42 protein-coding genes and 1 pseudogene (1 of these 43 running past the window's edge) are annotated in these 46,277 nt (G+C 65.1%); 27 read left to right on the top strand and 16 right to left on the bottom strand.

Annotated elements, in window-relative coordinates; translation table 11 throughout:
* Positions 1-303: 303 nt before the first annotated feature.
* The 4 genes from ACH488_RS16575 to acs all read right to left on the bottom strand — a co-directional run bounded on the left by ACH488_RS16575 (position 304) and on the right by acs (position 5,537).
* Positions 304-1,671 carry an FtsX-like permease family protein gene (locus ACH488_RS16575; RefSeq protein WP_397325654.1) on the bottom strand — a complete coding sequence of 456 codons (1,368 nt, stop codon included), beginning with the start codon at positions 1,669-1,671 and terminating at the stop codon, positions 304-306.
* On the bottom strand, positions 1,664-2,407 hold the full coding sequence (locus tag ACH488_RS16570; protein WP_397325653.1) for an ABC transporter ATP-binding protein: 744 nt from the start codon (positions 2,405-2,407) through the stop codon (positions 1,664-1,666). The genes ACH488_RS16575 and ACH488_RS16570 overlap by 8 nt, the downstream gene beginning before the upstream one ends.
* A 142-nt stretch (positions 2,408-2,549) precedes the next feature.
* Positions 2,550-3,347, bottom strand: a complete 798-nt coding sequence (locus ACH488_RS16565) for a DeoR/GlpR family DNA-binding transcription regulator (RefSeq protein ID WP_397325652.1) — start codon at positions 3,345-3,347, stop codon at positions 2,550-2,552.
* 144 nt (positions 3,348-3,491) lie between these two features.
* Positions 3,492-5,537: an acetate--CoA ligase gene (gene acs / locus ACH488_RS16560; RefSeq protein ID WP_397325661.1), complete on the bottom strand. Its 2,046-nt coding sequence runs from the start codon at positions 5,535-5,537 to the stop codon at positions 3,492-3,494.
* A 470-nt stretch (positions 5,538-6,007) separates the two neighbouring features.
* On the opposite strand from acs, the gene ACH488_RS16555 reads away from it, so the two are divergent.
* The 3 genes from ACH488_RS16555 to ACH488_RS16545 are packed head-to-tail and all read left to right on the top strand — an operon-like array spanning position 6,008 to position 9,151.
* Positions 6,008-7,672: a hypothetical protein gene (locus tag ACH488_RS16555; RefSeq protein ID WP_397325651.1), complete on the top strand. Its 1,665-nt coding sequence runs from the start codon at positions 6,008-6,010 to the stop codon at positions 7,670-7,672.
* 11 nt (positions 7,673-7,683) lie between these two features.
* Complete coding sequence (gene nth / locus ACH488_RS16550) at positions 7,684-8,487, top strand: endonuclease III (RefSeq protein WP_397325650.1); 804 nt, start codon at positions 7,684-7,686, stop codon at positions 8,485-8,487.
* A complete protein-coding gene (locus tag ACH488_RS16545; RefSeq protein ID WP_397325649.1) occupies positions 8,474-9,151 on the top strand; it encodes an NUDIX hydrolase in 678 nt (225 codons plus the stop codon). Before nth ends, ACH488_RS16545 begins: the two co-directional genes overlap by 14 nt.
* A 28-nt stretch (positions 9,152-9,179) precedes the next feature.
* Here ACH488_RS16545 and ACH488_RS16540 read toward each other — a convergent pair whose 3' ends face one another.
* The 3 genes from ACH488_RS16540 to ACH488_RS16530 form a co-directional block, all read right to left on the bottom strand.
* Positions 9,180-9,380, bottom strand: a complete 201-nt coding sequence (locus tag ACH488_RS16540) for a YegP family protein (RefSeq protein WP_397325648.1) — start codon at positions 9,378-9,380, stop codon at positions 9,180-9,182.
* 179 nt (positions 9,381-9,559) lie between these two features.
* A complete protein-coding gene (locus tag ACH488_RS16535) occupies positions 9,560-10,441 on the bottom strand; it encodes a CHAD domain-containing protein (RefSeq protein WP_397325647.1) in 882 nt (293 codons plus the stop codon).
* A gap of 44 nt (positions 10,442-10,485) precedes the next feature.
* Positions 10,486-12,165 carry a bifunctional 3'-5' exonuclease/DNA polymerase gene (locus tag ACH488_RS16530; RefSeq protein ID WP_397325646.1) on the bottom strand — a complete coding sequence of 560 codons (1,680 nt, stop codon included), beginning with the start codon at positions 12,163-12,165 and terminating at the stop codon, positions 10,486-10,488.
* 123 nt (positions 12,166-12,288) lie between these two features.
* Between ACH488_RS16530 and ssd the strand changes: the two genes are divergently transcribed.
* From ssd to ACH488_RS16495, 7 genes and pseudogenes are all read left to right on the top strand, one after another.
* On the top strand, positions 12,289-13,392 hold the full coding sequence (gene ssd, locus ACH488_RS16525; RefSeq protein WP_397325645.1) for a septum site-determining protein Ssd: 1,104 nt from the start codon (positions 12,289-12,291) through the stop codon (positions 13,390-13,392).
* The gene (locus ACH488_RS16520; protein WP_397325644.1) at positions 13,389-14,585 is read left to right on the top strand and encodes a TadA family conjugal transfer-associated ATPase; all 1,197 of its coding nucleotides are present in this window, start codon (positions 13,389-13,391) and stop codon (positions 14,583-14,585) included. The genes ssd and ACH488_RS16520 overlap by 4 nt, the downstream gene beginning before the upstream one ends.
* On the top strand, positions 14,582-15,370 hold the full coding sequence (locus ACH488_RS16515) for a type II secretion system F family protein (protein ID WP_397325643.1): 789 nt from the start codon (positions 14,582-14,584) through the stop codon (positions 15,368-15,370). Before ACH488_RS16520 ends, ACH488_RS16515 begins: the two co-directional genes overlap by 4 nt.
* The gene (locus tag ACH488_RS16510; RefSeq protein WP_397325642.1) at positions 15,370-15,972 is read left to right on the top strand and encodes a type II secretion system F family protein; all 603 of its coding nucleotides are present in this window, start codon (positions 15,370-15,372) and stop codon (positions 15,970-15,972) included. Before ACH488_RS16515 ends, ACH488_RS16510 begins: the two co-directional genes overlap by 1 nt.
* Positions 15,973-16,197: 225 nt before the next feature.
* Positions 16,198-16,362: pseudogene (locus ACH488_RS16505) on the top strand (DUF4244 domain-containing protein); the annotation flags it as partial.
* Complete coding sequence (locus ACH488_RS16500) at positions 16,359-16,835, top strand: TadE family type IV pilus minor pilin (protein WP_397325641.1); 477 nt, start codon at positions 16,359-16,361, stop codon at positions 16,833-16,835. The pseudogene ACH488_RS16505 and the gene ACH488_RS16500, both read left to right, overlap by 4 nt.
* A complete protein-coding gene (locus ACH488_RS16495) occupies positions 16,828-17,199 on the top strand; it encodes an Rv3654c family TadE-like protein (RefSeq protein ID WP_397325640.1) in 372 nt (123 codons plus the stop codon). The genes ACH488_RS16500 and ACH488_RS16495 overlap by 8 nt, the downstream gene beginning before the upstream one ends.
* Positions 17,200-17,214: 15 nt before the next feature.
* Here the strand turns inward: ACH488_RS16495 and ACH488_RS16490 are convergent, their stop codons facing one another.
* The gene (locus ACH488_RS16490; RefSeq protein WP_397325639.1) at positions 17,215-19,557 is read right to left on the bottom strand and encodes a DEAD/DEAH box helicase; all 2,343 of its coding nucleotides are present in this window, start codon (positions 19,555-19,557) and stop codon (positions 17,215-17,217) included.
* A gap of 86 nt (positions 19,558-19,643) precedes the next feature.
* Positions 19,644-20,339, bottom strand: a complete 696-nt coding sequence (locus ACH488_RS16485) for a GNAT family N-acetyltransferase (RefSeq protein ID WP_397325638.1) — start codon at positions 20,337-20,339, stop codon at positions 19,644-19,646.
* A 116-nt stretch (positions 20,340-20,455) separates the two neighbouring features.
* On the opposite strand from ACH488_RS16485, the gene ACH488_RS16480 reads away from it, so the two are divergent.
* Positions 20,456-21,352, top strand: coding sequence for a rhodanese-related sulfurtransferase (locus ACH488_RS16480; protein ID WP_397325637.1), 897 nt, complete (start codon positions 20,456-20,458; stop codon positions 21,350-21,352).
* Between the two features lie 9 nt (positions 21,353-21,361).
* Here the strand turns inward: ACH488_RS16480 and ACH488_RS16475 are convergent, their stop codons facing one another.
* Together ACH488_RS16475 and ACH488_RS16470 are read right to left on the bottom strand one after the other, a co-directional pair.
* Positions 21,362-21,895, bottom strand: coding sequence for a hypothetical protein (locus tag ACH488_RS16475; RefSeq protein ID WP_397325636.1), 534 nt, complete (start codon positions 21,893-21,895; stop codon positions 21,362-21,364).
* Positions 21,896-21,947: 52 nt separating this feature from the next.
* Positions 21,948-22,391: a hypothetical protein gene (locus tag ACH488_RS16470; protein ID WP_397325635.1), complete on the bottom strand. Its 444-nt coding sequence runs from the start codon at positions 22,389-22,391 to the stop codon at positions 21,948-21,950.
* A gap of 92 nt (positions 22,392-22,483) precedes the next feature.
* Between ACH488_RS16470 and ACH488_RS16465 the strand changes: the two genes are divergently transcribed.
* The 7 genes from ACH488_RS16465 to proC all read left to right on the top strand — a co-directional run bounded on the left by ACH488_RS16465 (position 22,484) and on the right by proC (position 31,399).
* A complete protein-coding gene (locus tag ACH488_RS16465) occupies positions 22,484-24,172 on the top strand; it encodes a methyltransferase (RefSeq protein ID WP_397325634.1) in 1,689 nt (562 codons plus the stop codon).
* Positions 24,172-24,879: an ArsR/SmtB family transcription factor gene (locus ACH488_RS16460; protein WP_397325660.1), complete on the top strand. Its 708-nt coding sequence runs from the start codon at positions 24,172-24,174 to the stop codon at positions 24,877-24,879. The genes ACH488_RS16465 and ACH488_RS16460 overlap by 1 nt, the downstream gene beginning before the upstream one ends.
* Before the next feature lie 112 nt (positions 24,880-24,991).
* Positions 24,992-27,715 carry a type I DNA topoisomerase gene (gene topA / locus ACH488_RS16455; protein WP_397325633.1) on the top strand — a complete coding sequence of 908 codons (2,724 nt, stop codon included), beginning with the start codon at positions 24,992-24,994 and terminating at the stop codon, positions 27,713-27,715.
* A 70-nt stretch (positions 27,716-27,785) separates the two neighbouring features.
* The gene (locus tag ACH488_RS16450) at positions 27,786-28,223 is read left to right on the top strand and encodes an SseB family protein (protein WP_397325632.1); all 438 of its coding nucleotides are present in this window, start codon (positions 27,786-27,788) and stop codon (positions 28,221-28,223) included.
* A gap of 86 nt (positions 28,224-28,309) precedes the next feature.
* Positions 28,310-29,416, top strand: coding sequence for a Ppx/GppA phosphatase family protein (locus ACH488_RS16445; RefSeq protein ID WP_397325631.1), 1,107 nt, complete (start codon positions 28,310-28,312; stop codon positions 29,414-29,416).
* A 1-nt stretch (position 29,417) separates the two neighbouring features.
* Positions 29,418-30,251, top strand: a complete 834-nt coding sequence (locus tag ACH488_RS16440) for a sugar phosphate isomerase/epimerase family protein (RefSeq protein ID WP_397325630.1) — start codon at positions 29,418-29,420, stop codon at positions 30,249-30,251.
* A 317-nt stretch (positions 30,252-30,568) separates the two neighbouring features.
* Positions 30,569-31,399: a pyrroline-5-carboxylate reductase gene (gene proC / locus ACH488_RS16435; protein WP_397325629.1), complete on the top strand. Its 831-nt coding sequence runs from the start codon at positions 30,569-30,571 to the stop codon at positions 31,397-31,399.
* A gap of 17 nt (positions 31,400-31,416) precedes the next feature.
* Here the strand turns inward: proC and ACH488_RS16430 are convergent, their stop codons facing one another.
* Positions 31,417-32,103: a potassium channel family protein gene (locus tag ACH488_RS16430; protein ID WP_387439446.1), complete on the bottom strand. Its 687-nt coding sequence runs from the start codon at positions 32,101-32,103 to the stop codon at positions 31,417-31,419.
* Positions 32,096-33,529, bottom strand: a complete 1,434-nt coding sequence (locus ACH488_RS16425) for a TrkH family potassium uptake protein (RefSeq protein ID WP_397325628.1) — start codon at positions 33,527-33,529, stop codon at positions 32,096-32,098. The genes ACH488_RS16430 and ACH488_RS16425 overlap by 8 nt, the downstream gene beginning before the upstream one ends.
* 102 nt (positions 33,530-33,631) lie before the next feature.
* Here ACH488_RS16425 and ACH488_RS16420 point away from each other — a divergent pair, with 102 nt between their 5' ends.
* On the top strand, positions 33,632-34,858 hold the full coding sequence (locus tag ACH488_RS16420) for an acetoin utilization protein AcuC (protein ID WP_397325627.1): 1,227 nt from the start codon (positions 33,632-33,634) through the stop codon (positions 34,856-34,858).
* Positions 34,859-34,873: 15 nt separating this feature from the next.
* Here the strand turns inward: ACH488_RS16420 and ACH488_RS16415 are convergent, their stop codons facing one another.
* Complete coding sequence (locus ACH488_RS16415; RefSeq protein ID WP_397325626.1) at positions 34,874-35,350, bottom strand: hypothetical protein; 477 nt, start codon at positions 35,348-35,350, stop codon at positions 34,874-34,876.
* A 157-nt stretch (positions 35,351-35,507) separates the two neighbouring features.
* Here ACH488_RS16415 and ACH488_RS16410 point away from each other — a divergent pair, with 157 nt between their 5' ends.
* Positions 35,508-36,038, top strand: coding sequence for an ArsR/SmtB family transcription factor (locus ACH488_RS16410; RefSeq protein ID WP_397325625.1), 531 nt, complete (start codon positions 35,508-35,510; stop codon positions 36,036-36,038).
* A 203-nt stretch (positions 36,039-36,241) separates the two neighbouring features.
* Positions 36,242-37,579, top strand: a complete 1,338-nt coding sequence (gdhA, locus tag ACH488_RS16405; RefSeq protein WP_397325624.1) for an NADP-specific glutamate dehydrogenase — start codon at positions 36,242-36,244, stop codon at positions 37,577-37,579.
* A 74-nt stretch (positions 37,580-37,653) separates the two neighbouring features.
* Here the strand turns inward: gdhA and ACH488_RS16400 are convergent, their stop codons facing one another.
* Complete coding sequence (locus ACH488_RS16400; RefSeq protein ID WP_397325623.1) at positions 37,654-38,985, bottom strand: alpha-hydroxy-acid oxidizing protein; 1,332 nt, start codon at positions 38,983-38,985, stop codon at positions 37,654-37,656.
* Positions 38,986-39,061: 76 nt separating this feature from the next.
* Between ACH488_RS16400 and ACH488_RS16395 the strand changes: the two genes are divergently transcribed.
* Positions 39,062-39,760, top strand: coding sequence for a FadR/GntR family transcriptional regulator (locus ACH488_RS16395; protein ID WP_397325622.1), 699 nt, complete (start codon positions 39,062-39,064; stop codon positions 39,758-39,760).
* Between the two features lie 67 nt (positions 39,761-39,827).
* On the opposite strand, the gene ACH488_RS16390 is transcribed toward ACH488_RS16395, so the two are convergent.
* Positions 39,828-40,859: a LacI family DNA-binding transcriptional regulator gene (locus ACH488_RS16390; protein ID WP_397325621.1), complete on the bottom strand. Its 1,032-nt coding sequence runs from the start codon at positions 40,857-40,859 to the stop codon at positions 39,828-39,830.
* A gap of 180 nt (positions 40,860-41,039) precedes the next feature.
* On the opposite strand from ACH488_RS16390, the gene ACH488_RS16385 reads away from it, so the two are divergent.
* The 5 genes in view from ACH488_RS16385 to ACH488_RS16365 are tightly spaced (at most 25 nt apart) and all read left to right on the top strand, a layout consistent with a single transcriptional unit that may run on beyond the window.
* Positions 41,040-42,449, top strand: coding sequence for a Gfo/Idh/MocA family protein (locus ACH488_RS16385; RefSeq protein WP_397325620.1), 1,410 nt, complete (start codon positions 41,040-41,042; stop codon positions 42,447-42,449).
* A gap of 25 nt (positions 42,450-42,474) precedes the next feature.
* The gene (locus ACH488_RS16380; protein WP_397325619.1) at positions 42,475-43,461 is read left to right on the top strand and encodes an NAD-dependent epimerase/dehydratase family protein; all 987 of its coding nucleotides are present in this window, start codon (positions 42,475-42,477) and stop codon (positions 43,459-43,461) included.
* A complete protein-coding gene (locus tag ACH488_RS16375; protein WP_397325618.1) occupies positions 43,458-44,363 on the top strand; it encodes a 5-dehydro-4-deoxyglucarate dehydratase in 906 nt (301 codons plus the stop codon). The genes ACH488_RS16380 and ACH488_RS16375 overlap by 4 nt, the downstream gene beginning before the upstream one ends.
* Complete coding sequence (locus tag ACH488_RS16370) at positions 44,363-45,490, top strand: mandelate racemase/muconate lactonizing enzyme family protein (protein ID WP_397325617.1); 1,128 nt, start codon at positions 44,363-44,365, stop codon at positions 45,488-45,490. The genes ACH488_RS16375 and ACH488_RS16370 overlap by 1 nt, the downstream gene beginning before the upstream one ends.
* Positions 45,471-46,277, top strand: partial view of an aldehyde dehydrogenase (NADP(+)) gene (locus tag ACH488_RS16365; RefSeq protein ID WP_397325616.1) — the 5' portion only. 645 nt of this gene lie beyond the right edge of the window; the window shows 807 of its 1,452 coding nt (coding positions 1-807); the start codon lies at positions 45,471-45,473; the stop codon falls past the right edge of the window. The genes ACH488_RS16370 and ACH488_RS16365 overlap by 20 nt, the downstream gene beginning before the upstream one ends.

The following is a 46,277-nucleotide window of genomic DNA, read 5'->3' as shown; positions in this document are numbered from 1 at the left end:
AGTGAATTTACGTCGTGTCGTGCTCACAAGAACACCTTCCCGCAGAATCCCACGATCCCGCTACTTCAGGTGTCCACCAACAGAGGCTAACCCCAAGTCGTAGGTGAGGGAGCGATTGGGAAAATGGGTTTAGTGAGAGAGCGTCGCGGGGATTGGGTGGTTTGGTGAGAGAGCGTCGCGGGGATTGGGTGGTTTGGTGAGAGAGCGTCGCGGGGATTGGGTGGTTTGGTGAGAGAGCGTCGCGGGGGATGGGTGGTTTGGTGAGAGAGCGTCGCGGGGATTGGGTGGTTTGGTGAGAGAGGGTCAGGAGTCCATGTTCGCGTAGCGCTCGGGGCGGGCCAGGACTTGGCCGATTTGGGCCGTGCCCGCGGCGACGGCCAGCCGGACCAGCAGGAACCCGGCCGCGAACACCGCACCGATGGTCAGGAACACCACAGGCTGCGTCAACAGGACCATCCCGGTCAAAGGAAGCACCAACGCCGCCGCAGCAGCAGCGGAAATCCCGGCCACCAGGAACAAGGGTGACATCACTGCCCTGACCCGCGCCGCCACCATGAGTTTCCGGGGCATTCCCACGCGGTCCACTGCAACGAGCGTTGACGCCCGGTCCAGCACTGCGGCGGCCTGGTTCACGCCTGCCGAGCACGCAACCATGAGGAACGAACCCAGCAGCGTGATCATGACTCCAGTGTTGATATCGCGCACCAACAGCGCGGTCTCATCACCTGCACTTCCACCCATCGTGTCCGCTACCGCCATGCCCACTCCCACGAACACGCCCACAAAACTGGTCATCGCGACGCCCCCAACTTGCCGCCACGATTCCTTGGGGCTTTCCAAAACCGTCCGCGCGGCCAAGAGTTGTTCCGGTCGACGCGCCCGTTTCAGGTGCGCGGATGCCATCAAGCGCAGGATCCACGGTCCCATGAGGTTCAGCGCCAGCAGTGCCATACCGAAACAGCCGCCCATCACGGCGATGATCACAATGAACGCACCGAAACTGCTGAGCATCCCCATGGCCACCACCCCGACGACCACCACCAAAGCCGCCACCAGCCCGCGGACCCAGTGCGCGCCGTCGGCCGTTTGCCTGGTCCGGACGCCAAGCGGTGTCACCACCACTTTCCTCAGTCCCAGTGCGGCACTGACCGCAGCCAAGAGGCAGACGGAGAAGATGGAGCACAGAATGGCGGGCAGCGGCAGCCAGGCGTAGGAACCGATGGCATGTCCCCGGAACTGGATCAGCCCAAGGAACGGCGCCACGCACGCGTAGAGCCCCGCACCTGCCACGGCGCCGATTGCCGCAAGGACCGTGGACTCGATGACTGTCATCCACACGACGGTTGCACTGTTGGCTCCCAACAGCCGGAGGGAAGCCAGGCGGTCATCACGACGGCGGGCGGCGAGTCGGGCGGCCGAGGCGCCGAGCGTCAGCAGCGGGACCACCAGGAGGACCATCGCGACGACGGCCAACGCTTGGTAGGTGCCGGCGATCGGGTCATTCCATGACCAGAAAACCTGCGAACCGCCAGCGACTGTGAGCAGCAAAGCGGTGACAGTTCCGAAGGCCAGGACGGGAAGTCCAGCGTCGCGAAGGCCCGACTCCCGGAAGCCTCCGTTGCTGCGGGCTACATACGGAGTCAGCCGGATGGCCATGGTGAGGCTAGACATTGAAGGCTCCCTTGAAGTTGATGGGAGCCGCAGCAGGAGAGGGCGCTACGGGCCCGGCGCTGTCTGCCACGATCCGGCCGTCCCGGAGTTCGACGATCCTGCTGCAGCGGGCAGCCACGTTGGGATCGTGGGTCACCACCAGGAGCGTCCTTCCGTTGGCGGCGACCGAGCGGAGCAGGACATCGAGGACCTCTCCGGATGTTGCCGAATCCAGGGCGCCGGTCGGTTCGTCGGCGAAGACCACCCGGGCGCCCGTTACCTGTGCCCGGGCGATCGCCACCCGTTGGACCTGCCCTCCTGAGAGCTCGCCGAGGCGCCGCTGCTCCATGCCGGCCAGTCCCAAAGCCCCAAGCCATTCGGCAGCGCGGGATTCGGAAGTCCTTCGGTCCGTGCCGTTCAGCATGAGTGCCAGGGCCACGTTTTCGACCGCCGTCAGTTCCGGCAGGAGCATGCCCTGCTGGAACACGAAACCGAATTCCTCGCGGCGCAGTTGGGACAGTGCTGCGTCCCCCAACGTATCCAAGCGCAGCGGCGCCGAGGGGGTCTGCAAGGTGACCGAACCGGCGTCGGGCCTCAGAATCCCGGCGAGGCAGTGCAGAAGGGTGGTCTTCCCGGAACCGGACGGACCGATGATCGCAATGGATTCACCGGCCCGCGCGGCGAAGTCGACGTGGTCCAGGGCGACGCTTCCGGGGTAATGCTTGGTGAGTTGCTGGGCGTGGAGGATGGCGTTCATACATCCAGCATGTCCAAGGTGCGGGGGCGCAGGCGTCAACCCGGTGGCTGAACTGTGCGGGACCACCTCCACCCGCGGTATGAGACTCAACTGGGGGACAGTAAACGGCGCATTGGGCCGTCAATGGAGCATTATGTGTCCCCTACTTGGGCTCAGCCCCAGCGATCCGCAGCTTCGCGACGTTCTCTTCCAGCACGCCCCTCGCGTCCTCACCCAACAACGAATCCGTGATGAGCTCATCGGCCTCGTCCAGCCCGGCGATCGAGGCAATCCCGACTACGCCCCACTTGCTGTGATCGGCAAGGACCACAGTGCTGCGGGCCGAGGCCATGAACGCCCGATTGGTCTCGGCCTCCAGCAGATTGGGCGTGGTGAAGCCCGCCTGCGCATCCATGCCGTGGACGCCGAGGAACAGCGCATCCAGGTGGAGTTGCTTGAGCGATGACGTGGCGATCGGACCCACCAGGGCGTCCGACGGTGTGCGCTCGCCGCCGATCAGGATCACGGTGGACCCAAAACGTCCCGGCCCGGAGGACGAGCCGTGATGGAACAGATCCGCAATGCGCACAGAGTTGGTCACCACGGTGATCCGCGGTCCGTGGACGAGTTCCTGCGCCAACGCCCACGTGGTGGTGCCGGCGCTGAGGCCGATCGCCATGCCTTCCTGTACCAACGAGGCCGCCTCAACGGCGATTGCGTGCTTTTCCACGGTCAGTTGCGTGGACTTGAGCTCGAAACCGGGCTCATGGGTGCTGGCATCTCCGGGTAGCTTGGCACCGCCGTGGATGCGCTCAACACGGCCGATTTCCTCCAGCGCCTCGATGTCCCGCCGCACGGTCATGGGGGACACCCCCAGCAATTGGGCGAGGTCCGAGACGCGCACCACGCGCTCACGCTGGACGGCGTCGATGATGGCGGAATGGCGTGCTGCCTGGAGCATCAGGACCTTTCTGGAGAGCCTCGTCTGGGGTGGGTCTGGCTACAGTCTAGGGCGCACGGGCGTCCCGTAACGGAATAAACGACGACGGCGCCGCTCACCACCGCGGGTGGGCGACGCCGTCGGGCGCTGCTTGGAAGCCGGACGCTACTTGCGGAGCGATTCGGCGATCTGGGTCATGATCGAGGGGTCGGCCAGGGTGGTGGCGTCGCCGGTGTCGCGGCCTTCTGCGATGTCTTTGAGGAGGCGGCGGACGATCTTGCCCGAGCGGGTCTTGGGCAGTTCCGGAACGATGAGGAGTTGCTTGGGTTTGGCGATCGGGCCGATTTCCTTGCCGACGTGGTTGCGCAGTTCCAGGACGGTTTCGTCGCCGTTGTTGGTGGCGTCGCCGCGGAGGATGACGAACGCGACGACGGCCTGTCCGGTGGTTTCGTCAGCGGCACCGACGACGGCTGCCTCGGCCACGGCAGGGTGCGAGACCAGGGCGGATTCGATTTCGGTGGTGGAGAGACGGTGTCCGGAGACGTTCATGACGTCATCCACCCGGCCCAGGAGCCAGACGTCGCCGTCTTCGTCCTTCTTGGCCCCGTCGCCGGCGAAGTACATGCCCTCGAACCGGGACCAGTAGGTGTCCTTGAACCGTTCCGGGTCGCCCCAGATACCGCGGAGCATGGAGGGCCACGGTTCGCGGACCACGAGGTAGCCGCCCTCGCCGTTGGCCACTGAGGCGCCGTTCTCGTCCACGACGTCCACGGCGATGCCGGGCAGCGGGACCTGGGCTGAGCCGGGCTTGGTGGCCGTGACTCCGGGCAGGGGTGCGATCATCTGGGCGCCGGTTTCGGTCTGCCACCAGGTGTCCACGATCGGGGCGGGGTTCTTCTTCGTTTCGCCGTTCTTCCCGGCGTTGCCGCCGATGACTTCGCGGTACCACATCCACGCTTCGGGGTTGATGGGTTCGCCCACGGAACCCAGGACACGGATGGAGGACAGATCGTACTTGCCCGGGATCTCCCTACCCCACTTCATGAAGGTCCGGATGGCGGTGGGGGCGGTGTAGAGGATGGAGACTTTGTATTTCTCCACGATTTCCCACCAGCGGCCCTGGTGCGGGGAGTCCGGGGTGCCTTCGTACATGACCTGGGTGGCGCCGTTGACCAGCGGGGCGTAGGTGACGTAGGAGTGGCCGGTGACCCAGCCGACGTCGGCGGTGCACCAGTACACGTCCGTTTCCGGGTGCAGGTCGAACACGGATTTGTGCGTGTACGCGGCCTGGGTGAGGTACCCGCCGGTGGTGTGCAGGATGCCCTTGGGCTTACCCGTGGTGCCGGAGGTGTAGAGGATGAACAGCGGGTGTTCGGAGTCATGCCCGACGGCGGTGTGCTCGGTCCCGGCCGCGGCTACAGTCTCGTCCCACCACAGGTCCCGGCCTTCGACCCAGTTGACGTCCTCGCCGTTGCGCTTGACCACAACGACGTTTTCGACCGTGTGACCTTCTTTGGAAAGGGCTTCGTCCACGGCGGGCTTGAGCGGGGAGGGCTTCCCCCGGCGGTAGGTGCCGTCCGCGGTGACCACGAGCTTGGCTTCGGCGTCCTCGATCCGGGACCGGAGCGCGTCCGCGGAGAACCCGCCGAAGACCACCGAATGCACGGCACCGATCCGGGCACACGCCAGGAGCGTGATCACGGCTTCAGGGATCATGGGCAGGTACACGGCCACGCGGTCGCCCTTGGCCACACCGAGCGCCTCGAAAGCGTTCGCTGCCTTCTTCACCTCTTCGGTGAGTTCAGCGTAGGTGTACGTGCGGGTGTCCCCGGGTTCGCCCTCGAAGTAGATCGCTACCCGGTCCCCCAAGCCGTTCTCCACGTGCCGGTCCAACGCGTTGTACGCGGCGTTGACCTCGCCGCCAACAAACCACTTGGCAAAGGGCGGGTTGGACCAATCCAACGCCTCCGTGAAGTCCTTGTCCCAGGACAGCAACTCACGGGCCTGCTTCGCCCAAAACGCAGGCCGGTCAGCCTCGGCCAGGGCGTACTCATCAGCTGCAACAACAGCGTCCGCCGCGAACTCAGCCGACGGCGCAAACTTCCGGTTCTCATGAAGGAGGTTTTCAAGGGCCTCGACATGTGGTGCCTGTCCGCTTCCAGCAGTCGTCGCTGCAGCGGTGGCCGTGGATCCGTTGGTGTCCTGGGACATGGTGAACCTCATCATTCATCGATCTTTGCTGCGCAGACACGGCCTCACGGTCCGCGCACGGGCCGTGTTCCGGCGTCGTGCGTGGTCCCGCGAAGCGTGCCGCAGTGCTGTCCGCCCCCAACACTATCGCTTTGGGAGGTCCTACGTGTGCGTGGTCACAAAGTGGCCAGTGAGCGGTACGGATTTGGCGCCGAATGGCGCCTCTGCCGCCGGGGAACCGCTTACATGACGACGACGGCGGCACTCGCTTTCGTCGTCCGGCGTCACAGTCTCCCGTGCCTGTCTGTAAGGCACCTTGGAGTTAGCTGAGGGCGAAGCGGAACGGCCTGTTTCAGCTAGAAGACTGTCTGTGGGGTGGCATAGGCTGAATAAGTCTTGGGGACGCCCAGAGGCGTGTCAGGTTGTACCGCGGAATGCTGCGGATGGCCGGTCCGGACTGTCCAAGACGACGCCGCACGAAGGAGATAGAGATGAACCAGCTGAGACCAGGCCCTAACGAATCGCAGACAGCGGGACCGGACACCAAGGCTGGAGCTGCCACCCCATCAGGCAACCAAAGTGTTTCCGGTGCCACCGCCAAATTCGACGCCGTGCTGGGTCCCTTTACGATCCGCGACCTGACCGTTTTCGGTTCAGTACTTTTGATGTTCGTCGCTTCGCTGCTGCCGATGTTCGGCGGGCGTTACAACCTTTGGAACCTGGGTAACCTTTTCTTCCTCCTCTTGGGAATCCTCCTGCCATTGGTTGTGGCGGCTTTGTTCGTAGCGCGCCGCCTGCAGCCAGGAACCATCGTCCGGGTGGGTTCGCTCTCGATTGACCAGTTCGCCTCCGTCACGGCCGCGTTCTCCCTTCCCCTGTTCTTCCTGACGATTGCCGATTCCTTTAACGGCGGAGTGCTGTTGGGATTGATTGGCTCCCTCGGCCTCCTTGCCGCAACGGTTTTGGGTCCCCATCTGCCGTTCCTCTCGGCTGACTTCAAGGGCCGCGCCGAGGTTCCGGCCCATAACGTGGCCCGCCCGGCCGCCGTGCCCACCCGCAAGCCGTCGGCGCCCAAGGAACCGAAGCCGGCCAAGGAAGGAAAGTCTTCCCCCGGGTTCTCCATCCCCGGATTGCGTGGTTCCGCACCGAAGCAGCCGGGTGAGGCTTCCGGCGTCGTGCATTCGGCAGACTCGGGCGGGCAGGCGTCCGCTCCGGCTTCTTACGGCGCCACAGCTGCCTACAATGGCCAGGCGCCTTACAACGGCCAGACGCCTTACAACGGCCAGGCGCCGCACGGTGCCGGTGCGCCAGTGACCCCGGGCGCGGCCGCTGCGGGTGCCGCCACGCATGGAGCGCCTCAGCCGGCGGGCCAGGCACCGCAGGCGGGCCCGGCCGTATCAGGTTCGCCGGCAACCCAGGCTTCGCCCGCCGTTCCCCGGAGTGGCGCAGGGCAGCCGGCCCAGCCGGGAACGGTTGCCCAGGAACAGGCAACAACCCAGCACGCTCCCCAGCAGGGTGCGGCTGCACAGTCCGGCACCGGTGCGCAGCAGGGCGCGCAGCAGGGGGCGGCGACGCAGCATGGTGCGGCAGCACAGCCCGGAACCGGTGCGCAGCAGGGCGCCGGAGCCCAGCCTGCAACCGGCGCACAGCAGGCTGGCGCCGGGCAAGCCGTGGCCCAGCAGGGTACGGCAGCCCAGCCCGCAACCGGCGCGCAGCCTGAAAAGTCCGTGTCCGCACAGGAAGCTGCAACCACGCAGCACGCCGCGCAAGCTCCGGCCGCCCAGCAGGCCCCGGCCCAGCCGGCAGAAGCCCAGTCGGCTGCCCAGCAGCCGTCCGGCGAGCGTTCGTGGGCTGCCACCATGGCAACACCGATTGTCTCTTCGGACACCCGGGCGGTGACCGACTCCATCGGGGCTACGGTTGACCCCGCAAGCCGTCCCGAGGAATCGCACGATGCTCCGCATTACGAGGCCTTCTGGTTTGCCGTAGGCCAACCCCGGACAGCTTTCGATGAACGGACAGGCGCTCCCGCGTTCGTGATCGAGCCCGGCGGATGGGTCCTGGCGCTGGAAGACCGCGGCCACGAATTCCTGGTGCAGGATACCGACGGCAAGGTTGGGGTCCTCCGCGAGCTCAGCAACATCGAACGCGGCTAGGACAGGACACCGTGGCCATCACCGCAGCTGGTTCACCGCTCGCCGTCAAACGACGGGCACGCAGGATCAACAAGGTCCTCGCGGAGAAATATCCGTACGCCCACGCGGAGCTGGATTTTCGCAATCCCTTCGAACTGGTGGTGGCCACGGTCCTGTCCGCCCAAACCACCGATGTCCTGGTCAACCAGGTCACCAAGATTCTCTTCGCCCGGTACCCGGACGCCCGGGCCTTGTCCGAGGCAGACCCCACGGAGCTGGAAGCCATCCTGCAACCCACGGGGTTTTTCCGGGCAAAGGCGCGCAACGTCCTTGCCCTCAGCACGCGGCTGGTGGATGAGTTCGACGGCCAGGTGCCGGGACGGCTTGAGGACCTGGTGACCTTGCCTGGTGTCGGACGCAAGACGGCCAATGTGGTCCTTGGCAATGCGTTCGGCGTCCCGGGCATCACCGTGGACACCCATTTCGGCAGGCTGGCGCGCCGCTTCGGATGGACGGAATCGGACGATCCCGTCAAGATCGAATTCGACGTCGCCGAACTGTTCGAACCCCGGGATTGGACCATGTTGTCCCACCGGGTGGTCTTTCATGGCCGCAGGATCTGCCATGCCAAGAAACCCGCCTGCGGAGCGTGCCCGGTCGCCAGCCTCTGCCCAAGCTACGGCGACGGCGAGACGGACCCGGTCAAGGCCGCCAAGCTGCTCAAGTACGAGCTCGCACCCGGCGCCGAAGCGTTGCTCGAGCGATTGCTGGCCGAGACCCACCGCGCGGCCGAGATCCGCATGGAATCACAAAGGAGGCCTGTTGACGGCGTTTGAGGACCTGTCCGCCCTGGTGGCCCGCTATGAATCGGGTGACGGAGGGACCTCCGAGCACTGGACCAAGTTGCCAGTCAGCGAGGAGACCAACAGGGCTGCGGCGGTGCTGATGCTTTTCGGCAAGCTGGACAACATCCCGGCCGAGTCTGACCGCCCCATTGCGCCTGCGGACCTGGACGTGCTCCTCCTTGAACGTGCCCACACCTTGGATGACCACCCCGGCCAGGTGGCCTTTCCCGGTGGCAGCGTCGATCCCGAGGACGAATCAGTGGTAGCCGCGGCGTTGCGCGAAGCTGTCGAAGAGACGGGCCTGGATGTCGACGGTGTCCGCGTCCTGGGTGTGATCCGGGAATTGGGACTCATCCGCAGCAACTTCCGGGTGACGCCCGTGGTGGCCTGGTGGGATGCCCCTTCGCCGGTCCGCGTGGTGGACTATGCCGAATCCGCCCAGGTTTTCCGTGTTCCGGTGCGGGACCTGCTGGATCCGGTCAACCGCGTAACGGCCACCATCAGCCGCTTCGGACGAACGTACACCAGCCCGGGCTTCACCGTGAACGGACTCCTGGTCTGGGGTTTCACGGGAATGGTGCTCAGCGGCCTCTTCGATGAGCTCGGCTGGACGGTCCCGTGGGACGAAGGCAAGTTCCACGACGTCGATCTTTAACGCCCTGTTCCACCGCAGCGGGTGGGGGTCAGGCTGCCTGCCGTGCCGCCGTCGAACGGTCAACAATCAGGCCGGTGGCCGCGTTCTCACGGACCGCATTGATGCCGTCCACCACGCCCTTGAGATGCTTGAACGTGGGCGATTCGGCTACCACCGTTCCGTCGGCCGCGGTGAGGCGGAACCGGTAAGCGTCGTCGCCGTCCTTGAGAATTTCAAACCTGCCAGCCATCGTTGCTGCCCCCTCGTCAATGCGTCATTGCATGCGTCGCGTGTGCGCTTGTGTTGCGCGCCACAAAGAGACCGTATCCAGAAGGTGGGGCGAATTAAAGTTACTTCCGGGTACCCGTCATGGAACGGTCATTCTCCATCACAAAGCGCTATGTGACTGGTCGGAAGGCCGGTCGGAGGCTAGTGTGCCGGGGGTGATTCCGGTTGGAGTACGCGGCGCGGTTCAGGGATCGGCGAGGTCCGGAGTGCTTCCCGAACGGTGTGCTCGGCTTGGTCCAGGCGCCGCTGTTCCATGGATCTCAGCTCGCGGACGTCCGCGGGGTCCAATCCCGGCTGTCCGGCCAATCCCGCCAACCAAGCCAGGCTTGCCACGCTGTCGTGCTGCTCGCCGAGGGCCCGCTGCAGGGTCATCGCGGCCTGGATGATGGTGGCGGCCTCGCTCCCCACGGCCCCGGCGATCGCCTCCACCGCATACCGGAGTCCCTTGATGTCCTTCCGGGCCTGATGGAGTTGTTCGTTGCGCCGGGTTCCGGCAGTCGATGCCCGCGCCAGGCTTCCCTGCGCAGTTTCCCAAGCCGCCTGCAGCAGGACCACGGCAGCATCAAAGTGGGGAGCGCTGCCTACGTCCTGTTGGATGGGCCCAGGGAAAATGGCCCGCGCTGCGGCGTCCAAGGTTTCTTTTGCCCGTCGATCCGCAGCCACGCGCCGGGCAATGCTGTTGCTGCTGCCAATCAGGCCGGCTACGGCGGCACGAAGGGCATCTGCTGAGACCCACGCCACAGGTGCATCCAGCCACAACGTCATCCGTTGGGACAACACGTAATCGTCGCGGGCTTCTCCAAGGGACCGGGCCAGCCAGCGGATGTCCTTTCGGGTGCTTTCCGGAACCGGCGGAAGATACGCGCCGTAGCAGGACAGGACGGAGCGCAACCGGCGCAGGGCGAGCCGTGCTTCATGGACGGCCTCCTGGTCCGCCGCGGCAATGAGCGGCAGGCAACCTTCCAACTCCGCGAGCTGGAGGGACAGGTACGCATCCAGGGAAGCCCTGACCTCCGAGTCCATGGAGACAGTTTCCCGCCGTGCGCCACGGGTGGACAAGCGTTTGGCTACTTCGCCTTGTCGTACGAATCGACCACGGCAATGCTCACCGGAAACTCCACAGGTATGCGCCCGAACATGAGTTCCTTGGCGGCGTTCGCGGACTCCTGGATCGCCATGACGCAGGCGTCTACGGCCTCATCCGTGGCATGGACCATGACTTCGTCATGCAGGAAGAAGACGAGTTCCCCTGACGGCAAACCCTCGGCACGCAAGGCGCGCAGCCGACGTCGTAATTCTGCCAGCCAGCAGGCCGCCCATTCCGCTGCCGATCCCTGGACTACGAAGTTCCGGGTGAAGCGGCCGCGCGAGCGGGCCAGGTTGTCTGCACGCCGCTGCTCTTCGGCCGTGGTGGATTGCTGGCTCCGCAGCCAGCCCACTGACGGCGCAGGGCTGGTCCTTCCGAGTCTGGTGGTGACCGTGCGTCCGGCCTCGCCCTCACGGGCGGCCTGCTCCACGAAGCCCACGGCCCGGGGATAGGTACGCGCCAACTGCGGCATCAGCCTCCCGGACTCTCCGGTAGTGGCGCCGTAGATTGCACCGAGCAGCGCCACCTTTGCCTTTTGGCGGTCACCACCGAAACCCTGGGCAGCGATACCGGCGTAAAGGTCCTTGTCCCGGGCCGCTTCAGCCATCTTCGTGTCCTGGGCCAGGGCCACCAGGACCCGCGGCTCAAGTTGGGATGCATCGGCGACAATCAGCTTGTGCCCTGGGTCCGCATGGACCGCTGCCCGGATGTTCCTGGGGATCTGGAGGGCGCCGCCACCCCGCGAGGCCCATCGCCCGGACACCACGCCGCCCACTACATATTCAGGATGGAACCGACCCCCGCGGACCCAAGCGTCCAACCATGCCCAGCCATTCGCGGTGTGCAGGCGGGAGAGCTTCTTGTAGGCGAGCAGCGGCGGGATGGCCGCATGGTTTGACTGCTGGAGCTCCCACTGGCGCGTGCTCTTCACTTCGATCCCGTTGCGGTGCAAGGCGCGCATGAGGTCCTGCGGCGAATCCGGATTCAGAGCTGGGGAATTCAGGATCTGGCGCAATTCGGTGCACAGCGACTCAAGCGCACGTGGCCTGTGCCCGGAAGGCGGCCGGGGGCCCAGGACGTCCCGCAGAATCTGTTCGTGCAGCTCTTCGCGCCACGGAACACCCGCGAACTGCATCTCCACGGCGATGATTCCACACGCCGATTCGGCGGCCAGCAGGAGCTGCAACCGCTGCTTCTCCGGACCATCTACTTCCGCGACAGCTGCCTGCTGCGCCGCGAACTCCGTCCGGAGCTCCGTCAGCCCGGCTCCGGTGGGAGCGACGTCGTCGAAGAGAGCGTCCTGCTCCGCGGGTGGGGGCGACGGGAGCAACGTCCGGGGCGGCACGGTGTCATCGTCCTGGACGAGTTTCTCCGCGTTCCTGGCGAATTCGGTGTGTGCTGTGATCGCTGAGTTCGCCAGGATGGCACCGCACAGGGACAGGTCATGGCAGCGGTCCACCTCCACGCCCTCGGCCAACAGTTCCGGATACCAGTCCTGCGCGCGGTTCCAGACCCAGCGGGGCCGCTGGGTTTCGAGTTCACGCACGACGCCGGGCAACTCACCGCGGCGGATCAGGCGCGGATCGGCTGTTGGCTTCCCGGAAGGGGAGATTCTTTGTATGGCTGCGCCGTCCTGGTGGGCGGCGAGCAGCAAATACATGCTCTCCATTCTGCCGTGTCCTGCGGTTCCACTGTTCCTCCACAGACCCGTCCCTCCCGGTGTTGTCCACATGGGGGTGGTTCCCGCTTACGCGCCGCTGTCGCCGGCCACCAGAGTGGCTTCATGGGCAAGCGGCAAAGAGCGCAGGGGCAGGTAGGCAATCAGGGGACGCAAGCATGGACTCCGGAAAACAGCGCGGACATCCTGCTGGTCACGGCCGATGGGTACCTCCAGGACGAAGCCCGCCGCATTGTCGCGGCCTCAGGTGGATCGCTGCATCTCGCCGAGGGCATGGAAGAGGCAATGCACGGGTGGGACACGGCTGATGTTGTCCTGGTGGGCAGCGACGTCCGGGAGCTTCCACCACGGCGCAGAGCCCCGGCGGTGCTCCTGGGCCGGGCCGCCGAGGGCGATGCGCTGTGGCAACTCGCAGCTGCCCTCGGGGCCGAACGCGTCGCGGTGCTGCCGGGAGCGGCTTCGTGGCTGGCTGAACACCTGAGCCTGTCCGTCGCACCGGATCCTGGTGGTACGGTCCTTGGCATCGTGGGCGGACACGGAGGTGCGGGGGCCACCACCACCGCCATCTGGTTGGCCCAGGCCGCTGCCGGACTCGGAACCAGCACGCTTCTGATCGATGGCGATCCGTGGGGTGGCGGCTTGGAACTGGGGATCACGGACCAGGATCTTCCCGGGCTGCGGTGGCCCGACTTCACGGCAACGCGGGGGAGCATCGATCCGAACCAGTTCCGTGAGTCGCTTCCGGTTGCCGGCGGTTTCACTTTCCTGTCCTGGCCCGGTGCCCGGGATGCGGTTCCACCGCCGGACACCGCCTCGGTTGCTGCAGTCCTGGACGCCGCCCGCCGGGGTTATGAACTGGTGGTGGTGGACATCGGCCGGAGCGTGGAAGCCCTCAGATCGTTTGCCTGGGACTGCGACAAGATGTTCCTGCTCACCACGCCGCACCTTAAGTCCGCCGTGGCCGCTTCACGGACGCTCAATGAGTTGGCGCCAGGGGATACTGCATTGCTGGTCAGGGGAGGTGCCGCTCCTTCGGTTGATGCCCAGGTGATTGCCGATTCCTTGGGTCTTCCGCTCGCCGGGACCGTCCCTGCCCTCCGCGGAGTAGCCGGCGCAACGGAGCTTGGCCGCTTGCTGGATATGGGTCAACGGCGGCCAGTAACCCGGTTCGCCGAGGCCCTCCTGGACATGGAGGGAGTTCACCCGTGAACAGCCAGGCGTTCAACGGAGGCCGAAGGAGACAACAGCGACGACTCGACTCCGTGCTCCTTGAAACGGTCAGGGAGTCCGTCTTGGCAGGCAACGGCCCCGTGACGCCCTCCACCGTGGCTGCGGCGGTCCAAGCCAGCGGCAAACTGCTCGGCGCGGCAGGCGCGCTCGAGGCGGCAGAGTCCATCAATGCAGAACTCAACGGACTGGGTCCCCTGCAGCACCTGGCCCAGGATCCAGGAGTCACGGACATCTTTGTCAACGCCCCCGGAGATGTGTGGCTGGACAGGGGAAACGGGCTGGAACGCTCATCCGTCAGGTTCGACGCTGAACAGCAGGTCAGGTCCTTGGCCGCCCGGCTGGTAGCCGCAGGGGGACGCCGCCTGGATGATGGTTCCCCGTGCGTCGATGTCCGGCTCAAAGGTGGTTACCGGGTCCATGCCGTGCTCCCACCCATCTCCACAGCCGGAACGCTGCTGTCCATACGAATCCGACGGGAGGAATCCTTCGGCCTCCAAGAGCTGCGCCTCAGCGGAATGTTCTCCGAACAGATGGAAGGCGTGCTGCGGGCCATCGTGGCCCGACGGCTCAGTTTCCTGGTCAGCGGGGCCACTGGATCCGGCAAGACGACTCTCTTGTCCACGCTGTTGGGCCTGAGCCACCCGTCCGAACGCCTCGTGCTGATAGAGGACGCGGCAGAACTGAACCCGGTCCACCCCCATGTGGTCACCCTCGAGTCCCGCCACGGGAACCTCGAGGGCGGAGGCGCACTGGATCTTGGCGAACTTGTACGCCAAGCACTGCGCATGCGGCCCGACCGCCTGATTGTCGGAGAATGCCGGGGCGCCGAAGTCCGGGAATTGCTGACGGCACTGAACACCGGACATACGGGCGGTGGGGGAACCATCCACGCCAACACTGCGGAAGCTGTGCCCGCTAGGTTGGTAGCCCTGGGGGCGCTCGCCGGCCTGAATGCTGAGGCCGTTCGGTTGCAGGTTGCCAGCGCGCTTGATGTGGTGATTCACGTTGAACGGACCAGTGCCGGCCGCAGGGTTGCTTCGGTCGGGGTGCTCGTAGACGCCGCTGGGTTGCAGAGAGTCCTCCCGGCCCTGTCGTGGCATCCCGACGGGCTGGAACGGGGGCCCGGGTGGCCGGCGCTGGCCGTCAAACTGGGTTTCAGCGGGGACGAATGACCATGGTGCTGTTCCTTGTTCTCGCCGTCGCCGCATGGCTGCAGCTACATCGGCCGCGGTCTGCCTTCCGAAGGGTCCTTGGGCCTGTTTCCAGGCCAGGCGTGCCCGCCCGCCGCCGGGGCATCCGCTTTGCATTAGTGGCCAGGCGCCCACCCCCGGCCGGGCCGGTATCCATGGTGGTTCTGGTCCAGCAGCTGGCCGCACTGTTGCGTGGCGGCCGCGGACCGTCGCAGCTGTGGGAGGAGTTGTGGCTGGTGCACCATTCCGCACGCCGGATGGACAAGCACGGACAGGTGGCGGGTTCCCTGCGGCCACCGGCCATTTCCGAAGAAGCTTTGAGGGTCCTTGCGGCAGCAAGAGCAGCATCGGCAGTGGGAAGCTCGACGGCGGACGCCATCCGAAGGGCGGTTGCCACGGCCTACGCACCCCGTGGGAACGTCGAGCGCCGCATCTGGGTGGAGTTGGCCGCCTGCCTGGATGTGGCGGAGATCAGCGGGTGCCCCCTGGCCGACCTTCTCACACGCTTTGCGGCTCAACTGGAGGCCGAAGAGGATGCCGAAGCAGCCCGTCAGACGGCGCTGGCCGGACCCAAGGCCACTGTCCGGCTGCTGTCCTGGCTACCGGTTTTTGGCCTGGTACTCGGCATGGCCCTGGGCGTCGATCCACTCGGCATCCTGCTGGGCAACATCCTGGGCATGGGAACCCTGGCTGCCGGCCTGCTACTGACGGTGGCCGGCAGGGTGTGGTCGTCCCGGCTCGTGGCGTCCGCCGCGGGAGGCCCGTGATGCCCGGATTCCTTCTGGTGGGAGTCCTTGTTTTGGCGGCGATGCTTGCGTTCCGTGGCCGTGGCCGAAGCCGGGCAGAGTCCACCTCCCGGCTCGTACTCCGTGGGGATCGTGACGGCCCGCTTTCACCTGGGGACATTCGGGCCAGCTCTTCGGGGACCACGGACGAAGGACTCACCGACGTTGCCATGATGCTGGAGCTGATCGCTTCCATGCTGGACACAGGGGCAGGTATCGGGCGGGCCCTTGAACTCATCGCGGCCAGCTCCGCGCCCACGATCAGTGCTTCGTTGAAGCCGGTGGTGGCAGCGTTGTCCATTGGTGCGGACTGGGAGACAGCGTGGCAGTTGCCGGTCCAGCCCTCAGCGGATGTAGAACGGCTTCGCGATGCGCTGGCATTTGCTGCACTGACCGGTGCTCCGTCGGCATCAATCCTCTATGCGCAGGCCGCCCGGGAACGGCGCGAACAATTCCGCGCTGCGGAGAAACGTGCTGCCGCCTTGGGGGTGAAACTGGTTGTCCCTTTGGGCCTGTGCTCCCTGCCGGCCTTTATTTGCCTGGGAATCGTTCCCGTACTCATCGCCATGCTCCCGCCGGGCTGAGCCCAAGCACTCGTCCTCCACACCGTTCGTTGGTCCGGGGTTATCCACTTGCGGAGACCGGATACTCCAAAGGTGCTGGCGCAGCCGGAAGAGTCGAAGCCACCGGAGAAACCTCCGGCCCTCGTGAAAGGAAATATCGTGAACTCGCCAACCACCACACGCAGCGCGCACCGTGACCAGCAGGATAACTCCCAGGCCCGGAACAAGCAGGGCAAGCTGCGCCTGCGAAGCCACCTGACCGGAGGCGAAGCGGGGATGGCCACCGCGGAGTACGCCATTGCCACCCTCGCAGCCGTGGGACTGGCCGGCCTGCTGGTAGTGCTCCTTCGGAGCGATGAGGTCCGCGGCTTCCTCCTCAACCTGATCCGGACGGCGCTCTCCCTGCCATGAGCGAGGAACCACCCCTGGGGGCCGTGAGTGCCGGCCCCGTTCGCGGGAGGCAAGCAGGAGCGAACAGGCCGTCTGCCGCGGATCGCGTGGTGGGAGCCAGCCCCGTTTCCGGGAGGCAGGCCGGAGCGATCACCGCCGAGTTCGCTGTGGCTCTCCCGGCGGTGGTCCTGCTCTTGGCGTTCCTGCTGGCGGGCGGGGCTGCGGGGCTGACGCAGTTGCGCTTGGAGGAGGCAGCCCGGGCAGGGGCCCGTGCCTTGGCCCGGGGCGAGTCCACCACCACCGTGACAGGAATCGTGCAGCGCAGCGCGGGGGAGGGCACCGCCGTCGGGATCGCCAGCGATGGTGGTTGGGTGCGCGTAGACGCCTCGGCACGAGTAGGCGGCGCCTTGGGGATACTGATCCCTTGGACCCTGAGCGCTGAGGCGGATGCCCTGCAGGAGTCCTCGGGGACGGAGGTACCAGCGGATGGTTGAGTGCACCATGCGATGCAACACCCGCGATCCCGAAAGGGGTTCCGGGACGGTCCTGGCCCTCGGACTGGTAGCCGTAGCGGTGGCACTTTTCGCGGGGACCTTGTTACTGTCCCAGGCTGCGGTCATGGCATCGAAGGCGGCAACAGCGGCGGATCTGGCCGCGCTCGCAGCAGCAGATGCAGCCCGGGGTCTGGTAGCCGGTGAGCCGTGCAGGGTCGCTGAAGGAGTGGCAGCCCGTAACTACGCCCGGATCACGTCGTGCCAGGTGCTTGCGGGCGACGAGGTTGAGGTGGCTACGGAATCCTCGCAGCCCTTCGCCTTGGGGGTCGCCATGGGCAGAGCCAGGGCGGGCCCTCCACCCTAGGCCGGTCCGGCAGCGTCAGACGGCGTCTTTCAGCAGGACATCGAGGAGCGTGATGGCGGCTGCCTTGTCCAGCGGGTTGTTCTTGTTGCCGCATTTTGGCGACTGGACACAGGACGGGCAGCCGGCGTCGCACTCGCAGGCATCAATGGCTTGGCGCGTGGCGGTTAGCCACACCTTGGCCTTCTCGAATCCCCGCTCGGCGAAGCCGGCGCCTCCGGGGTGCCCGTCGTAGACAAAAATGGTCGGGACACCCGTATCGGCGTGAAGGGCAGTGGAGACACCTCCGATGTCCCAGCGGTCGCTGGAGGCCACCAACGGGAGGAGCCCGATCGCGGCGTGCTCGGCAGCGTGCAAGGCACCCGGGAACTGGGCCTCCACCAGGCCTGCGCCGTGCAGCGAACGATTGTCCACCACAAACCACACTGCCTTGGTGAATAAGTCCCTGGCTCCAAGATCCAACGGTTCTTCGCCGAGGATCTCGTTCGAAATCAAGGCCTTGCGCTGGAAGGAGACCACTTGGGTTGTCACTTTGACATCGCCGAAATGCACCGTGATGTCACCCCACTGGACCGAACGCGATGTTTCCAGCACCTCGATCTGCGTGACGTCCCGCGCGGTGGTGTAGAAGTCGGGGTTGACGCGCCGCACCATCACGCAGTGGTCCTGCTCGTTGAGTTCCTCCACCAGGTAGCTCGAACCTTGATGGACGTAGATCGCCCCGGTGTGCGCTTGGTAGTGCGTTTGCGGCGAGTCCATCGTGCCCAGGAGGGAGCCAGTATCTGCATCCACAATGCTGACCGGTCCGCCGCCGTCGGCCCTGAGATTCACCATGCCGGCAGCACTTTCCGAATGGGTCCAGAACCATCCCGCCGGCCGCTTGCGGAGGTATCCCTGCGCCACGAGCCGGTCGAGGAGGCCCTCCGCGGTGCTGCCAAAGAGCTCAAGTTCTGCGGGGCCGATGGGCAACTCGGCGGCTGCGGCGCACAAATGCGGTCCCAGGACGTACGGGTTGCCGGGGTCGAAGACCGTCGCTTCGACCGATACATCGAAGATCGCCTGTGGGTGGTTCACCAGATAGGTGTCCAGGGGGTCGTCGCTGGCCACGAAGGCTGCGATGGCATCCTGCCCGGCACGGCCCGCACGGCCGATCTGCTGGAACAGCGATGCCCGCGTTCCGGGCCAGCCGGCAACCAGGACCGCGTCCAGCCCGGAAATGTCGATGCCCAGTTCCAAAGCGGAGGTACTCGAGACGCCCAGCAACTGTCCGGAGCGCAAGGCCTGTTCCAGGGCCCTCCGCTCCTCGGGCAGGTAACCGGAGCGGTAGGCGGCAACGCGCCCGGGCAGGGAGGGATCAACGTCGTCCAGCAGCCGTTTGGTGATGGACGCGATGGATTCTGCACCGCGCCGGGACTTGATGAAAGCGATGGTCCGGACCCTCGAGGACACCAGGTTGGCCAGGATATCGGCGGTCTCGGCCACGGCCGTCCTGCGCTGATTGGCTCCGTTCTCGCCCTTGAGGTCGGTGAGGGCCGGTTCCCAGAACGCTACTGTCGTGGATCCATGGGGCGAACAGTCTTCGGATATTTCCCTGGCCGGAGCGCCGATCAGCCGGCCGAACGAGACGCCCGGATCGGAGGCCGTGGCGGACGCCGCGATGAAGACAGGCTCCGGGAAGGAGGAGCCGGCGCCGTAGTATGCACAGATCCGGCGCAGCCTGCGCATCAGGTTGGCAACATGGGAACCGAATACGCCGCGGTAGCTGTGGGCTTCGTCGACGATCACGTAGCGGAGCCGCCGGAAGAACTTGGCCCACCAGGCATGGTTGGGCAGGATCCCGAAGTGGAGCATGTCCGGGTTCGCCAGGATGAAATTGGCGTGGTCGCGGATCCAGCGCCTGGCCGCCATGTCGGTGTCGCCGTCGTAGGTTTCGGCACGAACGGTGGGCAACTTCAGCGCGCGGATGGCGGCGAGCTGATCCGCGGCCAGGGCCTTGGTGGGGGACAGGTACAGGGTCACCGCGCCGTCGTCGTGGATCTTTCCGGGCTCGGACAGCACACGCAGTTCCGAGCGATGGATGGCGTCCAGCGCGGGCAGTTGGTAGGCAAGGGATTTGCCGGAGGCTGTTCCCGTGGCGATCACCACGTGCTGGCCGTCATGGGCGAGGCCGGCCGCCTGGACCTGGTGCCGGTAGGGCTCCTGGATGCCCAGCCCCTGGTACGCGGCCACGATGTCCGGGTGCACCCAGTGCGGCCATGGCTCGTTGACGGCTTTGCGCGCAGGAATGGTGTGGACGTGGCGCAGTTGCTCGGGGTCCGGCGTCCGGCCCAGCAGGGAAATCAACGAGTTTGGTGCAGCCACCAAATCATTCTGTCATTCCGGTGCAAACCGGACGTGGCAGCCCCCGGGAGGGGACCGCCGTCGTTCGCGCTACGGAAGGCTTGCTGTCAGGCAGCGGACAAGTCGGAACCGCCTGTGCTGCCCACGGACATCATGAGGACATGGCACACCACGTCCCAGCCCAGGTGGGAGTACAGCTTTTGCCCGTCCAGTGAGGCGAGCAGGAGTCCGTTTTGGACATCGTGGGCGAAGGCCTGGGCGGCCAGGGCCTTCATGATGAAGCTGCCGAGGCCCCTGCGCTGGAAAGCGGGCTCGGTAACGATCTTGTCGAAAACCGCGGTGCCGTTGACCACGTAGACCCGGCCGCTGGCGGCAACCTGCTCACCGGAATGGACCACGGCGTAGTGGACGCCGTTGGACTCGGAGGTTGCCAATTCCAGATCGTCGTCAGGCAGCCAGGGATCCTCGGCGTCCTGGGTTTCCATGTCAACGATCATCATGGTTTGGGAGGCCGAATTGACGGTGAGGCCGTGCTGTTCGGCGAGGTACTTGTACCGTTGGACGTCGTTGGTGAGGACCGTCAGGATACGGGTGTCGGCCTCGGACGTCTTGGCGGCAAGGGTTGCGAATTCTTCGTCGGAAGGATCGTGGGCGAAATACTCCCAGTCACCGGTCTTGTCGGCGCGGAGTGCGGCGGGGAAACGTCCCTCTTGACGCGATTCATAGCCCCGGCAACCGGACCAGCCGGCCACCCAGACTTCCAAGAGGTGCGCGATGTCTTCAACCAAGGCGTCTGGACTCATGTAGAGAGACTATGCCAGCGCTTCTGGAAGCAACAGAGCACGCAGGCCCCAGCATTCCGTGCTTATGAAATTGTGACGTCGGCGCGCGATTGTAGTACACCAAGTACCCTTTAACGGTGGCTTTGAACCGAATTGTGCTTTTCTACGGCTTTACTCCGATCGCCGATCCTGACGCGGTGCGTCTCTGGCAGCGTGCCCTGTGCGAGAAGCTGGGCCTCACGGGCAGGATCCTCATCTCCAAGGACGGCATCAATGCCACGGTGGGCGGCGAGCTGAACAACATGAAGCAGTACGTCAAGACCACCCGGGAATACAAGGGCTTCCACGGCATCGACTTCAAATGGTCGGAGGGCGGCGCCGACGATTTCCCGCGCCTCAGCGTCAAGGTCCGCGATGAGATTGTGTCCTTCGGTGCGCCCGGCGAGCTGAAGGTGGACGAGCACGGCGTGGTGGGCGGCGGCAAGCACCTGCAGCCCGAGGAACTGCACACCTTGCTGGACACCAAGAAGGCCGACGGCGAGGACGTCGTATTCTTCGACGGGCGCAACGCCTTCGAGGCCCAGATTGGAAAGTTCAAGGACGCAATCGTGCCGGATGTCGCTACCACGCACGATTTCATCAAGGAGTTGGACTCCGGCAAGTACGACGCCCTCAAGGACAAGCCCGTAGTCACCTACTGCACCGGGGGCATCCGTTGCGAAGTCCTTTCCAGCCTGATGGTCAACCGGGGCTTCAAGGAGGTCTACCAGTTGGATGGCGGCATTGTCCGCTACGGCGAGACGTTCAAGGACCAAGGCCTCTGGGAAGGCTCGCTGTATGTGTTCGACAAACGCATGCATGTCGAGTTCAGCGAGGATGCCAAGACCATCGGTGAATGCGTCCGGTGTGCGTCACCGACCAACAAGTTCGAGAACTGCTCCAACCCAAGCTGCCGGACGCTTACGCTCTACTGCGCAGAATGCGCCTCGGACCCGGCAACGCTGCGGTGCCCCGGAGGTTGCGAGGCGGCCTGAGCGCCGGGGTCAGAGCCGGCTGACCCGGTAGGCGAAGTTCGCGTCGGACCTGGCGCCCACCGTGATGTCGAGGATTGCGTCCTTGTCCAGTTGGACCACGCTGACGCGGGCGTTGGTACACCCCAGGGTCAGGTCCACCAGGTCGGATTCGCCCATCCGGACGGTGAAGGTGACCCGCCTTGTGCCCCGGCATGCCAGGGTGACGGCATACGTGCCGCCGGGCAGTTGGACGGTTTGCTCGGTCTTGGATTCGCCGGGACTCAGGTAGCCAGTGCTCGAGTAGAAGGACCGCCCCTGCGATTCGGGCAGCGCCGATTTGGCCCATTCCTCCAAGGCGTCACCGGTGACGGTCTGCTGCAGGGACGGATCGGGAGGGAGCACCACATTGCTGCCCGCCGGCGCCGTGGGCGTGGCCTGCGGAGTACCCCGGTCGTCATAGGTGTACTCGCAGCCCGTCAGGGTGCCACCCAAGCCAAGCAAAAGTACGACGGCGGCACTCGCCAGCCGTCGCGACGTCACCGAGCCAGCCAACGCGCCGCCCATGTTCTGACTTTACGCTTGCGTGGCAGGCCGCCATATAGGGCGGACGCGGGATTTAGCCCGCCGCTGGAACCACTTGGTAAGCGAAGATCAAGGGTGCATCGACGCTGCTGGCCGAGATGCTGAGGTCCGCCGTGGCAGGGACCTTGATCTTGGCCACTTCGCGGCTTCCGTTGCAGGCGGCGCCCGCATCTGCGATCTGCTTTCCGCCGGTGCTGACGGCGAAGAAAGCCTTGCCGCCGCCATCGCACGCCATGGTGAGCGTGTAGGTTCCGGCGGCCACGCTGGGCGAGTCCTTGACAATCGGATCGCGGTTCAGGATCTTTCCCGAGTCCTCCAGGACCACGCCGGTAGCGGCAGGCAGTGCATCCTTCTTCCAGGCGGGAACGTCTGCGTGGGCGATGTCCACTGGCTGCTGGCAAGCCGTGGCGGCCAACAGCGTTGCCGCGGCGACGGCAACAAGACCGGCAGGGCGCCGCGCGGAGGAGAAAATGAGCATGATTCAACGCTACCGGGTTCCGGGGCCCGGCTTTTCCACATAGGCCATCCTGTCCGGAGCCCAGGTTGAAACAGCGCCAATAGACTTGCTGGGTGAACCAAACCCCAACAGCTTTTACTTCCGGTGCCACTGCCGACGCTCCCCGCAGCGACCGTCCCGGCCTTCTCGCGGCGTTGGCAGCCAACCTTCGCGCCATCCGGTACACAGTGGATGGCGTCGCGGATTTCCTGGGTGAATCCGCCTATGCGGCGCTCGGCAGGGACCAACTCATTCCGGCACTCCTGGTCACGGAACGGCACACGGGGGCCGGGCAACCAGGGGCATCAGCCTTGTCGGTGATCGTCCGGCTGTGGCTCCTCGCGGTTCCGCAGGCTGCCAGTGACGTGGACGCTGCGCTGCCGGATGTGGGGGCGCGTGGCCTTGCCGAGCTCGGGCTGGTGACTCTTGACGGCGAAGCCGTGGCTGCGAAGGCGGATCTTCGGCCTTACGGCTGGGACGCCAACGCAGATGGAACCGGGGGAGCCGAACTCTGGGTGGCCAGTGATCTCGCCGCCCACCAGCAGCCGGGTGTCCTGAGGCACGACCATGTGCTCGGGATCGGCCAGGCGTCCACCACGCTGGTCCAAACAACCATCCGCCACCACACCAAGCGTGCCTTGGACTTGGGTACCGGGTGTGGAATCCAGACCTTCCACCTGCTGCATCATTGTGAGCACGTGACGGCCACGGACATCTCCGAACGTGCTCTTGCCTTCACTCGTTTCAACCTGCTGCTCAACGCGTCCGAACTCGGGCTGGACCCCGCGGACCTGGAAGCCCGAGTGAGCCTGAGGCTTGGCTCGTTGCTGGAGCCGGTCGCGGGGGAAACGTTTGGACTGGTGGTGTCCAACCCGCCGTTCGTGATTACGCCGCGGAGCAGCGGCGAGTCCGCTGCCGATCAGTTCACGTATCGCGATGGCGGACTCCCGGGCGATGACATTGTCTCCTCGCTGGTGACGTCGTTGGCCACTGTCCTGGAACCGGGTGGAACGGCGCAGATGCTGGGAAACTGGGAGATTGCCTCGGGTTCGGAGTGGCAGGACCGGCCTACCTCCTGGCTTGAAGGCTCTGGCCTGGACGTGTGGTTCATCCAGCGTGAGCAGGTGGGGCCGGAGCAGTACGCCGAGACCTGGCTCCAGGATGCTTCCGAGGGCAGGGACCGCGCCCATTACCAGGACGCGTATGCCGCCTACCTTGACGACTTCGCGTCCAGGGGCGTTGAAGGCATTGGCTTCGGCATGATCTGGCTGCGGCGTCCTTCAGGCGGCGAGGAAGTCCTGAAGAGGTTCGAGGAAATCATCTACCCCGTTGAGCAGCCGATCGGTCCGCACCTCGGTGCTGCCGTGGATCGGGCCGATTGGGTTGCCCGCAACAACCTCGCGGAAGCCCACTTGCTTGTCGCCGACGATGTCACGGAGGAACGGCACCAGCGCCCGGGAGCCGAGCACCCCGGCGTGATTCTGCTCAGGCAGGGCGCAGGCCTTCGCCGGACCAACCTGCTCAGCGCGGAATTGGCCGGCTTCGTGTCCACGTGCGATGGCGAACTGTCCGTGGGTCAGATCATCACGGCACTTGAAGTGCTCTTGGGCGGGGGAGCGGACTTTGATGCGGATGCGTTCCGTGAAGGGCTGTTCAACGACGTCCGGAACCTGGTCCGGGACGGATTCCTGCTCCCGGACGGCCAGGTGCCTGGCCAAGAGGTGCCTGGCCATGAGGTGCCCGGCCATGAGGTGCCCGCATGATGGCGGCGTACACGCCGCGCTCCACCAGCACCAGCCCTCCAGCAAGTGACCCTGATTACACTGATGAAGTGAGTGTGAACAACGAGGCATCCGAGGCAGAAGGCGGAGTTCCGCGTCGCAAGAGGGCCGAGAAGACGGTGGAAATCACCGATCCCAAGGCTATCCGCGCCCTGGCCCACGCGGCCCGGCTTGAAGTCATTTCGGAACTCTATGCCACGCAGGTGAGCCACACCGCCACCGAACTGGCCGCCCGGACGGGACTGACCCCCAGTGCCATGAGCTACCACCTCCGTGCCCTCCAGAAATGGGGGATCGTGGCTCCCGCGGAGAACGCCGGCGACGCCAGGGAGCGTCGCTGGAAAGCCGCCGGAACGGACTTCACCATCTCGGGCGGCAGCGTGGCCAGCCCCGAGATCGCCGTCGTGGACCTGGAGCTGGACGCCTTCCGGCGCAGGGCTTCCGCGTTCGCCAAAGCCAGGGGTGAACGGAGGCAGCGCGGAGACACTGCGGAGGAGCCGGCGGCGGTGGTCCTGGCCAGCAACCTGCTGTACCTGACCAATCCTCAGCGCAGGGAACTCTCCGACAGGATCCGTGAGGTCATCAGGGAGTACGAATTGGAGGATCCCACCCGGATTCCAGACGGTGCGGAGCGCGTGGCCACGCTGTGGTCGATGATCCCGGACGACCGTCTGGCGCCCGGCCAATAGCCGTCCCGAACAGGCCCGGGTTCCCGGCCAAAAACGCAGAATTCTGCAATTTATGGTGAACTAGGCCAATATGGGCACCAGCCCAATGACACATTTTTTCTGTAGGAGCACCGTGCCCAGCAAGGCAAAAACCGGCAAGAAACTCGTGATCGTGGAGTCTCCGGCCAAGAGTAAGACCATCGCCAAATACCTGGGCGAGGGCTTCATCGTCGAGGCTTCGATCGGCCATATCCGGGACCTCCCGCAGCCGTCGGACCTCCCTGCAGAACTGAAGAAGACGTCGCTCGGCAAGTTCGCGGTCGATGTCGAGAACGACTTCAAGCCTTACTACGTTGTCTCGCCGGACAAGAAGAAAAAGGTTGCCGAGCTCAAGGCCCAGCTGAAAGACGCTGACGCGCTTTACCTCGCAACCGATGGGGACCGCGAAGGCGAAGCCATCGCGTGGCACCTCCTCGAGGTCCTGAAGCCCAAAGTCCCCGTGTACCGCATGACCTTCGGTGAAATCACCAAGGAAGCCATCCACCGGGCCATGGACAACCTCCGCGACGTGGACACCGCCCTGGTGGATGCCCAGGAAACGCGCCGTATCCTGGACCGCCTGTACGGCTACGAAATTTCTCCCGTCCTGTGGCGGAAGGTGGCCCGTGGGCTTTCTGCAGGCCGCGTGCAGTCCGTGGTCACCCGCATGGTGGTTGACCGCGAACGGGAGCGCATGGCTTTCCGTGCAGCCTCCTACTGGGATCTCACGGGCCAGTTCGGCGCGGACTCGGGTTCCTTCAAAGCCAAGCTCGCCGCCGTGGACGGTTCCAAGGTGGCCACGGGCCGCGACTTCAACGACAACGGTGAGCTCACTTCGTCCAACGTGGTGCACCTCAATGAGGAACTTGCCACGTCCTTGGCTGCCGGGCTGGAGAACGCCGATTTCCGCGTTCGCTCGGTGGATACCAAGCCGTACACCCGGCGTCCGGCCGCGCCGTTCACTACGTCCACGCTGCAGCAGGAAGCCGGCCGCAAGCTCCGTTTCTCTTCGAAGAGCACCATGCAGGTGGCACAGCGCCTGTACGAGAACGGTTACATCACCTATATGCGTACCGACTCGTCGGCCTTGAGCGATGAGGCTGTTACGGCTGCACGCCGCCAGGCTGCCGAGCTCTACGGCCCCGAGTACGTTCCGCAGGGTCCGCGCGTCTACGCCAACAAGGCCGCGAATGCCCAGGAAGCGCACGAGGCCATTCGTCCCGCAGGCGACTCTTTCCGCACTCCCGCGCAGGTAGCGCAGCAGCTGAGCGGTGACGAGTTCCGCCTGTACGAGCTCATTTGGAAGCGCACGGTCGCTTCGCAGATGGCCGATGCCAAGGGTTCCACTGCCACCATCCGCCTGGGTGCCGTGGCAGCGGACGGCCGGGACGCTGAGTTCTCAGCATCCGGTACTGTCATCACCTTCCCTGGCTTCCTGGCTGCGTACGAGGAAGGCAAGGACGCCAGCCGCGAAGATGACGACTCGGACGAGGCCCGCCGCCTCCCCAACGTTGCCAAGGACGATTCCCTGACGGCTTCGGACATTGTTGCTGTTGGCCACGAAACCTCCCCGCCGCCGCGCTACACGGAAGCCTCCCTCACGGCTGAACTGGAAAAGAAGGGGATCGGCCGCCCGTCCACGTACGCGTCCACCATTTCCACCATCCAGGACCGTGGCTATGTGCGGAAGCAAGGCTCGGCGCTGGTCCCCAGCTGGATCGCATTTTCCGTGATCCGCCTGCTGGAGCAGCACTTCACGGACTACGTCGACTACGAGTTCACGGCTGACATGGAAGGCGACCTGGACAAGATCGCCAACGGCCAGGCCATTGGTGCCGCGTGGCTCAAGCACTTCTATTACGGTGAAGACGCTGATCCCGGGTTGTTGAGCATCGTGAACAACCTGGGTGAGATCGACGCCCGCGAGATCAACTCCGTGCCGATCGCTGACGGCATCACGCTGCGCGTGGGCAAATTCGGTCCGTACCTGGAAAGCACCATTCCCACGGTGGACCAGAAGACCGGCGAGGTTGTTGAGTCCGCCCGTGCCAACGTCCCCGAGGAACTTGCTCCCGATGAGCTGACGGCGGCCAAGGCCATCGAGCTCATGGAAACAGCCGCGCCGGAGGAACGCGTCCTTGGTGCCGACCCGCACACCGGTCACACGGTGGTGGCCAAAAATGGCCGCTACGGCGCCTACGTCACCGAGATCATCCCTGAGCTGACCGAGGAACAACTGGCCAACCTGCCGGTGGAGTATTACAAGAACGGCAAGCCCAAGCCGCCGAAGAAGCCCGTGAAGGCCAAACCTCGCACGGGTTCGCTCTTCAAGTCCATGACCGTTGACACGGTCACCCTGGACGAGGCCCTGCAGCTCATGAGCCTTCCCCGTGTCCTGGGCGAGGACGCCGAGGGGAACCCCATCACGGTGCAGAACGGCCGCTTCGGTCCGTACTTGAAGAAGGGCACGGATTCGCGTTCCATCGGCTCCGAAGAGGAAATCTTCACCATCACGCTGGAACAGGCCTTGGAGATTTACTCGCAGCCCAAGCAACGGGGTGCCCGTGCTGCCGTGCCGCCGCTGGCTGAATTCGGTCCGGACCCGGTCTCCGAGAAGAACATCGTGGTGAAGGAAGGCCGCTTCGGCCCGTACATCACCGATGGCGTCACCAACATTACGGTGCCGCGGTCCACGTCCCTCGAAGAGCTCACCAGGGAACGTGCCATCGAGCTCCTCGCTGAAAAGCGTGCGAAGGGCCCGGTCAAGCGGACCACCACCCGGAAAGCTCCGGCACGGAAGGCTGCGGCCAAGAAGTAACCCAGGTACATCTGCCTGCCGGGACTTGCCGCGAATTGCGTCCCGGCAGGCATCATGGTCGAGTAGAAGCATGACTGAACAGACAGTTTCACCCGACAACGCCCCCTTGAACGATCTGGAAGCCAAGCTTGCCCTGGCCGAAAAGCCGGACGCCAACCCGGTGGACGTCATCCTGGCTTTCCTGAACAACGAGGTGTACCTCGTCAGCTCGGAATCCGTGGACGGCCCTGACTCGTCGGTGGAGCCGCTGGTCCTCTCCAACGCGGACGGACAGCCTGTCCTGGCAGTCTTCAGCCACCCCAGCCGCGTCGACGCACGCTTCCTGGAAGCGGCACCGCATGTCCTGGGCACCTTGGGGTCGGCCATCCTTGGCAACATTGGCGATGAGCTCGGCCTGGTCATCAACCCGGGAAGCGAGCACGGCTTCGAAATCGATCCCGAGGGAATCGCCAACATCCGCCGGGACTTCAAGCGCGCTGACGAAGTGGACGGTTCCGCGGACCAGTAGGCAACGGGACCATAGGACACCGCCCCGTCAGCGAAACGTCGCCGCGAAGTTGCTTCACGGGGTTCGAATCGGTGAATAATGGCAGAATGCGTCTTGGCGTTCTCGACATCGGTTCCAACACCGTCCACCTGCTGCTCGTGGACGCCCATCCCGGCGCGCGTCCAGTAGCTTTCGCATCCCACAAGCGCCCGTTGAGCCTGGTCCAGTACCTCGACGAAGACGGCAACATCAACGATGCCGGGCAGCATGAACTGGTGGAGTTCGTCCTTGAAGCGTGGGAGTTCGCCGCGCGCCACAAAGCGGAAGACCTGCTGGCTTTCTGTACGTCGGCCATCCGCGAGGCCACCAACGGGGCCGAGGTCCTGGCCAGGGTAAAGCACGAGACCACCGTGACCCTGCAGGAACTGACCGGCAGCGAAGAAGCGTCCATGACCTTCTTCGCGGTCCGCCGTTGGTATGGGTGGGGCGCAGGTCCCATCCTGGACCTGGACATCGGCGGTGGCTCCTTCGAAATGGCCTACGGCACGGATGAACTGCCGGAATTCGCCACGTCGGTTCCTCTGGGCGCCAGCCGCCTCACCAGGGACTGGCTCCATGAGGACCCACCGACGGCCAAGAGCGTGAAGGAACTCCGCCGCTACATCCGCTCTACGCTCAAGCCGGTGGTCCGCGAGTTCCATCAATTGGGCAGGGCCAACCTGGTGGCCGGCACGTCCAAGACCTTCAGGTCGCTGGCCCGCATTGCCGGAGCCGCTCCGAGCGCTGCGGGGCCCTACGTGAAGCGTGAACTCCATGCCGCGGATCTTGGTTTGTGGGCCCAGCGGATTTCCGCGATGACCGTTGCTGACCGCCTCTACCTGCCCGGCGTTTCGGACGCACGTGCCCGCCAGCTCCTGGCCGGCGCATTGGTGGCGGAGGCGGCCCTGGAACTGTTCGAGTTCCCCAAGATGGAGATTTGTCCTTGGGCCCTCCGTGAAGGCCTGATCCTGCGCCGCCTCGACCAACTGGTCTTCGAGGAAGCCCTGGACCCGGCACCGCACGTTGGCAAGCGCAAGAAGGACAAGTCCAAGAAAAAGGCCAAAGAGGACGGGAAAGATCACGAGGACCACCCCATCAAGGAATTCCCGGTCCCGGTGAACGATCCCGCCCCAGCACCCATCCCAGCCCCCGCAGCAGGCGGGCTGGCCTCCTGAGATGAGTACCGACGTCGAACCTGTTGCCAACAACCGCCAGATACCGGTGGCGCTGTCCAGCGCATCGGTCTATCCGCTGAGCGTCCATGACGCGTTCGCCGTCGCGCAGGACCTGGGCTACGAAGGCGTGGAGGTCATGGTGACCAACAACGCCGTCAGCCAGAATCCGGATGCCCTCGTTCAGTTGAGCCATCGGTACAAGCAGCCGATCGTCTCGATCCATGCGCCTACCTTGCTCCTGACACAGCAGGTGTGGGGTTCAGCGTGGAACAAGATCGAGCGGTCCTGCCAGATGGCCAAGGAAGTCGGCTGCGACACCGTTGTGGTGCACCCGCCGTTCCGGTGGCAGTCGAATTACGCCGAGAACTTCGCCGAGGGCGTCCGCGAGATTGCGGCCATGTACCAAGTGCATATTGCCGTGGAGAACATGTATCCGTGGCGTGTTCGCGGACGTGAGGCCGTGGCTTACCTGCCGCATTGGGACCCGTTGGGACAGGATTACGACGACGTCACGTGGGATTTCTCGCACGCCGCAACTGCCGGGGCCAACAGTCTGGAAGCGGTCCAGGCCTTGGGCAGCAAGCTCCGGCACGTGCACCTGACGGATGGTTCGGGTTCCGGGAAGGACGAGCACCTGGTGCCCGGAACCGGTACCCAGCAGTGCGCCGACGTCCTCCAGCACTTGGCGTCCAACGGCTTCGACGGTGTGGTGGTGGCCGAGATCTCCACCCGCAAGGCGAAAGTTGCCGGGGAACGCGAGGAAATGCTTGCCGAGACATTGCGCTTTGCGCGGCAGCATCTGAGTGTTCCGCTGGTCCGGAGCCTGGACAACTAGCGAACAAGAACACGGAAAGCCCGGGCCGAATGGCCCGGGCTTTTGCACGTCCGTAGTGCCAGGACTGTTAAAAGCGAAAGCACCGGCGGCCGAATCGGGAAATGGGGGAAAACCCGCCCCGGCCACCGGTGCTGCTGGCGGACATCCCCATGCCCGCCTCATCACTCGCACCCTCAATGAGGTAACTACTAAGTTACGGACCAACAATGGGCGCCGCCTGCAATAACCTTGTGAACTAGCTGGGAATCCTGGGCCGGTGCGGCCCGGACCCACGTAAGCGTTCGACCCGCCCAAGGGCCAACTGCCATGATGGAGCCATGAGCAACCGAATCGCATTCCTTGGCTGTGGATCCATGAACGAGGCAATTCTAGGCGGCCTTCTTGCCGCGGGTGCCGACCCGTCCGATGTTGTGGCCACGGTGCGCCGTGCAGAGCGGGCGGAGGAACTGGCCCAGCGCCACGGTGTCATGGCGATCGCCGGCGAAGAGGACCCGGACAACAACAAGCTGGCCACCAAGGGCGCGGGAATGGTGATCCTGGGCGTCAAGCCGGTGGGCATCACGGACCTGGCCCGGGAGATCAGTCCCGCACTGGGCAAGGACACCATCGTGGTCAGCGTTGCCGCCGCCGTCTCAATCGCCCAGCTCGAGGCTGCGCTCCCGGAGGGGCAGCCGGTGATCCGCACCATGCCCAACACGCCCGCCAAGCTGGGCCGCGGGGTGGTTTCCGTATCGCCGGGTACGCACTGCAGCCCTGAGCAGCTCCAGCAGGCCAAGACGGCGCTGGCGGGTGCCGGCACTGTTGTGGAGGTGCCCGAGGAGCAAGTGGACGCCCTGTCCGCGATCAGCGGCTCCGGACCGGCGTATGCGTTCTACCTTGCGGAGGCCATGGCCGCTGCCGGCGTCGAACTCGGGTTGGACGAAGAGCTCTCGCTCATGCTGGCGCGCGAAACAGTGGCCGGTGCGGGCTTCATGCTCGCCGAGCCCGGCGCGAACCCCACAGACCTGCGCGTGGCGGTGACCAGCCCCAACGGCACCACCGAGCGCGCCATCGCGGCCTTCAACGACGGCGGGATCCCCAGGATCATCGCCGACGGCGCCCGCGCAGCAGCTGCGAGGGCAGCGGAGATCACCAAGCAACTCGGCTAGGCGCCAAGCAGGCCACACTACGGCCGGGCCGCGAAGCGTTCCAGCAGGTCCACGTGTCCGGACACGATCAGCATGTCGTGTCCGGACACTTTGGTTTCCGGACGCGCATAGGTGAAGTCCTCACCCGGGGTCTTCACGCCCACAATGGTCACGCCGTACTTTGACCGGACCTTGGATTCCTCCAGGGTGAAGCCTACGGTTTCCTTGGGCGGGTACATCTTGACGATCGCGTAGTCGTCGTCGAATTCGATGAAGTCGAGCATGCGCCCGGACACGAGGTGCGCGGCACGGACACCTGCGTCGGCTTCGGGGTAAATGACGTGGTTGGCGCCGATCCTGCTGAGGATCTTGCCGTGCGACGGCGTGATCGCTTTGACCCAGAGGTGTTGGATGCCCAGGTCAACCAGGTTCACGGTGATGAGCACGGATGATTCGATCGAGGTGCCCACGCCCACAACAGCCGAGCTGAACTCCTGCGCACCGAGCTGGCGGAGGGCGTCGATGTTGGTCGCGTCCGCTTCCACCACGTGGGTCAGCACGGGAGCCCATTTCTGGACCAGGCTGCGGTCGCGTTCGATCGCCAGGACCTCACGGCCCTGCTTCACCAATTGCTCAGCCGTGGCCGAACCGAAGCGGCCAAGGCCGATCACCAGGACCGGTGCGTTGTGGGCGGGACGGTTGGCCGCCCCCTGGGTGCTAGCCAATGATTGGCCTCTCTTCCGGGTAGTGGAACAGCTGGCTGCGTTGGCGCAGGGCCAGGCCCGCAGCGAGGGTTACGGTGCCGACGCGGCCGGCGAACATGAGGGCCGTCAGGACATAAACGCCCGACGGCGGCAGCTCGGCACTGAGGTTGGTGCTCAGTCCCACGGTGGCGAAGGCGGAAATGGTTTCGAAGAGCACCCGGTCCAACGACGCTCCGCTGATGGACAGCAGAAGGAAGGCTGCGACGGACACCAAGGTGGCACCGGCAACGATCACGGAGATGGCCACGCGCATGGTGCCTTGCGGGATGGTGCGCCCGTATACCTTGACGTCCGCGTCGCCACGGGCTTCGGCGATGATCGCCAGGAACATGACGGCGATGGTGGTCACCTTGATGCCGCCGGCAGTCGAAGCCGAGCCGCCACCGGCGAACATGAGCGCGTCTGTGAGCAGCATGGTGGTGGATTCCATGTGGTTCTGGTCCACCAGGTTGAAGCCACCGGACCGGGTCATCACAGAGGCGAAGAGCGAATGGATGATCTTGTCGCCCAGGTCCATGTGCGCGATGGTGCGCACGTTGTCCCACTCCATCAAGGCCCACAGCACGGTGCCGGCCAGCAGGAGGATGAAGGAGACCTGGATGGTGAGCTTCGTGTGGAGGTTCCACTTCTTCCAGTTCAGGCCATTTTGTTGGAGCACCATCACCACGGGGAATCCGAGGCTGCCCAGGAACACCCCGAGCATCAAAGGGATGAGGATCCAGAGATCGGTCTCGTAGGGGACGATGCCGTCTGAATGGGGCGTGAAGCCGGCGTTGTTGAAGGAGGAGATCGAGTAGAACACGCCATGCCACACGGATTGCCAGAACGGCTCACCCAAAAGCATGAAGCGGGGAATCAAGGCCAAAGCCAGGGCGGCTTCGATCACCACGGAAGTGGTGATGACGATCCGGAGCAGGGTACCTACTTCGCCGAGCCGGCCTGCGTTGTTCATGGCTTCCTGGGCAATGAGCTTGCCGCGGACGCCAAGCCTCTTGCTGACCATGAGGGCCAGCAGGGATGCCAGGGTCAATGTGCCCAGGCCGCCCACGAAGATGCCCACAAGGATCACGAGTTGCCCGAAGAAGGACCAGTGCGTTGCCGTCGAGACGACGGTCAGGCCGGTGACGCAAACGCTGGACACTGCCGTAAACATGGCCTGGTGCAGGGGAGTCGCCTCACCGGACGCCGAGGAAGCGGGGAGGGACAAAAGACCAGTGAAAAGCAGGATGACCAAGGCGAAGGCCACCAGCGCAAGCCGGGCCGGGGAAGTGTTGGCAATGTTGTCAATGAAGTCGCGGGCACGTGTGAAGATCCACAAGCCTTCACGTTCCGGCTGGCCTGGTTGCCAGTTGGCCGGGGCGGTGGACCGCGACTGGCTTTGAGACATGGCGCTCTTCCTCAAGTGAACATACTTTCCTGAGTAGTAAACCACTATTCGGCTGCCGTAACCGGGCAGGGAGGCGCTACGGCCTCGGGTAGCCTGTTCTGGATGAACTCCACGCTTGGAACGGCTGCTTCCAGCATCACGCGCTCCGCACTGCCAACGACGGTGGTGTGGGATCCTGCCATGACTGCCTACAACTTCGGGCCCGGCCATCCCATGGCACCTCAGCGGCTGGAACTCACGGCAAGGCTGGCTGAATCCCTGGGCCTTTTCAGCCACAGCCATGTGGCCGTCGAGGCACCCACGGTGGCTACCGACGTCGAACTTTGCTCGGTCCACAGCCCCGACTATGTGGCGGCGGTCCGCCGGGTCAGCGCAGATCCCTACTGGCCGGACGAAGAACGGGGGCTGGGCACCGAGGACGATCCCGCCTTTGCGGGCATGCACGAAGCGAGTGCCCGGCTTGCCGGCGGTTCGCTGGTGGCGGCCGACTCCATCCTGGACGGCAAGGCCATCCGGGCGGTCAACTTCAGCGGCGGCATGCACCATGCGTCGCGGGAGCGTGCCAGCGGCTTTTGCGTGTACAACGATGTTGCCCTGGCCATCCAGCGGCTGCTCGACGGCGGGGTGCAGCGGATCGTCAGCATCGACGTTGATGCCCATCATGGCGATGGGACGCAAAGCATCTTTTGGAACGATCCCCGGGTGATGACCATTTCCCTGCACGAATCCGGGCTGACGTTGTTCCCGGGTACAGGTTTCGCCAATGAGACGGGCGGCCCGGATGCCCCCGGCACGGCGGTGAACGTTGCGCTGCCCGCGTTCACGGGGGACGCCGCGTGGCTGCGGGCTTTCCACGCCGTGGTGCCCCAACTCGTCGGTGCTTTCCAGCCCGAGGTGATCGTCAGCCAGCACGGCTGCGATTCGCATCGCCTGGATCCGCTCACGCACCTCAACCTCAGCGTCGATGCCCAGCGTGAGGCGGCCAGCGCCGTCGGGAGCCTTGCAGCCCGCTACTGCGGGAACCGGTGGATCGCCACGGGCGGCGGCGGCTATGACGTCACGGGCGTGGTCCCGCGTGCGTGGAGCCACCTGATCGGGATGGTGACCCAGCGGGCGGTCCCGCTCGCAACCCCTGTGCCCGAAGAGTGGCGCACGTACGTCAGGGAAAAGTACGGTGTGTGGGCTCCGGAGTTTATGGGCGACGACGTGGACATCTGGTGGCGTTCCTGGGAGGTGGGCTACGACCCCGCGGACCAAGTGGACCGGACGGTCATCGCCACGCGCAAGGAGATCTTCCCTTTGTATGGACTGGATCCCTGGTTCGACTAAGCACCTGCCAGCAGGCTAAGGGTCGGTCTTCTCCGTTTGGAACACCACGCCCGCCGCTCCGACGAGCCAGCCCAGCAGCGACAACGCGAACGCCCCGATCAGGTCGGTGGACGCCTGTCCCTTGAACAGCCACAACACCAGGACCAGCATCCCCATGGTCATGTAGACCATGATGGCGAAGATCACCCGGCCCGAGAGGCGGGTGGCTACCTGGGCCGGGTTGATGAGCGGGCCCTGCTCGCCGGCTTTGGCGTTGTCCCGCTTGACCTCTGAAATGGTGAAGCCGAGGGCCGAGGCGGTGAGGGAACTCAGGGACGTAGCAAGGACACCGGCCGCCGTGACCAGGGCTCCGTTCAACTCGGGTGCCTCGGCTTCGCCGGTGGGAACCCACGTGCCGACGCGGAGGAGCACGGCGGCCCACACCAGGACAAACAGGGCCAGGAACACTGCGGCGATGATGTTGAACATGTGCCGCCGGAAGAAGTCAGTCATTGCCCTGCACCCCGTGGTGTTGGCGGCCGGGGCCTGGGAGCCCGGACGGACCGTGACAAAGTTGTAGCACCGGCCCACCCGGCGGTCAACGATCCGCCGGTGCAGCAGACGGAAACGAGGGATGCCTTTTGGCGTATATGTCGCTAGGGTGGGTGTCATGGTGACTGACGACGTATTTGCCGTCATTGCTGAGGCAACCAGGCGCGACATCCTGGTTTCCCTCCGCTCTGGGGATAAAGCTGTAGGGGAACTGGTAGAAGAACTGGCTGCAAGCCAGCCCACCATCTCCAAGCATTTGAAAGTTTTGCGCGAGGCTGACCTCGTCAGCATGCGTGCGCAGGGCCAGAAGCGTTTCTATACCCTGAATCCCAAGCCGCTCGCGGGCGTCGCCTCGTGGCTGGAAACGTTCGACGTCGGACCCGCGGCCGCCGCCGTCGTCGTACCTTCCGCAGGGGAGCCTGCCGCTGAAGCCGCCACGGCTGCCGTTGCGGAGGATGTTGCACCCCGCACGGAGACCCTCAGCCAGGCCGTCACCGCGAACGCAACGGATGCGCCTGTGTCCGTGGACCTGCAGACGGACGATACTGTGCCGCAGCAGATAGGACGCACCGTGGGCCGGGCGGCCACCAAGGCCGCGGACCTCTTGGCGAACCTGCCCAACCTGCCGAAGTTCGGGCGCAAGCGCTAGATCTAACGTGATACTCCTCACATTGTGAGGTTTTGTTAACCTTCGGTTTCCCGTCTTTCCGAGGCTTTTCTGCACTTGTGTTAAGTCGCGCCCCAACGGTCACATCCGGCTCGGATGGAGATCCTACGTCCTTTGGTGCAACCATGGCCGGGACTGTGATTGTCTCGCCGCGGGCTCGTGGCAACTGAGGGATAGGAAGACGCATGGACTCAAGGCTCGAAGCCGTCCGGGACACCGTGTTGGCGCGGAACCCCGGAGAGAAGGAATTCCACCAAGCCGTAACCGAGGTGTTCGAAAGCCTGGGCCCGGTCCACGACCGTCACCCGGAGTTCCTCGAAGGCGCCGTCCTGGAACGCCTCTGCGAGCCGGAGCGCCAGATCATTTTCCGCGTCCCGTGGACCGACGACGCCGGACGCGTGCACGTGAACCGCGGCTTCCGCGTTGAATTCAACTCGGCGCTGGGCCCCTACAAGGGCGGCCTGCGCTTCCACCCCTCGGTTTACCTGGGCATCGTGAAGTTCCTCGGCTTTGAGCAGATCTTCAAGAACGCGCTGACGGGCATGCCCATTGGCGGCGGCAAGGGCGGCTCGGACTTCGATCCACGCGGCCGTTCCGATGCCGAGATCATGCGCTTCTGCCAGTCCTTCATGACCGAGCTCTACCGCCACATTGGTGAATACACGGACGTTCCCGCCGGCGACATTGGAGTGGGCGGACGCGAGATCGGCTACCTGTTTGGCCAGTACAAGCGCATCACCAACCGCTACGAATCCGGCGTGCTGACCGGCAAGGGCATCTCCTGGGGCGGTTCGCTGGTCCGGCCCGAGGCTACCGGTTACGGAACGGTCATCTTCGCACAGGAAATGCTGAAGACGCGCGGAACGTCCTTCGACGGCCAGCGCGTTGTCGTGTCCGGTTCCGGCAACGTGGCCATCCACGCGATCGCCAAGGCCCAGGCCCTCGGCGCTACGGTGGTGGCGTGTTCGGACTCCGCCGGCTACATCGTGGATGAGGCGGGCATCGATGTTGCCCTGCTCAGCCAGGTCAAGGAAGTGGAACGCGCCCGCCTCACCGAATACGCTGCGCGCCGTCCAGGCGCCAGCCACGTCGAGGGTGGTTCGGTGTGGGACGTCAACGGCACCGTTGCGCTTCCCTGCGCCACCCAGAACGAGCTCGACGGCGATGCTGCCGCCAAGCTGGTCAGCAACGGCCTGATCGCCGTGGCCGAGGGGGCCAACATGCCCTCCACCCAGAAAGCTGTGTCCGTGTTCCAGGAGGCAGGCATCCTCTTCGGGCCGGGCAAGGCCGCCAATGCAGGCGGCGTTGCTACCTCTGCCTTGGAAATGCAGCAGAACGCCAGCCGCGACTCGTGGACGTTCGAGCACACCGAGGCCCGGCTTACGGAAATCATGGTGGGCATCCACGATCGCTGCGCCGAGACCGCCGAAGAGTATGGCGCGCCGGGCAACTACGTGGTGGGTGCCAACATCGGTGGCTTCGTGAAGGTAGCCGACGCCATGCTGGCCCAAGGCCTCATCTAGCCGCCTCACCCAACTGGGTAGCAGTAGAGGGCGTTTTGAAGCTTCAAAACGCCCTCTACTGCTACCTACATGGGTTAGCGCTGCAGCAAACGCACGTGGTCCGGGTTGAGGTCCGCCACCTTGCTGACTCCCAGCAGCGCCATGGTCCGGGTCATGTCCTTTTCCAGGATCTGGATGGTCCGGTCCACGCCTTCGCGCCCACCGGCCATGAGCCCGTACAGGTAGGCGCGGCCGATCAGGGCGAAGTCTGCGCCAAGTGCCAGCGCCGCCACAATGTCGGCACCGCTCATGATGCCGGTATCCAGCATCACCGCGGCCTTGCTGTTGTCCGCCTTCAGCGCAGCCGAAACCTCAGGCAGCAGGTGGAACGGGATGGGTGCACGGTCCAGCTGGCGTCCGCCATGGTTGGACAGCACGATGCCGTCGGCCCCGTGGTCAACAACGCGCCGGGCGTCCTCGACGGTCTGGATGCCCTTGACCACGAGCTTGCCCTTCCAGGTTTCGCGCAGCCAGTCCAGGTCCTCGTAGGTCAGGGTGGGATCGAACATGGAGTTGATCAGGTCTGCCACAGTGCCGGTGTAGCGGGACAGTGAGGCGAAGGTCAGCGGCTCGTGGGTCAGGAAGTTGAACCACCACGCCGGCCGGTAGGACGCATCCAGGACGGTCTTCAGCGTCAACGCCGGAGGAATGGTCATGCCGTTCCGGACGTCTCGCAACCGGGCGCCGGCCACTGCCGTGTCCACGGTGACCATGAGGGTGTCGTTGCCAGCCTTCGCGGCCCGCTCGATCAACTCCAGCGAGCGGTCCCGGTCCGTCCACAGGTAGAGCTGGAACCAGTTGCGGCCATTCGGCGCTGCCGTGGCAACGTCTTCGATGGAGGCGGTACCCATGGTGGACAAGGTGTAGGGGATGCCGGCGGCCTCGGCGGCCTGCGAGCCTGCGTATTCACCCTCAGACTGCATCATGCGCGTGAAGCCGGTGGGTGCAATGCCGAAGGGAAGCTTGGATTCCTGGCCGAGGATATCCGTGCGGAGATCGATCTTGGAGACGTCACGCAGGATGCCGGGGCGGAATTCGATGTCCTGGAAGGCCTGGCGGGCCCGGCGCAGGGTGATTTCGGCTTCCGCGGCGCCGTCGGTGTAGTCGAAGGGTGCCTGCGGGGTGCGCCGCTTGGCGATGTCCCGCAGGTCCCAGATGGTGCTGGCCCGCTTGAGCCGTGCGGACTTGCTGAACTCCGGCTTCTTGAACTGCATGAGCGGCGCCAGGTCGGCCACCTTGGGCACGCGCCGCTTCAGTGCCGGAGGAAGTGCGACGGCGGGCCGCGGCTGGGGCGGGCGGCTCACGTTCTGGTCGCTGCCGGCATCGGCGGGGGCAGCAGTGAGCTTGGGATCGAGGGTCTCGGTCATGCGGTTCTCCCTTGAATTGTGTGGTCTAACCACACTGTAAGCCATGTGGTTGGACCACATCAACTAGTATTCCGGTATGCGAACGCACGAACTTGTCCTGGAGTGGATCGAACAGCAATTGTCCAGCGGCGAACTGGCCCTGGGTGGACGGCTCCCCGGCGAACGGACCATGGCCGAACAATTGCAGGTCTCCCGGACCTCGGTGCGCGAGGCCGTCCGGATCCTGGAGGCCATGGGCGTTGTCCGTGCCGGGGTGGGTTCCGGGAAGGATGCTGGAACCATAGTCATCGCCGAGCCGGGATCCGCCTTGGGGTCAACGCTCCGGCTGCATGTGGCAACGCGCCACCTCCCTGTGGCGGACATTGTTGAGACCCGCGTCCTCCTTGAGTCCTGGGCGGCAGCGCGTGCGCAGCCAGGCGTGCCCGAACTGGACGAAGCCGCGGACTTGTTGGACCAGATGGACGTTGCCCCGGACGTTGACACCTTCCTTGGCCTCGACGCCCGCTTCCATGTTGCCTTGGCCCAAGCTGCGGGTAACGCCGTGGTGAGTGCCATGATGGCCTCGCTCCGTGGGGCGATCGAGAATTACGCCAGCGAACTCACCGGAAACCTCCCAGACTGGAATGCCACGTCAGGGCGGCTTCGGGCCGAACACCGCGCCATCCTTGCCGCCGTCACTGCGAACGACGGCGGCAAGGCGGCAGATCTCGTGGCGGCGCACATCCGTGGCTTCTACACGGAGGCCGGAGTGGGCACGGGCCCCACCCAGGAATAGGGCAACGCGGAGTTACTTACGGCCCATGTTGGCCCTCCGAATGGGCCGTAAGTGACTCCGCGTTGCTTTATTGGGCGGGCTTGAGGGCTGGGGTGGCGGTGCTCTTGCGGATCTCCATGCGGGGGGCGAATTCGTCCTGCTGATGGACGGGTGCTTCGTCAGCCTGCTGGATCTGTTCCCGCATCCTGCGCCACGCCAGGCTGCCGAGCTCGTTGATGGGAACGGCGGCGGTGGTCAGCGGGGGAGTGGTGTATTTGGCGAACGGAATATCGTCGAAACCGGTGACGGAGATGTCCTCGGGAACCCTGATGCCGCGCTCGTGCAGGCCACTCAAGAGGCCCATTGCAACGAGGTCGTTGAAGGCCAGGATACCCGTGGCACCGCTGGTGATGATGGCTTCGGTGGAATCGTGGCCCGAGTCGAAGTTGGAGCCGCCATGCAGCATCTGGAGCTCGATTTCCGGGTGCTCCCTGCGGAATTCCGCCAGGCCAACCAGGCGTTGGCGGTTTGAGGCGCTGTGTTCCGGGCCGGAGAGATAAACGAGCCGCTGGTGGCCCAGGGAAACCAGGTGCTGGGCGAGCTCCTGGATGCCTTGCCCGTAATCGACGCTGAGGCTCGGTGTGTTGGTGGTGATGGTGGTCCGGTTGATGAGGACCAGCGGGTGCAGGGTGGGGGCCAGCTCCTCCAGTTCGGCATCGGGCATACGGGGTGCGCAGAGCACTACGCCGTCGCAGCGCCGCCGTGCTTCACCTGCGAGGATGGCTTCCTCGCTGGTCACTTCGGAGGAATCTGCGATCAATACGCGGTAGCCGTCTTGGGCGGCAGCGATGCTCAGGCCGCGAAGGATGGCCTGGAACGTGGGGTTGGCCAGGTCCGGCACCACGATCCCAATGGTGTCCGTCTTGCCCAGGGCCAAACTCCGGCCCACGGGGTTGGGCTGGTACTTCAGTTCAGCTGCGGCGGCACGTACGCGTGCGGCAATGCCGGGGTCCACTGCCGCGTTGCCGTTCATGACGCGCGACACTGTGGCGTGGGAGACGCCTGCCTTCTCCGCGACATCGGCGATGCCAACGCGCCTGTTGGTATTCCTGCGTGCCATCTTGCCCCTTCCGATTGGCTTGCCCCGTGCTGCCCCGTCGTTGGGGCGATGGTTGACGCGACCGCCAGAGTCTTGATACAAAGCTTATAACGCTCTGAGAAAACGCTTTCTCATGATTCTTCCCAGAACAAGCCGGGCCGTCAAGCGGTTCACTCCTGCCTTTGGAAAGGGGCATTCTCCATGGTCAACGTCGACACCGCCGAGACCCATCCAGCCACCACCACGTCCGAATCGCACACCGCCGGCCACCGCACAAGAATCGCACTCATCGGCACTGGCGGCCGTTCCGAGATGTACATCCGCGCCATCTTCGGCCAGCACGCCGATGTAGCCGAGCTCGTAGCACTGTCCGACGTCAACCCGGGCCGTGTGGAGTTCTACCAGGAGCTCATCAAGGAACTTGGCGGTTCCGAACCGGTCGCATCCTTCGAGCCGGGCGAGCTCACCAGCTTCATCCAGGCCAACGGCATCGAACGCGTCATTGTGACCACCCCGGACTACACGCATGCCGACTACATCGTTGAAGCGCTCCAGGCCGGTGCCGACGTCGTGGTTGAAAAGCCGCTGACCATCGACGTCGAGGGCTGCCGCCGCATCACGTCAGCCGTTGCCGAAACCGGCCGGAACGTGGTGGTGACCTTCAACTACCGCTACTCGCCGCGCAATTCCGCCCTCAAGGAAGTCATCCAGAACGGCGTGATCGGCAAGGTGACGTCCATCGACTTCAGCTGGGTCCTGGACACCGTCCACGGAGCGGACTACTTCCGCCGCTGGCACCGCGACAAGAAGAACTCCGGCGGCCTGCTGATCCACAAAGCTTCGCACCACTTCGACCTCGTCAACTGGTGGATCAACGACGTTCCCGAGCGCGTCTTCGCTTCCGGCGGACTGCGCTTCTATGGAGACAAGAACGCCAGCGAGCGCGGCCTTGGCGCGCGTCCGGAACGCGGAACCGTGGACGGCCTTGAGCGGGATCCCTTCCGCCTGGACCTGCGCGACGACGAGCGGCTGAAGGCCCTGTACTACGACAACGAGAAGTTCGATGGCTACCGCCGTGACCAGGACGTCTTCACCGATGGCATCACCATCGAGGACAACTTGGCCCTCGTAGTGGACTACCAGGGCGGACCTACTCTGAGCTACTCCCTGAACGCGCACAGCCCGTGGGAGGGTTACCGCGTCACCGTCAACGGCACGGAAGGCCGCGCCGAACTCGAGGTGGTGGAACGTGCCGCCGTCGAGTTCAGCACGGACAAGAAGACCGTGGTGGACCCGAGTGCCACACCCATCGAGGAAGAGGATGCCGTGCGGCGCAACGGCGAGCGCCTGATCGTCCAGCGCCACTGGGAGGCAGCCTACGAGGTGCCGATCATCAATGGCGAAGGTGGCCATGGCGGTGGCGACAACCTGCTGCTTTCGGACCTCTTCAACGGCCCCGGAGTGGACCCGCTGGGCCGTCCGTCCGGCTACATCGACGGGCTCCGCTCCGTCTCGGTGGGCATCGCCGGAAACAAGTCCCTCGACACCGAGCTGCCTGTCCGCATCAGCGAACTTGGCCTCGGCGCCGACCTCAGCCGCCACCAGGCCTGACCCCCAGAGACGCAAGGAACATCAGATGAGCAGGATTTTCGTCACCGGCGGCTCGGGCCGGCTCGGCCGCAGCGTGGTGGCCGGACTCGCAGGGGCGGGCCACCACGTGGTTTCCGTGGACCGCGACGCCATCCCCGCCGGGCAGTTGCCGGCAGGTGCCACGCAATTAACCGCAGACCTCCTGGCCCCTGGCGAGGCGGAGCGGTGGATCCGGGAAACAAAGCCCGACGCCGTCATCCACCTCGCTGCTATTGCGGTACCTTTCAGCGCGCCTGAGGACGTCATTTTCAGCACGAACACCCGGCTCGCGTACGCGGTGGTGAGTGCTGCCACGGACGCAGGCGTTCCCAAGATCGTCACGGCAAGCAGCCCCACCGCCCTCGGTTACGGCTCGCCGGCAGGCTGGATGCCGCCGTCGTTCCCCTTGAACGAAGAGACGCCACCCAAGCCGTGGAACGCCTATGCGTTGTCCAAACTGATCGCCGAGCAGACGGTGCAAATGTTCGCTGCCGCGCAGGGCGAGAAGATCAGGTACGCGGCCTTCCGCCCCTGCTACGTCATCTCGCCCGAGGAATGGGAGGGAGCGCTGACCCAGCAGGGCCATACGGTCAGGGAACGCTTGGATGATCCCGCATTGTCCGCACCGGCTTTGTTCAACTACGTCGATGCGCGGGACGTGGCGGACTTCCTGGATGTCCTCCTGGCGAAGATGGACTCCATTCCCAACGGGCAGGTGTTCTTCGTGGGCGCCAAGGATGCCCTGGCCACCGCGCCCCTGGCTGAACTGTTCCCGCGTTTCCTCCCCGGCAGCGGTCCGCTGACAGAGCACCTCACGGGTACCAGTCCCGCATTCTCCGTGGACAAGGCCCGCGAACTCCTGGGATGGGAGCCACGGCGCAGCTGGCGTACCGAACTCACCCCTGCCTACCAAGGCGCAGACACAGCACTACTCAATGACGAGAACCTCCGCGGCCTGGTGCCTGCGGGAGCAACCAGCAAGGAGACAGCATGAAATTCGACGGCGTCCTTTTCTTCCCCGTCACGCCCTTCACCGAAGACGGAGCGGTGGATGTGGCCCTCCTGAAGGAACACATCGCCTCGCGACTGCCTTTCGGTCCCGGCGGCGTGTTCCCGGCATGCGGCACGGGTGAGTTCCATGCCCTGTCCCTGGACGAGATCCGCACCGTGGTGACAGCCGCCGTCGAGGTTGTGGCAGGAGCCGTACCCGTGGTGGCCGGCGCCGGTGGGCCCCTGGGCCACGCGATTGCCGCCGCCAAAGCAGCCGAAGAAGCCGGCGCCGACGCGCTGCTGGTTCTTCCTCCTTACCTGGTCACGGGTCCCACGGACGGTGTGGTTGCCTACGTCGAGGCCGTTGCGGCCGCCAGCAACCTCCCAGTCATCGTGTACCACCGCGGTACTGCGAAGTTCACCGCCGCGGCGATCACCCGCTTGACGGCGAACCCCAAGGTAGTGGGCTTCAAGGACGGGATCGGCGATGTTGGCCTCGCCCAAGAGATCGTCTCCGCCATCAACGCCAGCGGCCGTGAAGACTTCGCGCTGTTCAATGGCCTTCTGACGGCGGAACTCACGCAGGGCGCCTACCGCGGCCTGGGTATTCCGTTGTACTCCTCGGCAGCCTTCGCCATGGCCCCCGAGATTGCCAAGGCCTACTACGACGCCTACGTCTCCGGCGACGAAGAGCGCCGCAACGCGTTGCTGGAAGGCTTCTACGGACCGCTCGTCCGGCTTCGCGACCAGACACCGGGCTTCGGCGTCTCCCTCATCAAGGCAGGCCTCCGTTTGGCCGGCCTGCCCGTTGGTTCGGTCCGTCCGCCACTGGTGGATCCCACCGAGGAGCAGCTGTTGGAGCTCAAGGCAATCCTCGCCAAGGGCCACGAGCTGGCCGGCAACTGATGCCGGCCCGCATCACCGGGCTCTCCACCCGCCTGATCACTGTTCCGCTGCTGCGCAGCTGGGGCGTGGAGGCGCCGGAGAACCACGTGATTGTCACCGAACTGGCAACGGACGACGGCGGAACCGGCCACGGATTCTCGTGGACGCCCACCATTGGACCGCACGCGGTGAAGGCCCTCCTTGACCACGACATTGCCCCTTTCATCCTGGGACTGGAAGCGAACCCGGAGATCGTGTGGGACGCGTTGTGGAAACGGCTGCACGAAGCGGGCGGGGGAGGATTGACCACCATTGCGATGGCCGGCGTGGACCTTGCGCTGTGGGACCTCGCAGCGCGGAAGGCCAGCCAATCGGTCACCGGACTGCTGGGCCAGCGGCAGGAATCCGTGGAAGTCTATGGTTCCGGCGTCAACCTGCACTACTCCCTGGATGAGCTCGTGGAGCAGGCCAAGCGCTGGGTGGCTGCGGGACACAACGCCGTGAAGATCAAGGTAGGCAAACCGGAGCTGCGCGAGGATGCCGAACGGGTGGCCGCGGTCCGGGAGGTCCTTGGACCGGACCGGCTGCTCATGATCGACGCCAACCAGCGCTGGGACCTGGCGCATACCTTCCGTGCCTTGGATGTCCTGGCCGGCTATGGCCTGGAGTGGCTGGAAGAACCGATCCGTGCGGACGATCTGTGGGCCTACCGGAGGCTGCGCAAGCACTCGCCGGTGCCCATTGCATTGGGGGAGAACGTCCACACCATCTACCGGTTCCGCGACTTCATCGAAGCGGAAGCGGTGGACATCATCCAGCCCAACATTGTTCGGGTGGGCGGTATCACCCCGTTCAGGCGGATCGTCGAGCTGGCGCGGGCCAACAGCATCCGGGTTGCCCCGCACCTGCTCCCCGAACTTTCCGGCCAGCTGGCCCTGACCTTGGCCGAAGCCGTCAGCGTGGAAGACGTGGAGGATGCCTCCTTCCAGCAGTTGGGCATCCTTGACGGCCCGTCCCCCATCCGCATCCGCAACAGCAGGCTCAGTTCCGCAGGCCGTCCCGGACTCGGATTCGATTTCTCCACGCAGGCCTCCGCTACCGACGCTATCGAGAGCAAAGGAAACCACATTGAGTACAGCAACTCTTGACCTGACAGCCGTTACGGCTGCCGCGGCCGCCGCGGCGAAGGTGACCGCAGCAGCGTCCGACGCCGAGCGGGCGGCCTGGCTGACCGCCGTCGCCGACGCTTTGGACGCCAACGTGACGGAGCTCGTGGCGATCGCCGACTCCGAGACCAGCCTTGGTACGGTCAGGCTCACCGGCGAGGTTGCGAGGACCAGCGGCCAGTTGCGGTTGTTCGCGCAGGTCATCACCGAGGGTTCGTACCTCGAAGCCGTGATCGACCACGCCGATCCCGGAGCAACCCCGCCCAAGCCCGACCTGCGGCGCATCCTCAGGCCAGTTGGCCCGGTAGCCGTGTTCTCGGCGTCGAACTTTCCGTTCGCCTTCTCCGTAGCCGGGGGCGATACCGCTTCTGCGCTCGCCGTAGGCTGCGCGGTGATCGTCAAGGCCCACTCAGGCCACCTGCGGTTGTCCGAGCGCACGGCAGAGATCGTTACGGAAGCCTTGGCCCAGGCCGGCGCCCCCGACGGCATCTTTGCACTGGTGAGTGGCCGCGAGGCCGGAACCGCGTTGGTCCAGGATCCGGCCATCAAGGCCGTGGGTTTCACCGGTTCCATTCCGGGTGGCCGCGCCCTGTTCGATCTTGCGGTTTCACGGCCCGAACCCATCCCGTTCTACGGCGAGCTGGGCAGCTTGAACCCCGTGGTTATCACGGCGGCTGCCCTGGCGGAACGGGGACAGGAACTCGCCGCTGGCCTGGCTGCTTCGTTCACCATGGGCGCCGGCCAGTTCTGCACCAAGCCCGGCCTCATC

Origin of the sequence: Paenarthrobacter sp. NPDC018779 (assembly GCF_044391085.1) — a bacterium.
Taxonomy (GTDB): Bacteria; Actinomycetota; Actinomycetes; order Actinomycetales; family Micrococcaceae; genus Arthrobacter.
Note: the sequence above shows the minus strand (reverse complement) of the source record. Positions and strands in the feature narration are given on the sequence as shown.

What these genes read in the sequence shown, in the direction of transcription:
- ACH488_RS16575 (WP_397325654.1), bottom strand. Translation starts at nt 1,671, where the DNA reads ATGTCTAGCCTCACCATGGCCATCCGGCTGACTCCGTATGTAGCCCGC.
- ACH488_RS16570 (WP_397325653.1), bottom strand. Translation starts at nt 2,407, where the DNA reads ATGAACGCCATCCTCCACGCCCAGCAACTCACCAAGCATTACCCCGGA.
- ACH488_RS16565 (WP_397325652.1), bottom strand. Translation starts at nt 3,347, where the DNA reads ATGCTCCAGGCAGCACGCCATTCCGCCATCATCGACGCCGTCCAGCGT.
- acs (WP_397325661.1), bottom strand. Translation starts at nt 5,537, where the DNA reads ATGTCCCAGGACACCAACGGATCCACGGCCACCGCTGCAGCGACGACT.
- ACH488_RS16555 (WP_397325651.1), top strand. Translation starts at nt 6,008, where the DNA reads ATGAACCAGCTGAGACCAGGCCCTAACGAATCGCAGACAGCGGGACCG.
- ACH488_RS16540 (WP_397325648.1), bottom strand. Translation starts at nt 9,380, where the DNA reads ATGGCTGGCAGGTTTGAAATTCTCAAGGACGGCGACGACGCTTACCGG.
- ACH488_RS16535 (WP_397325647.1), bottom strand. Translation starts at nt 10,441, where the DNA reads ATGGACTCGGAGGTCAGGGCTTCCCTGGATGCGTACCTGTCCCTCCAG.
- ACH488_RS16530 (WP_397325646.1), bottom strand. Translation starts at nt 12,165, where the DNA reads ATGTATTTGCTGCTCGCCGCCCACCAGGACGGCGCAGCCATACAAAGA.
- ssd (WP_397325645.1), top strand. Translation starts at nt 12,289, where the DNA reads ATGGGCAAGCGGCAAAGAGCGCAGGGGCAGGTAGGCAATCAGGGGACG.
- ACH488_RS16515 (WP_397325643.1), top strand. Translation starts at nt 14,582, where the DNA reads ATGACCATGGTGCTGTTCCTTGTTCTCGCCGTCGCCGCATGGCTGCAG.
- ACH488_RS16510 (WP_397325642.1), top strand. Translation starts at nt 15,370, where the DNA reads ATGCCCGGATTCCTTCTGGTGGGAGTCCTTGTTTTGGCGGCGATGCTT.
- ACH488_RS16500 (WP_397325641.1), top strand. Translation starts at nt 16,359, where the DNA reads ATGAGCGAGGAACCACCCCTGGGGGCCGTGAGTGCCGGCCCCGTTCGC.
- ACH488_RS16495 (WP_397325640.1), top strand. Translation starts at nt 16,828, where the DNA reads ATGGTTGAGTGCACCATGCGATGCAACACCCGCGATCCCGAAAGGGGT.
- ACH488_RS16485 (WP_397325638.1), bottom strand. Translation starts at nt 20,339, where the DNA reads ATGAGTCCAGACGCCTTGGTTGAAGACATCGCGCACCTCTTGGAAGTC.
- ACH488_RS16475 (WP_397325636.1), bottom strand. Translation starts at nt 21,895, where the DNA reads ATGGGCGGCGCGTTGGCTGGCTCGGTGACGTCGCGACGGCTGGCGAGT.
- ACH488_RS16470 (WP_397325635.1), bottom strand. Translation starts at nt 22,391, where the DNA reads ATGCTCATTTTCTCCTCCGCGCGGCGCCCTGCCGGTCTTGTTGCCGTC.
- ACH488_RS16460 (WP_397325660.1), top strand. Translation starts at nt 24,172, where the DNA reads ATGGCGGCGTACACGCCGCGCTCCACCAGCACCAGCCCTCCAGCAAGT.
- ACH488_RS16450 (WP_397325632.1), top strand. Translation starts at nt 27,786, where the DNA reads ATGACTGAACAGACAGTTTCACCCGACAACGCCCCCTTGAACGATCTG.
- ACH488_RS16445 (WP_397325631.1), top strand. Translation starts at nt 28,310, where the DNA reads ATGCGTCTTGGCGTTCTCGACATCGGTTCCAACACCGTCCACCTGCTG.
- ACH488_RS16440 (WP_397325630.1), top strand. Translation starts at nt 29,418, where the DNA reads ATGAGTACCGACGTCGAACCTGTTGCCAACAACCGCCAGATACCGGTG.
- proC (WP_397325629.1), top strand. Translation starts at nt 30,569, where the DNA reads ATGAGCAACCGAATCGCATTCCTTGGCTGTGGATCCATGAACGAGGCA.
- ACH488_RS16425 (WP_397325628.1), bottom strand. Translation starts at nt 33,529, where the DNA reads ATGTCTCAAAGCCAGTCGCGGTCCACCGCCCCGGCCAACTGGCAACCA.
- ACH488_RS16420 (WP_397325627.1), top strand. Translation starts at nt 33,632, where the DNA reads ATGAACTCCACGCTTGGAACGGCTGCTTCCAGCATCACGCGCTCCGCA.
- ACH488_RS16415 (WP_397325626.1), bottom strand. Translation starts at nt 35,350, where the DNA reads ATGACTGACTTCTTCCGGCGGCACATGTTCAACATCATCGCCGCAGTG.
- ACH488_RS16410 (WP_397325625.1), top strand. Translation starts at nt 35,508, where the DNA reads ATGGTGACTGACGACGTATTTGCCGTCATTGCTGAGGCAACCAGGCGC.
- gdhA (WP_397325624.1), top strand. Translation starts at nt 36,242, where the DNA reads ATGGACTCAAGGCTCGAAGCCGTCCGGGACACCGTGTTGGCGCGGAAC.
- ACH488_RS16400 (WP_397325623.1), bottom strand. Translation starts at nt 38,985, where the DNA reads ATGACCGAGACCCTCGATCCCAAGCTCACTGCTGCCCCCGCCGATGCC.
- ACH488_RS16395 (WP_397325622.1), top strand. Translation starts at nt 39,062, where the DNA reads ATGCGAACGCACGAACTTGTCCTGGAGTGGATCGAACAGCAATTGTCC.
- ACH488_RS16390 (WP_397325621.1), bottom strand. Translation starts at nt 40,859, where the DNA reads ATGGCACGCAGGAATACCAACAGGCGCGTTGGCATCGCCGATGTCGCG.
- ACH488_RS16385 (WP_397325620.1), top strand. Translation starts at nt 41,040, where the DNA reads ATGGTCAACGTCGACACCGCCGAGACCCATCCAGCCACCACCACGTCC.
- ACH488_RS16380 (WP_397325619.1), top strand. Translation starts at nt 42,475, where the DNA reads ATGAGCAGGATTTTCGTCACCGGCGGCTCGGGCCGGCTCGGCCGCAGC.
- ACH488_RS16375 (WP_397325618.1), top strand. Translation starts at nt 43,458, where the DNA reads ATGAAATTCGACGGCGTCCTTTTCTTCCCCGTCACGCCCTTCACCGAA.
- ACH488_RS16370 (WP_397325617.1), top strand. Translation starts at nt 44,363, where the DNA reads ATGCCGGCCCGCATCACCGGGCTCTCCACCCGCCTGATCACTGTTCCG.